The following is a 57,671-nucleotide window of genomic DNA, read 5'->3' as shown; positions in this document are numbered from 1 at the left end:
CCGCGTTGTCCACGGCGGCGAAGTTCAGTCCAGCCGGCGCGGCGGCACCCGTCACGTACTTGTAGACCTGAGTGGGCATCGACCAACTCATCGGGGCGACATACACGTCGTAGTCGCCGGTCTTGAACATCACCTGCGAGAGCGTGGCGAAGGTGTCGGACTTGAGCGTCACACCGACGCCGAGTCTGGTCCACGCCTGCGCGATCAGTTCCGCCGCCGGCTTCGCGCCCGCCGAGGCCTCGGGGGCGTAGCGCACGGTCAGTTGGAGCTGCTTGCCGTTCTTGCTGCGCTTGCCGTCCGAACCGAGTGTCCATCCGGCCTTGTCGAGCGCCGCCTTCGCGGCCTTCATGTCGTACGACGGAAGGAGGTTCTGCACGTCGTTGACCGCGGGGCACGTCATCGGTGTGCCGATCGCCAGTCCGGTCGCGGCACGGCCCTGGCCCGACGTGCTGACCGCGACAAGCTCGTTGAGGTCGAGCGACTCGACCAGCGCGGAGCGCACCGCGAGATCGGCCGTCGGACGGCCGGCTCTCTGGTTGGGCCACAGCCAGACGGCGGGCTCGGGCATCTTCGCCGTCTCGAACCCGCGGGCGCTCGCGCGCTTACGGTCCGAACCGTCGATCTGCGCCGCGTTGAGCTCTCCGGAGAGGAGCATGTTCGTCGCCGTCGTCTCGTTGTCGACGACACGCAGCACGACGGTCTTCGGAGTGCCGGCCGCACTGGTGCTCGCCCCGTCGGGGCCCCAGGTGTAGCCCTTGCGCACGGTGAAGGTGTAGCTCTGCCCGGCCACCACCTTGGTGAGCACGAACGGACCGGTTCCGTCGGACGCGGCGGCGAGCGACTTCGGGTCCTTCAGCCCTTCCTTGCACACGATCGGCATCTCGGCCAGCATGTTGAGCAGGAACGCGAACGGTGACTTCAGTTTGATCGACACCGTGCCGCTCTTGTCGTCCCCGGTCGCGACGAACGGAATCGTGGGAACGCCGGAACCGTAGAGCGCGGAGCCGTTCTTGGGGTTGGCCACGTACGTGAGGTCCGCGGCGACCTGGCTCGCCGTGAGCGCCGTGCCGTCCGAGCAGGTGATCCCGTCACCGAGCACGAACGTCGCGGAGGTCAGGTCCGACTTCCACGTCTTGGCCAGGCCGGAAACGAACTTGCCCTTGGGGGTCACGTTGATGAGAGAGTCGTACGCGAGCTTGCTCCAGGGCGTGACGAGCGGGTTGGAGTAAGGGTCGTACGTCCCGAGATCCGCCTGGATCGACATCGCGAAGGTGCCGCCTTCGGCGAACTCCTTGCTCGACTTTGACGCGCTGTCGCCTCCGGATGTGCCGCATGCTGCCAGCACGAGCGCGGACAAGGCAACAAGAACGCCGACTATGCCTTTTCGGTGCACTGTTGTTGTTCCTTAATTGAGGGTGTTTCCGGAACTCGGTAGAAAGGCGGAAAGGGCGAGCACCGAGCCGACCGGCGTCGGCAGGTCGTGGGGGGACGCTCTCAAGTGGTGGCTGTGAGGGGGGTCTCGGTCATGGCGGCGAAGTGACACGCGGCGTGGTGGGCGCGGCCGAGTGGCAGAGGGACGCTGGTGCGGCAGGCGTTCCGGTCGGGGTGCACGGCGGGCCCGACCGGGCAGCGCGGGTGGTACCGGCAACCGGTGGGCGGATGGTGCGGATCGGTGGCTTCACCGTCACCGACGGCGTGGAGAATCCCGCCCGGCTGGACGAGCGGTCCGCCGGAATCGGGGGACGCTTCCAGAAGTTCGCGTGTGTAGGGGTGCTGCGGGTCCGACAGCACGTCTTCCGCCGGACCTTGCTCGACGAGCCTTCCGAGGTAGATCACGGCGACCTGGTCGCAGAGGTACCTGACGACCGAGAGATTGTGCGAGATGAACAGCATCGAGAACCCGAACTGCCGCTGCAGGTCCTTCACCTGGTTCAGGATCGATCCCTGGATGGAGACATCGAGCGCCGACGTGATCTCGTCCGCGATGAGGACCTCCGGCCGTGCCGCGAGCGCACGCGCGAGCGCGATGCGCTGACGCTGGCCACCGGACAGCTTCTCCGGATACTCGTCCGCCCACTGCGGCTCGAGGTCGAGGAGTTCCAGAAGGCGTTCCACCTCCCGGCGCCGGTCCGTGGCGCGGCGGATACGGCGACGCGAGATCGATTCCGCGATGCTGTCGCCGATCGTCATGCGCGGGTCGAGGGAGGACATCGGGTCCTGGAACACCATCTGCACCGCACCGCGACGGAGCTGACGGGCGAGCGGTTGGCCGTCGAGCAGTATGCGTCCGCCCGACACCGGGTTGAGTCCCACGGCGGCACGTCCGAGGGTCGACTTCCCGGATCCTGATTCGCCGATCAGTCCGACGATGCTGCGCGCCGGGACGACCAGGTCGACACCGTCGACCGCGGTCAGTGCCCTGGCTCCGTGGCCGACCCGAATGCTCGTCTTCTCGAAGCGCAACTCGCTCATGCCTGTCCCCGTCCCGCTTGCTGGACCTGTCCTTGAACTGCGGTCACCGCGCCCTCCTGCGGGTTCCAGCAGGCGACGGTCCCGCCGCTCCCCACCTCCTGAAGCGGCGGCTCGGCGGTATGGCACTGTGCCGTCGCGAACGTGCATCGCGGTGCGAAGGCACATCCCGCCGGTCGGTCGGCCGGGTCGACCGGCCGGCCCGGAACGGTGGCGAGCGGCTGGGAGCGGTCGGCGGTCATGTCGGGAACGGCGCTCAGGAGCGCTCGCGTGTAGGGATGGCGAGCCGACGTGCGCAGATCGGCGGAGGGAAGCTCCTCGACGACACGACCGGCGTACATGACGAGCACGCGCGAGCAGAACTGTCCGATGACCGAGATGTCGTGGCTGATCAGCAACACCGCGACCTGGTTCTCGACCCGGATCTGCTCCAGGAGGTTGAGGACCTGGCGCTGGATGGTCACGTCCAGCGCCGTGGTCGGCTCATCGGCGATGATCAGTGACGGATTCCCCATCATCGCCATGCCGACCATCGCCCGCTGCCGCATACCGCCCGAGAACTCGTGCGGATACTGCTTCGCCCGGCGTTCGGCACCCGGGATGCGGACCGCGCGGAGCCGGTCGACGGCGCGCGCCCCAGCTTGGCGGCGACTCATGTCCTGGTGCAGGCGTGCCACTTCGGCGAGCTGGGGGCCGATGCGCATCGTGGGGTTGAACGATGTGGTCGGGTTCTGGAAGACCAGGCCGAGCGATGTGGCGAGGAAGCGTCGCGTCGCCCGGCTCCTCGGATCGGCGGCCATGAGGTCCTTGCCGAGGAGCCGGAGCGTGGCCGCCTCGACGTGCAGCGGCGATTCGAGCAGCTGCGCGACGGCGAGAGCCGTCAGGCTCTTTCCCGAGCCGGACTCACCGACGACGCCGAGCGCTTCGCCGCGCTTCATCGAGAAGCTGATCTCGCGCACCGGGCTGACGGTCCCGTTGGGGGTGTCGAGCGAGACGCGCAGGCGGTCGACCTCAAGGACGGGAACCTCGCCCGCGGGGGCGATCGCGTCACCGGCCGATCCATCCGTCGCGTGCTGACGCGGGTGCCCGCCCGAACCGGAGACCGTCCTGGAAGCTCCACGGGGACGGAACGTCCGGACCTTGTGGCGCGAACCGAGCACTTTCGCGAGCGCCTCGCCGAAAAGATTGAATCCGAGCCCGGCCACCACGATCGCGATGCCGGGTCCGAGCGCTCCGGCGGGGTTGACGTAGATGCCGCTGAGCCCCTCGTTGAGGAGGAGCCCCCAGTCGTACTCGGGTGCCTGTACGCCCAGGCCGAGGAACGAGAGCCCGGCGAACGCCAGGAGTGCCGCCGCCGCCGCGAGCGCGACGTTGACGATCAGCGGCTCGGCGATGTTCGGAAGGATGTGCCGGCGCAGCACTCCGAACCGGCTGACGCGAGCGATCCGCGCGGCGGCGACGAAGTCGCGTTTCTGGACGCCCGCGATGAGGGTCTGCGTCAGACGGGCGAACCACGGTGCCATCGAGATGCCGATCGCGCAGACCGACCCCTGAACGCCCACGCCGAAGATGACGGCGAAGAACAGGGTCATCAGGAGCATCGGAAACGCGACGGCGATGTTCACGAACGCCGCGGCGAGACGCCCGAGCCTCGGTCCGAGCAGCCAGGGCGCCGCCCCCAGCAGGAGTCCGAGGCTGATGCCGATCGCCGTGGCGGAGAGCGAGAGGAGCACGGACAGGCGTGCGGCGACGAGCACCCGAAGCAGCAGATCGCGGCCGAGATTGTCCGTGCCGAGCCAATGCTCCCCGGACGGCCCTTGATCCAGGGCCGTCGCGTCCACCTTTGCCGCGGTCCCTGACCAGAGCATCGGTGCGACGATCGCGGCGAGGAGGACGACACCGAGGAACACGGTCGCCGTCGCGCCCATGGGAGTGCGGATCGTCTTCGCCAGTCCGGCGAGCAGCCGTCGGGCGGGGGACGGGGTTGACGGGTCGGGAGCCGACGAGGAGGTCCGTGCGGTCATGTCAGCTCTCCTGGATGGCCGAGCGAGGGTCGAGGACGGCGAGGACCACGTCGACCACGAGATTGATCACGAGTACCACCACGCCGTAGACGAGGACGATGCCCTGAACGAGGGGGTAGTCCTTGGTCAGGATCGACGACACCATGGAGGAGCCGAGTCCGGGCCATGCCATGACGCTCTCGACGAGTACCGTGCCCGCTATCAGGCCGCCGAGGAGCAGGCCGCTGAGCGTGAGTGTGGCGGTCACGGCGTTCGGCAGCGCGTGCCGCAGATACAGTCGCCACGCCCTCAGCCGCTTCGATCGTGCGGTGCGGATGTAGTCCGCCTCCATCACGGTGAGCACTTCGACCCGGACCACCCGCGCCAGCACCACGGTCGGCGCGACGGCCAGGCTGATCACGGGAAGCACCAGCGACAGCGGACCGCTTCGCCCCGCGACCGGGAAGATCCCGAGCAGGCCCACTCCCTGGCCGAAGAGACAGACGAGGCCGACCGCCAGGATGAACTCCGGAATCGCCGCGAACACGATGCTCGACGAGGTGAAGGCGAGCTCTGTCCGCTGCCGACGGCCGCCGCGCGTGAGGGCCGCCATGAGGACCCCGAGCGGGATCGAGACGAGCATCGCGATGACGAAGGCGAGGCCGGCGAGTTCGATCGTGGCCGGGAGCCGCTGTCCGATGATCTGTGAGACCGACAGCCCCGGGCGGGTGATCGACTCACCGAAGTCTCCCGCGAGCAGGTTCTTCAGGTAGTGGACGTACTGCGACCAGATCGGGTCGTTCAGGCCGAGGGCCGCACGCCGCGCCTCCACGAGTTCCTGAGGCGCGGAACTTCCGAGCGACGCTCGCACCGGATCTCCCGGTACCAAATGAATCATGAAGAACGAGGCGGTCACCAGAACCCCGAGCGAGACGAGGAGGCGCCCCGTTCGCCGGACGGTGAAGTTCAGCCACGTGACATCCAGGGGGCGGCGGATGCGCCGTGCCCCAGTCTTCGAAGGCCGGTCGATGGCGTGATCGACGGGCCCGGCGGCAGAAGGCCGAACTGTCTGCTGTTTCACCCGGTCCTCCTGGAAATGCCTTGCCTCGGCCAAGCCGATCGACATTCGTCAGCCGCAAGTGCTTCCGGCCCTCCCTTCTCGTAGTGACGTTACGATAGTGGAGTTTTGCGGAACACTACCCAAGCGTCGAGACGAGCGCAACGCATGAGCGTGAGGGTTTTTCGATCGGAACATCGGGTCACCGCTTCGAAACACATCGCGCCGAAACATCGCGCCGAGACGCATCCCGCCGAGACACATCCCGCTTCGCTCTCCGGGGATGACGGGGCGGGTGACGTAATCGTCGGGACGGCGGAAAGCCCGTCGCCACGCTCCTCGGCCTGGCCTTCGACGTCGCGGCCGACGTGGGATCCTCCCTCGCTCGCAGCACCGACCCCGGACCGGCGAAGATCCCGCGCCGGCTGCGCAAGCGCGTGTGCGCGGTGCCAGGGCCGACTCGCTGTTCCTCTACGCGCCCTTGCGGGACGCGGGCTCCAGGTACTTCCACGGGCTCTCTCCCGCCCCGAGCGCGCACCGCACCTCGATGACGGCCGGCCGGCGCTTCGCGACAGCCTGCGCTGTCGTGCGGGTGAGCTTCGCCGCGGCGACCTGCAGTCCGTCGCCCTCGTCGATCCGGTAGGCATCGGCGCCGAACGACTCGGCCAGCGCGACGAAGTCGGGGTTGTGCAGGTCGACGCCCACCGCGCGGTCGGCGCCGTAGCGTCCCTCCAGGTCGAGCTTGACATTGCCGTAGGCCTGGTTGTTGAAGACGACCGCGACGACAGGAAGGTCGTACTGGACCGCCGTGGCGAGCTCCTGGACGCCGAACATGAAGCCGCCGTCGCCGGAGACCGACACGACCGCCCGGTCCGGGTGCGCGGCCTGGACCCCCAGAGCCGTCGGGAAGCCGAAACCCAGGGTGCTCTGATGACCGCACGTGATGAACTGCCGCGGGGCCGTCACACCGAATCCGAACGAGGAGACGAATCCGACCTGCGACACCTCCTCCACGAGGAACCCGTCCTCCGGCAGCGCGGCGCGGATGGCTCGCACGAACTCGATCGTCGGTCCGAGATCCTCGATCTCCTTCGCCTTGCCCTCCTTCACCGCCAAGAACTCCGCCGAGCGGTCCGGCGCCGGCCCGCGCCGCGCGGCCACGGCTTCCGCCAGTGCCTTCGTCGTCTCGGCCGCGTCGCCGACGAGCGCCACGTCGGGCGTGAGCCGGACGGCCTGCTCCGGGTCGATGTCGATGTTGACGACCTTGAGGCCGGGCGCACGATCCGGCCACCGGGCCCAGGTCAGCTCGAGTCGCGAACCGATTCCGATCAGAACGTCGGTGTCCGCCCACCGCTCGAATCCCGAGGCGCTCGTGAACGACAAGGGGCTGTCGTCGCTGACCACGCCACGCCCACCGCGGAACGCGACGGTCGCCGCCTGCAGGTACTCGGCGAGCGCGGCGACCTCCGCGCGGGCCTCGCGCGCGCCGCCGCCCACCATGATCATGGGGTTCCGGGCCGTGGCGAGGATGTCGGCGGCCGCGGCGATGCGCTCCTTGTCCACCGGCGGTGTGGGAAGGGGACGGGGCCCGGTCACTCGGTACGGCCCCCGTTGCGCGAGCGTGTCACGCGGGATCGAGACCGCGACCGGGCGCGGCCGTCCGCTCGTCGCACGCGCGATCGCCTCGGCGACGACCCCACTCGCCTCCGAGACGTGCTCGATGTTCGAGGCCCACTTCGTGAGCGTCCTGAGTGTCGCCAGCTGGTCGGGCATCTCATGCACATGGCCGAGACCCCGTCCGCGCGCGCCTGCGGCGACATCGCCCACGATGCAGAGAACCGGCTGGCTTTCGCCGTATGCCGTCAGCAGCGCGGCTCCCGCGTTGAGCAGACCCGGCCCGGGAACGACGGAGACCACGCCGAGTTCTCCTGTCGCCTGCGCGTACCCGAACGCCATATAGGCCACCGCCTGCTCGTGGCGGCCTCCGATGATCCGTATCCGGTCCTGCCGGGCGGCCAGAGCGTTCACCAACTCGTACGTCTGCGCTCCGGGAATGGCGAAGACCGTGTCGACCCCGTGGTCGATCAGAGTGTCGACGACTGCTTCCGCGGTGGTTCCGAGCGACGGCATCCTCTGCTCCTCAAGCTGAATGGTGTGGTGGGGATCGCGTGTGTCCGCGCCCGCGCGTCAACTGCCTGCTGACAGGGACTGTTCGAGAAGTCTGCAAACGGCCCAGTCCTGGGCGGCGATGCCCACGGACTTGAAGACGGTCCGCCCCCGAGACACCGCACCGGGTTGAATCCGCGCAAGCGGTGTCAGCGCGTCCACGGTGAGACGACCGGTGTCCAGGGCATGGATGATCTCGCCTGCCTCGGTCGTCGCCGCTTCGACCGACTCGACGGCCACGACCTCCGCGTCGCTCAGCAGTTCAGCCGGAAGTTCCCGCATCGCCGGGGTGTATGAGCCGATCGCGTTGACGTGCACACGAGCGGGGAGGTCGGACAGCGAGAACAGCGGTTCGGTCGCGGAAGTCGCACAGCAGACGATCTCCGCTTCCGACACCGCGGCGGCGATCCCGTCCGTCGTGCGCACCCGCAGGTGCGGGAACTCCCCGGTGATCAGATGGCCGAGACGGTCGGCGCGTTCCTTGCGGCGACCGACGATGACGAGTTCCCGGATGTCACGCACCGCCGCGACGGCGCGGACCTGGTCCGCCGCCTGGGCCCCGGTTCCGATGAGGACGACTCGGGACGCCGACGGCGGTGCCAGGAGGTCGGTCGCCCGCCCGACGATCGCGCCGGTGCGCAAGGCGGTGATCCTCGGTGCGTCGGCGAGGAACTCCATGCGCGGGCTGGTCCACGTCACCGCGCCGGAGATGGCCGGGACCCGCTGGAAGTCCACCGTCACCACCTTCACGCTGCCTGAGCGCGTCGCCGGGTGGTAGGCCGGCATCACGAGCACCCTTCCGCCGAAGCTCAGACGGCCGGGCATGTCGAACTCGCCCTGCTCCACGGCGTCCAGTGCCTCGCCGATGACGGGGATGAGTTCGGCCATCGAAACCCGTGCGGAGACCTCGGCCGCGTCGAGATGGCGCATGCCGGTCATGGGCGCCTCGATCCATTCCGGTTGGACAACGAGTTCGTCCCTCAGTACGGCGCGTTCTCGGAACGCGGCTGACCTGCTGCTCCTTCGTAAAGCCGGTTCCGCCCGACCTGACGCTGCCGCAGGTCCGCGGGGTCCTGCACGCTGAAGGTGCGCAGGTTCCTCCAGTGCCGGTCCATCCCGAAGGCGTTCGACGAGGACGAACCGCCGCACATCCGCTGCATCTCGCCCGCGATCTCGCCACCGGCGTCCAGTGCGGCGAGCTTGCTCGCGGCCACATAGGCGGCGACGTTCTCGACGTCGTCACGCTCGCCCGCCTCCAGGGCCTGGACCATGGGAACGCCCGCCATGACCATGGCCTGCGCGGCCTGCAACCGGTACGTGTACCGGCCGATCTGCCACTGGATCACGGCGTCGTCCTTCGCTCCGGGGAAGGAAGCGCGATTGCGCTGGAACCGAACCAGGTCGTCGAGAGCACCGAGTCCGATACCGAGGGCGATCGCGGCCATCATGAGCTGAGTTCGCGGGCCGAGCGGGGCGACCACGGTCTCCGCCGGCCGCCAGTGGAAGCCGTCCGGAACGAAGACGTTGTCGTAGACGACGGTGTGGCTCCCGGTCGCGCGCTGGCCCATGTTGTCCCAGTCGCCCTTGACGGTGATGCCTTCGGAACGCAGGTCGACGAGCACTTCGTACGGGCGGACCTCGTAGTTCTCGAAACCCTCCTCGACCACGTGGACGTTCGCGTAGTCCGCGCCGTCGACACCGGTGCCGAACGCCTTGGTGCCGTTGATGACGACACCCCCTTCGACCCGTTTCGCCGGCATCTCGAAAGCGCCGATCTTCGCGATCTTCCCGCCCTGAGCCCGTTCGGTCCCCGTCGTGCAGAAGCGCATGATGCGCCCCTCCGTCCGGACCCGCTCCCAGATCGCCTCCCGCCCCTCGACCGGGAGGGGCGAGTGCTCACCGAGGAACCAGCAGCTCGGCCGAGTGGAGAACATCCAGATCTGAGCCGTCGAACTCTCCCCTGCGGCGAGGTTCGAGATCACCTCGACGTATGTGCCGAGATCATCGATGATGCCGTCGGCGCCGCGTCCGCCGCGTGACCGCGGAACGGAGAGACGTCCAAGCGGCGAGGCCTCGATGAGGCGCATGTTCTCTTCGGGGTACTTTCCCTCCCGGTCGACCTTCGCGGCGGTTGCGGCGAACGTTCTGCGCAACTCCAGTGAGACCTCTGCAAGCTCCTGGTCAACGACGTTCATTGAGGCTTTCCCACTCCCTGTGCGATCTCGTCACTGCCCGATGGACCAGTCGGCCCGCTCGGATGGCACGAAGAGCGAACGCCGGTAGGACACCAGCGGTTCGCCCGGTGCCGCGTCTCCCCAGGCGGCGTCGACCACCTCGCCGACGTACAGGCGGTGTGTCGCGACGCGGATGGAGTGCAGGGTCCTGCAGCGGAAGGAAGCCACCGCGCTCGACAGCACGGCGCCCTCCTCGACGTCCTGCCATGTCGCGGTCTCGAAGCGCCTGGTGTGATCCGATTCGGATCCGGCGAACGCCTTGGCGATTTCGATCTGATCCGCGGAGAGGATATTGAGTACGAACGCCCCGGACTCGGAGACGGCCTGCCGTGTGCGCGAGGTCGAAACCAGGGAGATCAGCAGCGTGGGCGGGTCGAGCGTGACCGAGGCAAAGGAGTTCACCGTCGCCCCGTAGGCCTTTCCGGAGGCTCCTCGCGAGGTGAGGACCATCACGCCGGTGGGCAGGTTCCCGAGGATGGCTCGGGCGGTCGTCGCCAACTCCACCTCGGGCTCCGAGGAAATCTCGGATTCCAGCAGTGATGCATCGGTCATAACTGTCCCTCCCTGTCCTACTCATTGCTTTACTGGGTCCAGGTATTTCTGATCCTGTATCAGATTCCTTGACGTGCTGTTTCAGTCCAGGACAACTTTGGTCTCGACGTAGGCCCGAAGTCCTTCTTCGCCGCCCTCTCGGCCGATCCCTGACTGCTTGTAGCCGCCGAAGGCGATACCGAAGTCGGCCCTGTACCCGTTGATGCCGACCGTTCCGGCGCGGATTCCGCGAGCGATCTGGCGGGCCCGATCGGGATCCGAGGAGAAAACCGAGGAGTTGAGACCGTAAATCGAATCGTTGGCCACTCGGACGGCTTCCTCCGCGCTCGCCACAGGGATGACGCAGAGCACCGGGCCGAAGATCTCCTCCTGGGCGATGCGGGAGGAGTTGTCGACATCGCGGAACAGGACCGGGTTCACGAAATGCCCCCTGCCCGGATCCGCGGGCCGCCCGCCCCCGAACGCCGGTGACGCTCCGTCCGTGATCGCGCGGTGCACGTGGCCCTCGACGCGGTCGCGGTGCGCCGCGGTGACGAGCGGCCCCATGTCGGTGCTCGGATCCAGGGCGCTTCCCACCGTGACCCGGCCCAGCTCGGCCGAAAGGGCCTCGACCAGTTCGGTCTGCCGGTGAGCGGGCACGATGATGCGGGTGAGCGCGGCACACACCTGGCCGGTCAGGTCACAGCCGGCCGGGACCAACTCGCGTACGGTCCGGTCGAGGTCCGCGTCGTCGAGCACGATGGCCGCGGACTTCCCGCCGAGTTCGAGGGTGAAGCGGCCGATCCGCCCGCCGAGCAGCTCCGCGATCCTTCGCCCCGCGGCGGTCGACCCCGTGAACGAGATCTTGTCCACCCGGGGATCGGTCACGAGCAGTTCGGAGACCTGCCGATCGGCCGTGATGACATTGAGGACCCCCGCCGGCAGACCGACCTCGTGCGCACACTCGGCAAGGACGTACGCCGCACCCGGCGCCTCGGGCGAGGCCTTCAGTACGACGGTGCAGCCGGCGATCAGCGCGGGTGCGATCTTGAGCAGCGCGAGTTTGAGCGGAGAGTTCCACGGGACGATGGCGCCGACCACGCCGACCGGTTCGCGCAGCACCCAGGCGCGGCCTTCACCGCCGCTCTGGGGGCGCTCCTCTTCCCACGCGAAGGTCTCGGCCAGCCGCGCATGCGCACGGAGCATCTCGGCACCGGCCTGAGCGAGACCGGCCGCCAGGTTCCGCGTCGCTCCCACCTCCCGCGCCCAGAGACTCGCCAGCTCGGGTCCCCGCCGCCCGAGCGCCGACGCGAGACGTTCCACCCACTCGGCCCGGGCCCCGGCGGTGAGGCGGGGCCACGGGCCACTGTCGAAGGCCGCGCGGGCGGTCGTGATCGCGTGGTCGAGGTCCGGCCGGTCTGCCAGCGCCACGGCGAAGAAGGGCTCCCCGGTGTTCGCGTCGTCGACCACGAAGGTCTCGTCGCCTCGCGGGCTCTGCCAGCGCCCATCGATGTAGAGCAGGTCCGGATACAGAACCGGTGTTTCCGCAGCGCCCACGCGTTCTCTCCCCACCCAGCTCGCCCGTCCGACAAGTAGGACCGTTCCGATACCGGCGCCATTGTAGCGATGTTACGGTAATCTCGCTATCCCAAGTCGTCGAGGCTCGCGAGCGTCGATCGTCATTCCTGGAAGGGAGTGCCCACATGAACACGGATCGCCGTCAGGCATGGATGATCGGGCCGAAGGAGCCCGTCACCGGTGAGAGCGCCGTCGCCTCCAGCCAGAGCCCCCTCGTCACCGACGTCGTCCTGGAGACCATGCGCAAGGGCGGCAACGCGATCGACGCAGGGATCGCCGGCTGCCTGGTCCAGGCCGGGACGCAGCAGCACCTCACCAACCACGCCGGCACGGTCACCCTGCTGTACTACGAGGCGGCGACCGGTGAGACGCACGAGCTGAACTCATGGGGCACCGTCGTCCAGGGACTCGCCCCGTTCCGTCGCCTGCCCGGTCGAGTCGCCGAGCCCATCGCCTCGCCGGTCGCGGCGATTCCCGGGTACATCCCCGGTCTGGGGGCGATGCACGAGCGTTTCGGAACGATGGCGTGGTCCGAACTCTGTCAGCCCGCGATCCACTGGGCCGAGGAGGGGCACTACGTGACGCCCTTCGAGTCGTTCTGGCTGCAGTCCGACTACGTGGACATGTACCTGTACACGGAGTCCGGCCGTGAGCACTTCGCGCCCGGCGGTCTGACCCCCGCGCTCGGCGAGCGGTTCCGGAAGCCCGCGCTGGCGACGACCATGCGCCGTCTCGCCGAAGAGGGACCCGAACACTTCACGACGGGAGGCTGGGCCGAGGACTTCGTGAAGCGCGGCAACGACCTCGGCTGGAACGTGAAGCTGGAGCACATGAAGCAGATCGCCCCCCGCTGGGGCAAGGGGCTGCGCTACACGTTCCGCGACAACGAGATCGTCCAGCTCTCCTCCCCGGAGGTCGCGGGCGTCTTCTCGGCGATGACCCTCGGCATTCTCGACAAGCTCGATGTCGAGCCGCTGGGACACTTCACCGAGTCGCCGGAGGCGCTCGCCTACCTCGCGCTCACCCTTCGCTGGGTGGAACAGCAGATGAGCTTCCTGAAAGATCCCCTGATCTTCGAAGACGCCGCCGAGACCCTCATGTCGGCGGACTTCCATCAGCACGGCGCCGATCTGATCCGTCGTAGCCGGCCCAAGATCGACCTCACCGAGCACATGCTCATCAGCCACGGGCGCGCGGCCGTCGCCGCGGCCGGCGCCTCCTCCTGGCGGGAGGTGTCGCTCGGCACCGCGGCGATCAGCATCGTCGACGGACAGGGCAACTGGGCGCAGATCACGCACACCTCACAGGGCGGCGGCATCCCCGGCGAGGTGGTCAACGGGGTCTCGATGCGCGGTTACAACACGACGCAGCGGATCAACTCGATGCTGGAGACCTGGTTCACCGGCGGTGCGCGCGGCCGTGCGATCGTCGGCAACACCTTCGTGATGCGCGACGGCGAGCCGATCTGGCAGTTGGGGATGCCTTCCCGCCCGCAGATGTTCATGCCGCAGATCCTCGCCAACCGCCTCATCTGGGGCATGGACCACTACACGGCCGAGGACACGCCGCGCCTCTACCAGGGCGTGACGGACGACTACCGCGTGCTGGCGGAGGCGCGCTTCCCGGGCTCGGTCGTCGCCGGTCTCGTCAAGAAGGGCATGCTCCTCGACCCGCTGAAGCCGTACACGGTGAACGTGGGCAGCACACAGATGGCTTGGCGCGGCGACGACGGAAGGCTGCACGCCGTCACCACTCCGCGGGACGAGGGAGCCGCCGGCGGGTTCTGACCGGGCCGGCCGGGTGCGACGACCTTCGTCGCACCCGGCATCTCGGGCCCTGCGGACGCTTCCGCGGCTCATCGGCCGTCGTGAATGGGCGGTCGGCAGCCGCCTCAAGCGGCTGATCCTGGTTGCCGACGGTCGGTTGCCGGTCGTGGCCGGGCGGCCTTCCAAGGCGAACCGGAGCGCGTTGAGGAGGCTTTCCCGAACAGCTTCGGGACCGGTGGCGGCTCTGTGCGTCGACCCTTCGCCCGCTGGGCGGAGGCGCAGGCTGTCGAACCCCCTTCTCGCACAGGCCGATCCGGGATCGCACGAGTGCGTTGTCCAGGGCTACGCCGCGGTCTTCGCCGAGGATGTCGTCCAGCACCACCAGGAGTTCTTGAACGACCGCCGAGCCCCAGGGCAACCCGAAGATGCTCCCCAGGCTCGTGGAGATCGGGAAGCACCTGATCCTTGCCCTCGGCACCCCAACCTGTCCGGTCCCCGAACAGATGACGACCAGGGGCGGATGCGGCAGTGACATCCCGAAAGACGGAGGCTACGGCGTGAGTGAATAGGGGGCGTGCTCTTCGACTTCACGCACGACCACGACGGTGAACGGCTCAGCGGTGTGTACGGCGGTGATCCGTCCGGGGTCACCGCCGTGGTGCTGCATGGCGCAGGCACCAGCAGCACGGAGCGACTGCTCCCTCTGGTGCGGGAGTTCGTGGCCCACGGCTGTCGAGGGGTCGCCTTCGACTTCTCCGGGCATGGCGAAAGCACCGGCAAGCTGAGCGAGTTAAGCCTGCGGCGACGGCTGGAGCAGGCCGTCGCGGTGATCGATGCGTACGCGGGGGCGGACGGGCCGCTGGTCCTGGTGGGGTTCAGCATGAGCGGGCAAACGGTGGCCGATCTCGTCCGGCATTACGGGGATCGAGTGGCGGCCCTCGGGCTGTGCGCGCCCGCCGTGTACAACGCCGAGGCGTGGGACGTGCCCTTCGGGGACGGGAACGGCCGGTTCAGCGGGATCATCCGGCAGCCGGACGGCTGGCGGCAGGCGCCCGCGCTTGAGGTGCTGCGGGCCTACGAGGGCCGGGCGGTGCTCGCCGTGCCGGGCACGGACGCGGTGATCCCGCCCACGGTGACCGAGGCCGTACAGGACGCGCTGACCGCGCGTGCCCAGTACACACGGTTCGATCTTCCGGACGCGCGGCACCAGCTGGGAATGTGGTTCCGCGATCACGGCGACGACCGGCGGGAGTTCGTGGAGGCGGTGCTGACCGGCCTTGACGACCGCGGCTGGACGGCCACGCGTGCGTGGGTGGCCAAGCAGCTCGGCACCGCCCGGTCGGTCACCTCCGTGCGCCTGCTGTCCGGTGGTTGGAGCTCCCAGATGCGCCGGCTCACGCTCGACGACGGCACCGCCCTGGTGCAACGGACCTTCGTGAAGCCGTTCTTCCGCCACCACGGGCCCGGACTCCTCGCCCGTGAGGCCTCCGTCCTGGCGCTGCTCGCCGGGTAGGAGGGCATCCCGGCTCCCGGGTTCGTCGCTGTCGACGCCACGGCCCGGCACTGTGACCACCCGACCCTGTTGATGTCCGCGCTGCCGGGCCGCGTCCGCGTGGACGAGGACGACCTCGACCGGCGCGTGGACCTGCTCGCGGCCCAACTCGTCCGTGTCCACGGCGTCGTGCCGGACGAAAGACCGCGCACGTACCAGGCGTGGACGTCCCCGGAGCGCGTCCGGACCCCGGACGGTTCTCTGTGGAAGCGGGCCGTGGACGTGATTCGCCGCGACCCGCCGCCGTACGAAGGCTGCTTCCTGCACCGCGACTTCCACCCCGGGAACGTGCTCTTCACCGGAGCCGGGCAGGAGCTGCGGATCACCGGCGTCGTGGACTGGGTCGAGACCTCGTGGGGACCTGCCGACCTGGACGTGGCGCACTGCTCGACCGCGCTCGCGCTGCTGCACGGGCCGGCCTACGGGCTGGAGTTCCGCGAGCGGTACGAGGCACACGGCGGCCGGGACCTCGCCGACGGCCCCGACCACCTGTACTGGCGGCTGCTCGATGCCCTGCACTACTGCCCCGACGCGGCGAAGCTGGCCGGACCGTGGCGCGACCTGGGGCGAGACGATCTGACGTCCGATGTGCTGGCGGTACGACTGGAGGCGTACGTGGACGGATTGCTGCAGCGGTACGGCTGACCGGCCCTGGATCACTCGTCCGACACCGACCCGAGGAGACGCGCGCATTGGCCGCCGTGGTGCTCGTTCCTGGCCTGTATCACCGTCCCGCACACTTCGCCCTGGTGGCAGAACGCTTGCGGAGCACAGGAACCGAGGTCGTCGTTCCCGAGCTCCACCGGGGTTCATTGCCCGCCGACACAGCCGCGGTCCAGGCGGTCGTCGACTCGCTTCCGGAGCCACCGATTGTGCTCGGTCACTCCTACGGCGGATCAGTGGTCCCAGCAGCTCCAGGACGCGATCATCCCTGAGCCCGACGGCTCGACCAGCCTGCGCCGCGACCGGGCTGCCGACACCCTCTACGGCGGCTGTCCCGAACCTCTCGCCGCCTGGGCGGTCGGCCTCCTGCGTGCCCAAGCCCCCGGCTGCGGACGAGGCATCCCAGAGCACCACAGCTGGAAGCACGCTCCCTTCACCTACGTCGTCTGCGCTGCACCGGCGTCCGCGAGTGGCAGACCGGCCACTCCCCGTTCGCGGGACAGCCCGGCCTCGTCGCGGAGCTTCTGCGGGAACTGCTCGCCGCCGACAGCCTGCGCCGGCCCGGGCCCGATGCGGGGAGCACAACCGCTCGTTGATGCCGCAGGCAACAGGCAGCCGCGTGATCAGGCGGTGGCCTTGGCAGCGATCCTGGTGAGCGGCCTGTCGCGCACGGCAGGCCACTCGTCCGCAAGGCAATCCTGACCATGCCCGGATCATCGAAGGCATGCCCGAACAGCAGCGGCTTGGACGCGGCGTCGCAGGGGCCGCCCGGGCACGAAACCGCACCGTGGCTCCGGGACCACCGTCCCACAGCCGGGACGGTGGTCGATGCTGCCTTCGATCGACCTTGTTCGTCTGGCTTGACCTGGTGCGGAGAGGCATCCGCCGATGAAGGGGGTCGGAAACGGATATGCCCCGATCACCCGCCTTCCGCAACACCCTTTCCGCAACACCCTTCAGGTCCGCCGGAGGAGGTCGGCGGCCCGTTCCGCGATGGCGATCACGGTGGCGTGGGTGTTCGCCGACGGGATGGAGGGCATCACCGACGCGTCGGCGACACGGAGCCCCTCGATTCCGCGCACCCGCAGTTCCGGGTCGACGACGGCCATGTCGTCGGTGCCGATGCGGCAGGTGCCCGTGTAGTGGAAGTAGGTCATGAGGCTCTTGCCGACCCAGGCGCGCAGTGCGGCTCCCTGAACGCGCGGGGCCGGGAGTATCTCCTCGTCGCGCCAGGGATCCAGGGCCGCGGCCCGGCCGATGTCCCGGACCATCTCCATGCCCGCGACCCATGTGTCGACGTCCCGCGGGTCGGAGAGGTACCGCGGGTCGAGGAGCGGCCGGGTGCCGGGGAGCGCGTCGGCCAGGCGCAGGGTGCCGCGGCTGTGCGGTGCCATGAGCGCGGTGATGATCGTGTATCCGCTGGTGGGGCCCTGGAACGCCGGGCTGAAGAACGGCACGGACACCGAGATCATCTGGAGGTCGGGCACCTCGCCGCCGAGCCCGCTGCGCACCAGGCCGCCTATCTCGCTGTGGTTGGCGGTGCTCATCGGCACCGGCCTGGTGGAGGTGTAGGTGACGCCCGTCATGGGGTGGTCGTGCAGGTTGGCGCCGACGCCCGGGAGGTCGACGAGGACGTTCACGCCCACGTCGCGAAGGTGCTGAGCGGGGCCGATCCCCGACAGCAGCAGGGTCTGGGCGGTACCGATGGTTCCCGCGGTGATGATCACTTCACGGGTGCCGTGGGCCACGGTGGCCCCACCGCTTCCGTCGGCCGCCGAGTACTCCACCCCCGTGCACCTCTCCCCGCTCAGGAGAACGCGGTGCACCAGGGTGTCGGTGAGCACGTGCAGATTCGGCCGGTCCAGTGCGGGGCGCAGATATGCTTCGGCCGCGCCGAACCGTCGTCCGTCGACGATGTTCAGGTCGAGCCAGCCGAACCCCTCCTCCAGCCCGCCGCCGATGTCCGTCGCGCGCCGGTGTCCCGTCTGGACCGCGGCTTCCAGGATCGCGGCGGCGAGCGGGTTCGGGTCGGCCACCGGGGCCACGACCATGGGGCCGCTCGTCCCGCGGTTCGCGGAGTCCCGGCCCTGAACGGTCTCACTGCGTTTGAAGAACGGCAGGAGATCGTCGAAACCCCACCCTTTCGCTCCGGCCGCGGGCCACGCGTCATAACCCGACCGGTGCCCGCGGAGGAAGCCCATGGCGTTGATGTTGGACGATCCCCCCAGGCCGCGCCCGTGGCTCCAGCTCACCGGTCCGCCGACGCACGCCTGGTCGACCGTGGCGTCGGCCCAGTCCGCCGTGGTGCCGAGGAGCCCCGGCCAGGCGGGCGGGACCGCCACGGCGTCGAGGGGGTGTGCGCTGCCGGCCTCCAGCAGAAGCACCCGTACCCCGGGGTCCTCCGACAGCCGGGCGGCGACGACGCAGCCCGCGCTTCCGCCTCCCACCACGATGTAGTCGTAACTGTCCGTCTTCAGCGGCATGCGCTTTTCCTTTCCGGGGCGCCGGCAGCGAGTTGTTCAGGGTTGCGGCTCGGATATGTCCAGGACCGGCCGGGCCTTCGCCGTCCGGTCGGGGCAGGGCGGGCGAGGGCGACCGTCACTCCGCGAAGGAGGCGGATGCCGGCGCGTGCTCGTGGCCGGGTGATGCCGCTCGGGGCGGGAGGCCGTGGCGGCGGCGGAAGAACGCCGAGAAGGCGCTGTCGAGTTCGCGAATGCGCCGGGAACGGTCGCGGCGCTCGTTCTTCGACTGGGCTTCGAGCACTTCCTGATAGGCCGTCACGGGGTCCGGCTTGAGGGCCTTCTGCGTTCTGATGGCGAGACCGCACAGCCTGAGCAGAATCCGGCGTACCCAGGGCGGCGGCGGGGTGACGCTGTGCGCCCGCCAGCAGTTGGGGTGCCAGGTCGATATCGCGATCGCCCGGCCCAGGGCGTGCAGCGGGCGGGGAAAGAAGCGGAAGGCGAACTGGTCCATGATCGTCTTGGTGACCATCTCGCCTTCCTGGCTCGCGGGCCACGGCCGGCTCTCGAACTCCTCGACGAAGGCGACCAGAGTGTCCCAGTCCTCGGGGTATCCGAGGACAGGACCGCCGTGCTCGTCGACGAACAGCTCGGCCATGTGCTTCCAGAACAGGTGCGCGGCGGTCTTCTGCTTCTCGGTGTAGCCGGGCAGGCCGACCTTGAGGTTGAAGCGGTGCAGTGATGCCGCGCTGAACGCCAGGGTGAAGACGTAGTCCTCCTGGGCGGCGAAGGTGCCGGGATACCGGCGGGCGTGGAAGGCGTGCAGCTTGTTGATGTTGGCCACGGACTGCTGCGTCTTCGGGTGGCCGGGGCCGTAGAACCACCACACCAGGTTGTTGCGGACGGTGTCCTCGACCCGCTGGGTGGCTCGTTCGACGACCTTGCCGTCGCCCTGGTGCCAGAGCGGCCGGGCGCCGTGCGAGGGGAGGTAGAAGTGCGGGAACAGGTGCGCGTACACCAGGTTGAGGGCGAAGTCGTCGAGCCCGTACGAGCTGGTGAGGCGCCAGATCGTCTCGTAGTCCCGTTCCGGGTCCAGGCGTTCGATCTCCTGGGCGATCCAGCGGCGTGGTCGCTTCATCGCGGCCGTCCTCTCAGAACTCTCGGAGCTGTCGGAGCAGTCCGAGCCGTAGGCGCTGTCAGAACTGGTAGATGGACTTGACGTTCTGGTAGCCCGCCAGGCCCTCCGGGCCGAACTCCTTGCCGATGCCGCTGCACTTGACCCCGCCGAAGGGTGCGGACGGGTCGGGAAGGTATCCGTTGATGCCGACGGTCCCGGTCTGCACGGCGGCGGCGACGGAGAGCGCGCGGTCCGGGTCGCTGGACCAGACGGTGCCGCCGAGGCCGTAGTCGGAGTCGTTGGCGATACGGACCGCCTCGGCGTCGTCGTCGTACCCGATGACGGTCAGGACGGGCCCGAAGATCTCCTCCCGGGCGACCGTGGCGTCGTTGCCGAGGCCCGCGAACAGGGTGGGGCGCACGAACCAGCCCCGGTCGAGGCCTTCGGGCCGGCCCTGTCCGCCGACGACGACCGTCGCGCCTTCGCTGATGCCGGCGTCGATGTAGCCGGACACGCGCGACTGCTGGTTCCGGCTCGCGAGCGGGCCGATGAGGGTGGACTCGTCGAGCGCGTCGCCGACGGCCGCTCCGGACATGAGGTGGGCGAAGGTCTCGACGACCTCGTCGTAGCGTCGCTTCGGGGCGAGGACCCGGGTGCCGAGGAAGCACACCTGGCCGTTGTTGGCGAGGGTGGCGCCGAACAGGGACTGACCCACGTGGGCGAGGTCGAGGTCGGCGTCGTCGAGGATGATGGCCGCCGACTTGCCGCCCAGTTCGAGGGTGACCGGCCGCAGCAGCGAGGCGCAGGCCTGGGCCACCGAACGGCCGCCGACGGTCGATCCGGTGAAGGCGACCTTGTCGACGCCGGGGTGCGCCACCAGGTAGGCGCCGAGTCCGCGGCCGCCGGGCACGACGCTGAACACGCCCTCCGGAACACCGGCGGCCTCGGCCGCGTCGGCGAGCAGGAACGCGTCGAGCACGGTCTCGGGCGACGGCTTGACCACGATCGAGCACCCGGCGGCGAGGGCCGGAGCCAGCTTGGTGGCCGTCAGCGACTGCGGGACGTTCCACGGGACGATGGCGGCGACGACGCCGACGGGGGAGCGGCGCACGGTGGCGGTGCGGACGAAGACGCCGCCCCGCACCTCCTGTGTCGGCTGCTTGCGAATGAGCTCGGCGTAGTAGCGGAACAGGACCGGCGGAAACGTCTCCAGCTGGCGGGCGATCGAGATCGGCATGCCGTTCTGCGCGCTGACCGCGGTGAAGATGGCCTCGGCCCGGGTCTCGTACTCGACGGCCAGACGGTCGAGGATCTCGGCCCGGCGTTCCGGCTCCCAGGTGGCCCAGCCGCCGGGCTCGTCGAAGGCGCGCCGGGCCGCGGCGACGGCGGCGTCCACGTCCGCCTCCCCGGCCTCGGGCACCGATCCGATCACCTGCTCGGTGCTGGCGGACCGTACGGTGATCCGGTTGTCGCTGCTGGGCGCCGTCCACACGCCGCCGATGAACAGTTCGCTGCGGTCGTCGGTCATTGGGGTCTCCGGGATTCTGGTGGGACACGGACGGGCGTCACCGTCCGCGGGGGTACGGGGCCGCGCTGCGCGCCCTTGGTGGGGCATGGGTCGGCTCCTCGCGCGCTGACCGAGGCTTCGAGGCGGCCGACGCGGTCGATCTCGACCGTGATGCGGTCGCCGTCGGCGATGGTGCCGACACCGGCCGGGGTACCGGTGGTGATGATGTCGCCCGTGCGCAGGGTCATGACCGAGGACGCGTAGGCGATCAGCCGGGGAACGCTCCAGATGAGGTCCTTGATGTCCGCGTCCTGGCGCAGCTCCTCGCCGACCCAGGTGCGCAGGGTCAGTGACTCCAGGGGGCCGACCTCGTCGGGGGTGACCAGATAGGGGCCGACCGGGGTGAAGGTGTCGAAGGACTTGCGGGTGGAGCGGTCCTCGCCGCCGCGCATGGTGATGTCGAGCAGGCAGGTGTATCCGGCGACGTGGTCCAGGGCGTCGGCGACGGCGATGTCGCGTCCGGGGCGGCCGATGACCAGCGCGAGCTCACCCTCCTGGTCGAAGCGCCGGTCGGTGTACGGCAGCCGGATCGTGCCCTGGTGGGCGAGGACCGACGACGGGGCCTTGAGGAAGATGCCGAGGGCGTCGATGTGGTACGCCTCGTTCATCTCGGCCTGGTGGTCGCGGTAGTTGACCGGCGCGGCGATGATCTTCGACGGCTCGGGGACGACCGGCCGGAGGGCGACCTCCCCGAGGTGGAAGACGTCCGCGCCACGCGGTGTGTCCTCCCCTGCGGCGTCGGCGAGCAGGGTCTGCAGCGGGCGGCCGAGGTCGACGACGTGATCGCCGTCGAGCCGGCCGGCCGTCTCCGTGCCGTCGGGCCTGACGAAGCTGAGCAGTTTCATGCGGCGTCCTCGGTGGGGGTGGCGTAGAGCCAGTCGAGTTCGGAGTAGTCGTCGGGCCTGCGCAGCCGGAACACGCGATTGCGCAGGGCGAGCAGTGTCGGGTCCTGGGTGTGCCACAGGTCGCCCCACGGCCGGGCCACGGTCTGGCAACGGGAGGCTCGGGCGATACGCCGTTCCTCGTACTGCTTCAGCGCCCGGTCCTGGCCGTGCGGATGGTCCGAGACGGCGTCGCCCAGCGCGACCGCGTCCTCCAGGGCCTGGCACGCACCCTGCCCGAGGTACTGGAGCATGGCGTGGGCGGCGTCGCCGAGCAGCGCCGTGTGCGCCGTCGTCCAGGTCGGCAGCGGTTCCCGGTCGTACACCGGCCAGTCGCGGTGGGGATCGAGCAGCGCGACGTACTCGCGGACCCGCGGGTGGGCGACGGAGAAGGCGGCGCGCAGCTCCTCCACCTCGCCCCGTGGCTCCCGGGCGCCCGCGGGACGCTCGTAGACGGCGACCTGGTTGTACAGCTCGCCACGGCGCACCGGGTACTGCATGAGGTGGATGCCCGGGCCGATCCACAGCGTCACGTCGTCGGCCGCCAGCTCCGGGCCGAGCTGAGAACGGACGCTCGCGCCCCGGTAGGCGACATGCCCGCTGAACCGGGGTGGACCGGCGTCGATGAGGTGGCGCGCCCGGGACCGGATGCCGTCCGCTCCGACGAGCAGCCGCGCGGTCAGCACCTCGCCGTCGGCGAAGGTGACTTCCGCGTGCCCCTCCCGCTCCCGCACGTCGACGGCGGTGCGGCCGGTCCGCAGCTCGATGCCGGCTTCGGACCGGCAGGCGTCGATCAGGACGGAGAGCACGTCGTGGCGGTGCGCGACGACATACGGGTAGCCGTACCGGGCGCGGAACGGGGGCCCCAGGTCTAGCACGGTCAGCTCTTCGCCCGTGACGGCGTCGCGGACCACGGCGCGGTCGGGGAGGACGGCGGAGTCGAGAACCGGTCCGAGTACGCCGAGCCGGTCGAAGGCCCGCATCGCGTTCGGGCCGAGCTGGAGTCCGGCACCGATCTCGGCGAACCGCGAGGCCTGTTCCGCCACCAGGATCCGGCGGCCGGCGCGGGCCAGCGCCAGCGCCGCCGCGAGTCCGCCGATGCCGCCGCCGACGACGAGCGCGTCATGGCTGCTCATGCGTCCACCTGCTCGGACCGGTGCAGGTGCAGTGCCTCAAGGACCGGGCTGTCGCTGGTGGTGAACAGGTCCAGCCGGGTCCGGGCGTGCAGCTGGTGGGTGCACCACGACGGCACGACGAACACGTCGCCGGGGGACAGGTCGAACGCGTCACCGCCGAGCACGACCGTGCCGGATCCGTCGAGCACCGCCGAGACGCGGGTGCCGGTCTGGCGTTCGCGGTGCGTCGTCGTGCCCGCGAGCACCCGTCGCATCTCGCAGCGCATCGTCGGCATCACGTCGCGGTCCCGGCCGGGATCCCGGAACCGGATCGTGGCGTCCGCCGTGTTCTCGACGTCCAGCAGCGCGTCCAGCGCGGCGTCGGTGTCCTGCCAGCGGTAGACCAGCAGGGGGGAATGCGGGGGCAGATCCGACACCCCGGCGGGGGCGAGGCCGGCTCCGCCACCCCAGCGGCGCTCGGCGACGGAACGTGGCAGGCGGCCCGGGTCCGGTGCGGGACCGTCGGCCGCTTCGAAGAAGACCGCGTCGAGTGCCGCGACCACCGGGAGATCGAGCACGTCCAGCCACATCATCGGCACGTCGCCGGGGTTGTGGTGCTCGTGGAAGGTCCACGACGGCGTCAGTACGAGATCTCCGCGGGCCATCGTGATCGGGTCACCGTCCACGAGGGTGTACACGCCCTCCCCGTCGAGGACGAAGCGCAGCGCGGCCGGCGTGTGCCGGTGCGCGGGCGCCGACTCGTGCGGCTGCAGGTACTGCACCGCCGCCCACAGAGTCGACGAGATGTACGGCGCGCCGCCCAGGCCCGGGTTGGACATCGCCAGGACCCGCCGGTCTCCGCCGCGGTCGATCGGGACCAGATCACCGGCCCGTCGACCCAGCTTGGCCAGATCATCCGCACACCAACGATAGGGAATGGCTCGTACCTCGGGTGCGGGGGTGAGAAGCCCGTGCAGTTTCCACAGCGGCTGCAAGTGCTTGTCGGACAGGTCTTCATAGAACGTGTCGAGTGCTGCCTCGTCTGACCTGAACCGGGAAGTCGCCATCGCATACCTCGCAAGTGTTCCGTACACGTAGCATTAGCATGCTGGCGACGGTCGAAGCGTGTCAACGGCTTCGGACGGAGCTTTTGCGATGTGGGGTGAACCGCTACGGGCGCCGCCCGGCGAACGCCACCTGCTGGAGGTGGCTGATGAACTCCGGCCGCACCTCGGGCCCGAGTGGGGCCAGCAGGTCGGACTGCACGGCTTCCACGGGCCCGGCGAGCGCGCCGAGCGCCGCCCTCGCCGGAACGGTGAGCCGAACCAGCGCCCGTCGCCGGTCGTTCGCCGCGGTCTCCTTGATGAGCCACCCCTGGTTGCCGAGCCGGGTGACGATGTCGGCCGTGCTCGACGAGTCCAGTGAGGCCGCGTCGCCGATGCGGGACTGGTCGGCGGTGCCGAGCTGGGCGACCGCGGCGAGCACGGCGTACTGCGGTCCGGTCACGTCCGGCACGGTGGCGGTCCACAAGGTGGTGTGCACCTGCTGGGCGCGGCGGATCAGATAGCCGGGCGCGGCGCGCATGAGCAGTACGCCGGCCTCGTGCTGCTGCTCCGCGACGTCGGCCTCCTCGATGCGGGCGACCCGGCCCAGCCGCTCGACGAACTCCTGGCGGTCGGACGGCCGCAGCGGGGCCAGGATGGCGTCCTGGACCGAGCGTGCGGCCTCGGTCACCTCGGCCAGCCGCTCCAGTGATCCGCCGGTGAGGGTCAGCAGGCGGCGGCGGCCGTCGTCCGGATGGCGGACGCGTCGCACCCATCCCTTGGTGACGAGGCGGCGTACCACGTCGGCGACGGTCGACTTGTCCAGCGAGGCGAGCTGGCCCGCGCGCCGCTGGTCGACGTCGTCCCAGCCCGCGATCGCCACCAGCGTCGCGTACTGGGGTCCGGTGAGGCCGTCGACCCGTGCGCCCCACAGCTCGGTGTGCACCTGCTGGGCCCGGCGCAGCAGATGTCCCGGGGCGGTCGCCGGCGGCACCACGGAGTCCGGTGCGGGCGGCCGCAGGGCGTCACCTCTCCGGTCGCGGACCTCGATCGCCCCCGCCGTCACCGATTCGACCACGTCCTCAGCCCCGTCCCAGAGAAATCGCGTGTACGGAGTATATCGGTTCCGGCTGCCGGATCATTGACTCGTGCGCCACAGGCGCGTACGTTGACCCGCAATTACTCCGTATACGTACTAATGGCTGCTGAGGGCGCTGGAAGGCGCCGAGCGCCACTGCGGACGGGAACGGGAGAGACCGATGAGCCTCCTCGACGGAACCGAGACCCAAACCTATGACCCGGTGCGGCAGGACCTCGACGCGACGAGCGACGTGGCCGCGAGCCACTGGCCGATGAACGCCTGGTACGCCGCCGCCTATGACGTGGAGGTCGGCCGGCGTCTGACGCCCGTACGGGTCGCGGGCGTGCCGATCGTGCTGTACCGCCGGGTCGACGGCCGGGCCGTCGCACTTGCCGACGCCTGCTGGCACCGGCTCGTGCCGCTGGCGCTGGGCAGCCTCGAAGGGGACGACGTGCGCTGCGGCTACCACGGCATCCGCTACAGCCCGGAGGGCCGGTGCACCCACATGCCGGCCCAGCAGACGATCAACCCGAGCGCCGCGGTCCGGTCCTACCCCGTCGCCGAACGCCACCGCTTCGTCTGGGTCTGGCCGGGCGACCCCGCGCTCGCCGACCCCGCGACCATCCCCGACATGCACTGGAACGACGACGCGGCATGGGTCGCCGACGGCAAGGTGATCGAGGTCCGGGCCGGCTACCAACTCGTCCTGGACAACCTGCTGGACCTCACCCACGAGGAGTTCATCCACACCTCCAGCATCGGCAACGGCGCGTTGTCCGAGTCGGACTTCACCACGACCCACGACAGCGCCTCCGGCCGGGTCACGGTCACCCGGTGGATGCTCGGGATCGAGGCGCCGCCGCTCTGGAAGTACCTGCTCTCGGTGAAGTTCCCCGACTACCGGGGCCCGGTCGACCGCTGGCAGATCATCCGGTTCACCGCGCCGGCCACCATCTGCATCGACGTCGGCGTCGCCAAAGCGGGCACCGGCGCACCCGAGGGCGACCGCAGCCAGGGCGTCAACGGCTACGTTCTCAACACCATGTGCCCCACCGGTCCCAAGAGCTGTCGGTACCTGTGGGCGATCGCCCGCGACTTCGCCACCGACAGCCAACGGATCACCACCGAACTGCGGGAGGGCGTCGCCGGTGTCTTCGCCGAGGACGAGGCGATGCTCAACGCCCAGCAGGCGGCCATCGACGCCACCCCCGGCTACGACTTCTACAACCTCAACATCGACGCGGGCGGTCAGTGGGCCCGTCGGCTGATCACCGCGATGGTCGAGCGGGAGCGGATGTGAGCCTCAACGTCACCCGCGACTGGCAGGTCTGCACGGTGACCCGCAACGAGCGGATCGCCACCGCTGTCCGGGCCGTGTCCGTGCGCTTCCCGCAAGCGCCACCCGATCCGGTGGAGGGCGGCCACCTCGACGTCCAGGTCATGGTGAACGACCGCCCCGAGGTCCGGTCCTACTCGGTCGTGCGCCGCGACCCGGACGACCCCCGCGTCCTCGTCCTCGGGATCCAGGCGGCGGCCGACTCCCGCGGCGGCTCGCTCGCCATGCACCGCCTCGCTCCGGGCAGCCGGATCCGGGCGACCCAGCCGCTGGTGACGTTCCCCTACCTCCCCTCGGAGCGGCCGACCCGCCTCCTCGCCGGCGGCATCGGCGTCACCGCCCTCGCCGCGATGGCCGACACCGCGGCCAGGCGCCCGCCGGCCGGCGGCTACCGCGTCACCTACCTCGCCAGGTCCCGCGCCCGCATGGCGTTCCTGGCGGACCTCACCGCACGGCATGGCGACCTCCTCGATGTGCACATCACCGACGAGGACACCGCACTCGACGTCCCGGAGTACGTGCGCGGGTGCCCGCCGGACACCGTCCTCTACATGTGCGGACCCCTCTCGCTCATCGACGCCGTCCGCACGGCGTGGTCCGCCGGGGGACGCGACCCCCAGGACTGCCGCTTCGAGACGTTCGGCACCACCGGACGCTTCCCCGCCGGCGAGTTCATCGCCCATGTTCCGTCCCTCGGACTCACCGTGACGGTGGACGCGGGACGCTCCCTCCTCGAAGCGTTCGAGGGGGCAGGCGCCGAGGTGCTCGCGGACTGCCGCAAGGGCGAGTGCGGGATCTGCCGCATCCCCGTCCTCGCGGTGGAGAACGGCGTCATCGACCATCGCGACGTCTTCCTCTCCACCTGGCAGCAGGAGACCGACGCCTGGATCTGCCCGTGCGTGTCCAGAGTCCACGCCGACCCCGGCGGCCCCGGTGTCGTACACGTCGATCTGCCCTGAGCAGGCGGTACGGACGTCCGCCGCGCCGCCGGTCCCAGTGCCGTCGGCACCCGGCGGTACCTGCCGCGGGCCCCGGTCGGACGCGGCCGGTCGACCCCCGGGCGCCTACTCGCCCGCGTCGGCCTCCGGCCCCGCACCCGACGACTGGCGCACCAGCAGTTCGAATCCGGCCGTCCGGGTGCGGCCCGGCAGCGCGCGGGAGTCCGCCGCGTCCGTCCGCGCGCGCAGCAGCTCGACCGCCGTGCGGGCGATCGAGCGGCGCCGGGGGTCGACGGTGGTCAGCGGCGGGGTGGTGAAGCGGGCCGCCTCGATGTCGTCGAAGCCGGCCAGCGCCACGTCGTCGGGCACGGCGACACCGCTGCGCTGCAGCACCGACAGCGCGCCGATCGCGACCACGTCGTTGTAGCAGAAGAGGGCGTCGAAGCGGGCACGGGTGCGCAGCAGCCGGGTGGCGGCGCCGACGCCGGAGGACCAGAGGTCGGCGTTGTCCACGTGGGCGACCAGTGAGTCGTCGTAGTCGACGCCGGCTTCCGCGAGCGCCCTGCGATAGCCGTGCAGACGCCGGCCGCCGGCTCGTGGGCCCGCCGGTTCGAAGATGGCGGCGACCCGGCGGCGGCCCTGGGCCAGGAGGTGCGTGACGGCGGCGTGCGAGCCCTGCTCGTCGGCGATCTCGACGTAGTCCAGGTTCAGTCCGTCCGCCTCGGCGGGGCGCTCGCTGACGACCACCATGGGCTGGGCGACGGGCAGTGCCAGGTACTGCTCGGCGGAGAGGGCGTGCGGTACGTAGATGATGCCGTCCACGAGTTCACCGGGCGACGTGGTCAGCAGGGCCTGTTCCCGCCGCGCGTCGCCGCGGGTGGTCTCGACCACCACCTTCAGCCCCCGGGTCTCCGGCGCCCTGATGATCTGCTCGGCCAGTTCCGCGTTGAACGGCTGGTAGACGTTGGGGATGAGGAGCGCGATCGTGCCCGTGCGGCGGGAGCGCAGGCCCCGGGCGAAGGGGTTGATCCGGTAGCCGAGTTCCTCGACGGCCGTGCGTACCCGCCGCCCGGTCTCCTCGCTGAAGGAGCCCGTCCCGTTGATGACGTTGGAGACCGTCTTCATCGACACCCCGGCCTTCTCGGCCACGGTGCGCATGGTCACGCTCCGCCCCATGCGGCCATCCCTCCCAGGGTCGATTCGCGGGCAGTCAGTTCGAAATCGGCGACGATCAGCCTGTTTTCGGCGGCCGCCGCGTCGTTCATGCGATTGTTCAGCAGAGCCAGCGCCTCGCGGGCGATCTGCGCGATCCCGGGCTCGACGGAGGTGAGCGTCGGATAGGAGTAGCGGGCGTCGTCGATGTTGTCGAAGCCCGCGACGGCCACGTCGGCGGGAACCCGCAGCCCCGCCTCCTGCAGGGTGCGCAGGGCGCCCAGTGCCAGGACGTCCGAGAAGGCCACCACGGCGTCGAACGAGGCGCCCGTGTCGATGAGTCGTCGCATCCCGGCGGCTCCGGCATGCCGGTTCCAGTCCGCGGTGCTCACCTCCTGCACGAGTTCGGGCGGGCAGTCGAGGCCTGCTTCGCGCAGCCCGTCCTGGTAGCCCGCCAGACGCAGGTGCGCGGCCGTGTGCTCGGGCCGTCCGGAGTGATCGGCGCCGAGGGCCGCGATCCTGGTGTACCCCAGGGAGGCCATGTGCGCGACCAGGGCCCGGGCGCCCTCGCGGTTGGCCATGGCGACCCGGTCGACCGGCGCGTCGTAGGCACGTTCCGACATGAGGACCGTGGGCACGAACCGGGCGACGGACCTGGCCTGCTCGTCCGACAGACCCACCGGGTACATCAGCAGACCGCCCAGGTGCGGGCCGTGCTCACGCGCCGTCGCCAGCTCGGCCTCCGGATCACCGCCGGTGAGTTCGATGAGGACGGTCAGCCCATGGCGTTCAGCCTCCCGCATGACCGCTTCGGCGAGCGCGGAGAAGTACGGCTGGGAAAGCTGCGGCAGGGCCAGCCCGATCAGGTCGATCCGGCCGGTGCGCAGCTTCCTGGCGACGGAGTTGGGACGGAAGTCCAGCTCCGCTATGGCGGCGGTGACCTTCTGCCGGGTCGCCTCGCTGACGGCGGCCTCGCCATTGACGACCCGGGAGACCGTCTTGAGGGAGACCCCGGCCCGGCGGGCCACCTCGTGCATCGTCGACATGGCTGAACTCTAGGCTTCCACGTCCACCGGGGTCAGATCCCGCAGCGCGGCGCTCTCCCGGCCGGTAAGCGGGAGCACCGACCCATGGCGCAGCCCGGGAGGCAGCCGCACGTCCGGATCGTCGGCGGGGACCCAGACCGGACCGTCCAGCCGCTCGGCCCGGAAAGGCACATAGCCGCGCCCGCCGAACTCGTCCAGCAGAAGCAGCCAGCCGCGTCCGTCCGGCGCGGGCAGCACGATGGGACCCTCGGCGTGCGCCAGCCCGGCAGCCCCGTCGACGCCGCGTCCGACGCCCTCCGCCACCGGCTCGAAGGGCGCGCCGGCCAGATCCCGGGAGCGCTCGACGAAGACGAACTTGGCCCCGGGAGCCTCCGCGGTACCGGGGAGGCGCTCGTCCTTGGTGAAGCGGTAGAACCAGCCCTCGTGCTCCACGACGGTGGAGTCGATGACGGGCCACCCCTTGTCCAGCCACACCCGGGGCGGGCCGAAGACGCGGAAGTCCGTCGTGGTCGCGCAGTACATGCGCTGGTACGAGGGGGTGCGGTGACCGGGGTCGTCGTCCGGGTAGACGGTGGACGCCCAGAACACCAGGTACTCCCCGCGGCGCGGGTCGTGGACGGCCTCGGGCGCCCAGACGCAGCCCGCCTGCTCCGGCATGACCTCCACCCGGCGGGGGCCCTCCCAGTGCCGCAGGTCGGGGGAGTCCCACACCAGCAGGCTGCGGCTGCCGTGTGCGATCGCCTGCTCCCACCCGTCGCCGCCGTGGATACGCAGGTCGGTGGCGAGCAGGTGGAATCCGCTGCCGTCGGCCGCGCGCACCAGGAACGGGTCGCGGGCGCCGCCGCCGGCCGGGGCCAGGGGGCGGACGCCGGTGAACTCATGCCACCGGTCCAGCCGCGGGCCGTCGCAGAGCGCGAAGCGGATCTGTTCGCCGTCGGGCCGGTGCTCTCCGGCGAAGTACGCGAACAGGTACCCGGCCGGTGGCTGTGCCGGGGCATCGCGGGGCGGTGGGGCGGCCTCTGATGCCGGGGCGCCGCCGGGGATGAGTCGGGACACGGGGCCTCCTCGGTGGTGGTGAGCGCTGAGCGGCGTGAGCGTCGCATGGCTAGTTCAACGATGTCAATCGATGGGACAGGCGTTCCGGTTCTGGATTCATTCCGTCGCCGGGGCCTGCGTGAGTCCTCTGAGGGAAACATCGCTGAACAAGCAGGGGATACCGCGCCGAGAAGAACAGGCGTGGGTGGGTGGCTTGGATGTCGATACGGAAAAAGCGTTGTTACGGGGACTTGACGACGATGTACCTGCCGGACATCCTGATGCCGCTTCCCCGAAGCGACATGTGGCCCGCCGGTTCCGGCTCCACTTCCCCGCAACGGTCACGGCCCGGCGGAACGGCCGCCATGGCCACCGTCTGCCGAATTCCCGCGGCGGCACCGGCGAACAACGCCGGCCGCGGCGGGAGGCGTCCCCGCCGTGACCGCGAAGGACCTTCGTTCGGCCGCCCCGTCTCACGCCCCTCCCTACGTCCCACGTTCACAGGAGCTGACCCCATGCCACACTCCGCCCTCAGCAGACGTTCGGTCCTCACCAGCGCCGGGTTCATCGCCGGTGCCGCTGCACTCAGTGCCTGCGGGAACAGCGGCACGACGGCCTCCAAGACTCCGGTCAAGGCCAAGACCGGCACGCTGACGATCATGAGCGTCCAGGGTGAGATCACCCCCGCCGAGGTCGCCGCGTTCGAGAAGGCCCACCCGGGCGTCAAGATCAAGCAGATCAACACCGACCCGACCCGCCTCAACGCCATGCTGGCCGCCGGCAACCCGCCGGACGTGGTCCGCGACGCCGGAACCGACGTCACCCCCTACATCGCGAGCCGGGGCATCGCCCTGAACCTGGACGAGTACTTCGCCCAGAGCACCGTGCTCAAGGAGTCGGACATCCTGCCCATCAACAACGTCTGGAAGTGGAACGGCACGGCCCAGGGCAAGGGCTCCCGGTACGGCATCGCCAAGGACTGGTCGCAGGATTCGATGTGGTGGTACAACTCGGACATGTGGTCCGCCGCCGGACTCAAGGCGCCGGACCCGTCCCAGCCCATCACCTACGACGAGCTGGCCGACGCCGCCAAGAAGCTCACCAAGACCTCGGGCGGCAAGACCAGCGTCTACGGGCTCTTCACGACCACCGCGAGCATGAACCGCATCGGCGCCATGGCGGCGACCGCCGGCGGCCGGATCCTCTCCGAGGACCTGGGCACCGCGGACTTCACCTCACCGGAGGCGATCGCCGCCCTGACCTGGCTGGTCGACGTGGCCAAGGCCAAGACCGGGTACTCTCTGATCAACCCCAGCCCCGACTGGGACGGCCCCGAGTACGTCGCCGGCAAGCAGGCCACCTCCGGCCAAGGCTACTGGTTCGGCGGCTTCCTCGGCTCCACCGCCAAGGCGTACCAGTCCAAGACCGTCTTCGCCGCCGCCCCCATGCTGGGCAAGAAGAGGGTCAGCCCGTCCTTCGGCGCCGTCGGCTACTGGATCCCGGCCAAGGCCTCCAACCCCGGCGCGGCCTTCCAGTTCATCGAGTGGTACTGCGGCGGCGCGGGCGCCCACGACCGCATCGCGGCGGGCAACGGCCTGCCCTCGCTGAAGTCGATGCTGTCCCTCCTGCCGCAGACCACGGCGTTCGACAAGGCCGCCTTCAAGGTCCAGTCCGACGAACTCGCCTACGTGGACGTCCTGGGCAACGCCACCCCGTACGCGCAGACCACGGCGCTGGACACCACCATCGCCAAGGCGTTCACCGCCGCGGTGGGCTCGGGCACCTCGGTGGCCAAGCTCGCCGACCAGCTCACCAAGGACGTCAACGCCGTTCTCGCCAACGGCAAGAAGCTCGCCGGAAAGTAGGTTCCCTGGCATGCGACCGCATCGCCCCCGCGGCGCCGAGCCGGCCGGACGGCGCCGGCTCGGCCGGAGCCGAAGTGAAGCCCTGGCGTTCTACGGTTTCGTCTCCCCCTGGGTCATCGGCACGGCCCTGCTGACCCTCTTCCCGGTGGGCTACGCCGTCTACCTGAGCTTCACCGCCTGGGACGGCATCTCGCCGGTCAAGCCCTGGGTCGGCCTGGACAACTACCACGAGGTCCTCACCTCGGGCGACACCATGGCCTCGCTGACGAAGACGCTGCTCCTGGTGGCGATCATCGTCCCCACGACGATCATCGGCAGTCTGCTCCTCGCCGTCCTGCTCAACGAGAAGGTGCGGGGGCGCACGGTCTTCCGGACCCTGATCTACATCCCGGCGATCGTGCCACCGGTCGCGGCCTCGCTGATCTGGAAAGTGGCCTTCGACCAGAACTCGGGCGCGGTCAACCGCTTCCTGCGGATGTTCGGCGTCACCGCGGTGAGCTGGCTCACCGGCAGCCGGGCCTTCGTCGTCCTGATCGTCGTCCTGCTGTGGAGCATCGGCGCCGGCATCATCATCTTCCTCGCCGCCCTCCAGACCGTCCCCGCCGAGCAGTTGGAGGCCGTGAAGCTGGACGGCGGCGGCCCGCTCACCGCCTTCCGGCACGTGACGCTGCCCGTCATCTCGCCCGTCCTGCTCTTCCAGACGGTCCTGGTGACGATCACCACGCTCCAGACGTTCGTCCCGGTGCTCCTGCTCTCCCCGCTGAGCGACCACGGCATGCAGGACGTGTACACCAACATCCCCAACGCGAACCGCGTCTACATGGTCGACGTCTACCAGCAGTTCTTCGCCTACTCCCGGTACGGCTACGGCTCGGCGATGCTGACGGTCTTCTTCCTGGTGATCGTGGCCCTGACGGCCGTGATCTTCAAGGTCGCCGGGCGCACCGTGTTCTACGCCGTCGATCCCAACGCGCCCGCGAAGGAGGGCTGATCCGCCATGGCCCTCAAGGAGAGTCCTATGCGCACGCCGGAGACCGCCACCCCGGCACCGGCCGCCGAGACAGCACCGGCCCCGCGCCCGAGCAGGCGCAGCCCCAGGCGGGTCGTGGTGTTCCTGACCCTGCTCCTGGTGTCCGTCCTGCTCGCCCTGCCGTTCGTGACGCTGCTGATCAGCTCGCTGCGGCCGGCCAGCCAGATGAGCAGCGACACCTGGCTGCCCTCGGTGCTGCGATGGCAGAACTACGCGGACGCCGTCAAGATCATCCCGTTCTGGAAGTTCGCCCGTAACTCCCTGGTCCTGTCCGTCGTGAACGCCGCTCTGACCACGCTGAGTTCGGCGATCGTCGGGTACGGCTTCGCCCGGCTGCGGGCGCCGGGCAAGAGCCTGCTGTTCGGGCTGCTGATCGCCACGATGATGGTCCCGCAGATCGTCACCCTCATCCCCACCTATCTGCTGTTCGCCCAGATGGGCCTGGTCGGCACCTACTGGCCGTGGGTGCTGTGGGGTTCGGCCGGAGCGCCGTACGCGATCTTCCTGTACCGGCAGTTCTTCTCCAGCTTCCCCAAGGAGCTGGAGGAGGCCGCGGTCATCGACGGCGCCGGCCGGATCCGGATCTTCGTGCAGATCTTCCTGCCGCTGTCCCGCCCGCTGCTGGTGACCGCGTTCGTGCTGGCCTTCAACGTGGTCTGGGGCGACTTCATCGCCCCCAACCTGCTCCTCGACCAGTCGAACACCACCCTCGCGGTCGGAGTCAGCACCGGCTATGTCATGGGCCAGGGCTTCCCGCTGCCCAACCTCATCGCGGGCGGCGCGGTCCTCTACCTCATCCCCGTCATCCTGCTGTTCCTCGCCGCGCAGCGCTCCTATGTCCGCGGCTTCGCCAACTCCGGCCTGAAGTAAGGGAGAACCGCACGTGTCAGGCGCAGCGAGCGCACCCCTGTTCCGCGACCCGGTCCACGACGGCGCCGCCGACCCGGTGGCCGTCTGGAACCGCCGGGCCCGCGAGTGGTGGCTCGTCTACACAGGCCGCCGGGTCACCGCCCCGGGCCCCGGCGTCGCCTGGGTGCACGGCACCGACCTGGGCGTCGCCGCCTCCGCGGACGGCGGGCGCACCTGGACCTACCGCGGCACGCTCGACGTCCCGGACCCGGAGTGGGGCCGCAACACCTTCTGGGCGCCGGAGATCATCTGGCACGACGGGCGCTACCACATGTACGTCAGCTGGATCCGAGGCGTGCCCGACGACTGGTCCGGACGCGCCGAGATCCGCCACTACACCAGCCCCGACCTGCTCGGCTGGACGCATCACGGCCCCCTGGACCTCGGCTCGGCCCGGGTGATCGACGCCTGCGTCTACCCGTTGCCCGGCGGAGGCTTCCGGCTCTGGTACAAGGACGAGACCCACGGCTCGGTCACCTACGCCGCCGACAGCCCCGATCTCTTCCACTGGCGTCCGACCGGCCCGGCCGTCACGCACCGGCCGCACGAGGGCCCCAACGTCTTCGAGCTCGGCGGCCACCACTGGATGATCGTCGACGAGTGGCACGGGCAGGGTGTCCTGCGCTCCGACGACCTGGAGCACTGGGAACACCAGGGCCTGGTCCTCGACGTCCCCGGCAGCCGGCCCGACGACAGCGGGTACGGGTACCACGCCGACGTGGTCGTCCAGGGCGACACGGCCTACGCCTTCTACTTCACCCACCCCGACCGCACGCCCGGCAGCGCCGAAGCGGAATACCGGCACCGCCGGTCCTCGCTCCAGGTGGCCGCCCTGCGGGTGATCGACGGAAGGCTCCACTGCGACCGGAACGAACCGGTTGAACTGGCCCTCGCCCCGGGCTCCGATCCCGACGGGCCCTGACCGATCGGCCAAGCCCCGCCCCCGCAGCCCTCCCGCTCCCCTCACAGAGGATCCTCCATGCCGCCCACCGCCCGGTTTGTCCTGGATCCGGCGTTTGCCGTCGGAGACGTCGACCCCCGGCTGTTCGGCTCCTTCGTCGAACACCTCGGCCGCTGCGTCTACACCGGCCTCTACGAGCCCGGGCACCCGGCCGCCGACGCCGACGGCCTGCGCACCGACGTCCTGGACCTGATCCGCGAACTCGGCGTGACCGCCATCCGCTACCCCGGCGGCAACTTCGTCTCCGGCTACGACTGGGAGGACGGCGTCGGCCCCAAGGAGACCCGGCCGCGCCGGCTCGACCCGGCCTGGCGCTCCACCGAGACCAACCAGTTCGGCCTGTCCGAGTTCATGGCGTTCGTGCGCAAGGTCGACGGCGCCGAGCCGATGCTCGCCGCCAACCTGGGCACCCGCGGCGTCAGGGAAGCCCTGGCACTGCTGGAGTACGCCAACCACCCCGGCGGCACCACCCGTTCCGACCAGCGGATCGCCCACGGCGACAAGGAGCCGTACGGCGTGCGGCTGTGGTGCCTGGGCAACGAGATGGACGGCCCGTGGCAGATCGGCCACAAGGAAGCCGACGAGTACGGCAAGCTGGCCGCCGCCACCGCCTGGGCGATGCGGCTGGTCGACCCGGACGTGCGGCTGGTCGCCTGCGGCAGCTCCGCCCAGTTCATGCCGACGTTCGGCGCCTGGGAGTCGGCGGTGCTGGAGCACACCTACGACCTCGTGGACTACATCTCGATGCACGCCTACTACGAGGAGAAGGAAGGCGACCGCGACTCCTTCCTCGCCTCGGCGGTGGACACCGAGTCCTTCATCGAGAACACCGTCGCGACCTGCGACAGCGTCGGCGCCCGGCTGAAGTCGAAGAAGCGGATCGACATCGCCTTCGACGAGTGGAACGTCTGGTACTCCTCACGGCCGGAGGCCGAGCCGCGCAACTGGCAGCAGGCACCCCGCCTGCTGGAGGACGTGTACACGGTCACCGACGCCGTCGTGTTCGGCTCTCTGCTCATCGCCCTGCTCCGGCACGCCGACCGGGTGCGGCTCGCGTGCCTGGCCCAACTGGTCAACGTCATCGCCCCGATCATGACCGAGCCGGGCGGCCCGGCCTGGCGGCAGACCACCTTCTTCCCCTTCGCCCAGGCGTCGCGCCACGGCCGGGGCCGGGTGCTCCAGGTGAACGTGGACAGCCCCACCTACCCGACGGAGAAGTTCGGCGACGTCCCTCTCGTACAGGCCACCGCGGTCGCCGACGACACCACCGGCGCTGTCACCGTCTTCGCCGTCAACCGCAGTCAGACCGACGCGCTGCCCCTGGAGGTCGCCCTGCGCGGACTCGACGGCCTGACCCGCGTCGTCGAGCACTCCGTACTCACCGACCCCGACCCGGACGCCCGCAACACCCTCGACCAGCCCGAACGCGTCGCCCCCGCCGCCGCCACGGGCACCGTCCTGGACGGTGCCGTGCTGCGCGCCACCCTCCCCGCTCTGTCCTGGAACATGATCCGCCTCGTCTGAGGCCCCCTGATCGGCCGGTGCGTGCGGTGTTCGCCTGCTGGCGGCTCGGTTCGGCGTGCCGCACGCACCGGTCTGCTTCACCTCCACATCCGCTTTCGTTCAAAGAGGAACGCCATGCGAAGATGGCCATACCGTGTGTTGGCGGCGGTGGCGAGTGCGGCCGCCGGGCTGGGGCTCGCGATCGTGCCCAGCACCACCGCGAGTGCGGCGACGTGCACCACGTACTACGTCTCGTCGTCGTCCGGTAGTGACAGCAATGACGGGTGCAGTTCGAGCAGCCCGTGGCAGACGCTCACCAACGTCAACTCCACCACTTTCACCGCTGGTGACCAGATCCTGTTCCAGGCGGGCGGCTCGTGGTCCGGTGAACTGGCGCCGCAGGGTTCGGGTTCCAGCAGCGGTCAGATCACGATCTCCAGCTACGGCTCGGGCGCCGACCCGATCCTGAACGGTGCCGGCGCGGCCGCCACCGTCTATCTGCACAATCAGGAGTACTGGACCATCCAGGGCCTGGAGATCACCAATCCGGCCTCGACCACCGCGCTGCGCAGCGGTATCCAGCTCCAGAACGACACCACCGGCATCCTGTCCGGCATCCACATCGTCGACAACGACATCCACGACGTGTCGGGCTACTGGAACGACGCCGGCAGCGTGCAGCCGAGCACCTCGTCGGGTATCGCGTTCAACGTCACCGACGACAACACCACCAGCGGCTGGGACGACGTCCAGATCACGGACAACACACTGACGTCCACCGACGCCGGCGGCATCTACATCGGCTCGCTCGTCGGCCTGAACCACGACATCAACGCCACGAACGTGGTGATCGACGGCAACACGATCACCGACGCCGGCGGCAACGACATCGTGTGCGTGTTCTGCGCCTCGCCGGTCGTCCAGAACAACGTCGCCATGGACAACGGCTACCGGTATTCCGGCGCCGGCCTGTGGAGCGGCTGGTCCACCAACGGTGTGTGGCAGTACAACGAGGTCGCCCGTCAGTACCGCAAGTCCGTCGACGGCCAGGCGTTCGACATCGACAACAACACGAGCGGCACGGTCATCCAGTACAACTGGAGCCACGACAACCCCTTCGGCTTCACCGAATGGTGCTGCAGCAGCGGCTTCGGCGCGTCGAGTTCGGTGATCCGCTACAACATCAGCCAGAACGACGGATCGTCGGACTCCGTCTTCCCGACGATGAACGGTGTCGACAGCGGCACCACCGCCCAGGTGTACAACAACACCATCTACATGGGTCAGGGCAACAACGGCCGGGTGACCAACGGTACCCCGAACAGCACGGTCACCTTCTCGAACAACCTCATCTACAAGCTGGGCACCGGCGGCTACTCCACATCGAAGACCACCTGGACCAACAACCTGTTCTACGGCAACCACCCGTCCTCGGAGCCGACCGACGCCAACAAGATCACCTCTGATCCGCTGCTGGTGCTCCCGGGCGGCGGCAGTGCGGGACGCTCCACCGCGGCGGTCTACAAGCTGCGGTCCGGCTCCCCGGCCCTGGGCGCGGGTGCGGTGATCTCCTCCAACGGCGGCCTGGACTACTTCGGCAACACGGTCTCCTCGACGGCCGCGCCCAACATCGGCGCCTACAACGGGGCCGCGGTCTCCGCGGCCACCCCGAGCGCGGGGGCGTACTGGCCCTTCGAGGAGGGCACCGGCACCACCAGCGCCGACCGGGCCGTCCACGCCAACACCGCCACCCTGCAGTCCGGGGCCTCCTGGACCACCGGCAAGGTCGGCTCGTACGCGGTCAACCTGACCGGCTCCAGCACCTCCTGGGTCGACGTGCCCTCCACCGCGATCGACACCAGCGGCAGCTACACCGTCTCCGCCTGGGTCAAGCCGACCACGGTCACGGGCACCCAGACCTACGCGAGCATCGACGGCACCAACATCAGCCCCTTCTACCTGCAGTCGGTGAACGGCAACCTCACCTTCGTGGTCCGCAGCGCCGATTCGACCAGCGCCACGTACAAGAGAGTCATCGGCGCCACGGCGGTGGCCGGCACCTGGTACCAGATCACCGGCGTCTACGACAACAGCGCCCACACCATCGCGCTGTACGTCAACGGCACCCTCCAGGGCACGACCGCCTTCTCCTCCCCGTGGAAGGCGACCGGTGACACCACGATCGGCCGCGCGAAGTGGAACGGCGGCAACGTCGACTTCGCCAACGCCGCCATCGACGACGTCCGGATGATCCCCCGCGCCGTCACCGCCCGCGAGGCCTACGCCCTGGGCACCGGAGCGGCCGGCTACTTCCAGCTCGACGAGGGCACCGGGACGACCTTCTCCAACCTCCTGGGCAACACCACGGACGGCTATATCGAGGGCGACACCACCTGGGCCGGCTCCGGCAAGGTCGGCAGCAACTCCCTCAGCTTCGACGGCACCAGCGGCACCATGGCCGTCGTCCCGTCCTCGGCCATCGACACCGGGCAGAGCTACTCGGTCGGCGCCTGGGTCAAGCTCAACTCCGTCGCCACCACCTCCAACCAGACCTTCGTCAGTCTGACCGGCGGCAAGATCAGCCCGTTCTTCCTGCAACTGTCGGGCGGCAAGTTCGTCTTCACCACCCGTGCCTCGGACTCCAACTCCGCGGCCGCCACCACGGTGAAGGCGACCTCCTCGGCGACGACGGGCACCTGGTACCACGTCCTCGCCATATACGACAGCAGCGCCAGCACCATCTCGCTGTACGTCAACGGCACACTCCAGGCCAGCGCCACCTTCAGCAGCGCCTGGACGAGCAACGGCTCCACCGATATCGGTGCCGCCACCTACAACCGCGGACCGGTCGACTTCACCAACGGTCAGATCGACGACGTCAACTTCTACCAGCGCGTCCTGACCTCCACGGAGATCGCCGCACTCGCCGCCGGCTGACCCACGGGCCAGACCGACGGCGGACGGTGCCCGGCCCGGCAAAAAGGGGGCCGGGCCGGGCACCACTCCACTCGCAGCACTCGCGTAGAACTCGCGGAAAGGGAGTCCGAGCATGACCACAACCGTGCGCCAACGCCGCCGCCCGGCCGTGGCTCCGCCGACCCGCAAGGCCACGCGCCGGACGGTCCCCGGATGGGTGATCGCCGCCGCGGGTGTCCTCGGCGCGCTGGTGATCGCCGCGGTCGCGCTGCTCGGCGGACGGGACTCCGCGAGCCCGGCCGCCCCGGCGCCACTGTCTCCTCCGCCGACCAGCGTGGTCGCCGAGATCGACGGCCGGAGCATCCCCGTACGGGAGTTCGCCCTCTACCTGGCACAGGAGCGCGCCGCCACCTTCACCCACTTCCGGAAGGAGTACGGGGCTGTCGACGGCCCCCGCTTCTGGACCACCCGGCACAGCGGCACGACCCCCGCCGACTACCTCAAGCAGCGCGCCCTCTCCGACGCGAAGAAGACGACCGTCGTACTGAACCTCGCCCACGAGTACGGCCTGTTGGCCGACCCCAGCTACAGCGGCTTCCTGCGCGACTGGACCGCGGAGAACCAACGCCGGAGCGCGGCCGTCGCCACAGGCCAGGTCATCTACGGGCCCAAGCAGTACACCGAGGCCAACTACCTCACCTACGTCCTGCACAACCTCGCCTTCGACCTCAAGCAGAAACTCGCGAAGAAGGGAGTGCTCAAGGTCACGGAGAGCGCCCTGCGCCGCTACTACGACACCCACAAGAACGACCTCAGGCAGGCCGAGGAGACGGGCGCCCCCCTGACCACCCCGTCCTACGCCCAAGCCCGCGCCCAGGTACGCCAGATGTACCTGGACGACCGTTACGAGGACCTGGTGGCCGACGCGGCCCGCTCCGCCCAGGTGCATGCCTTTTCCGCAGTGCTCGCCGCGGTTCCCGTCGCCTGAGGCACCGCCTGGCCGTGCGCCGGTCTGCTCCACCTCCACATCCGCTTACGTTCGAAGAGGAACGCCATGCGAAGATGGCCATACCGTGTGTTGGCGGTGGTGGCGAGTGCGGCCGCCGGGCTGGTGCTCGCGATCGTGCCCAGCACCACCGCGAGTGCGGCGACGTGCACCACGTACTACGTCTCGTCGTCGTCCGGTAGCGACAGCAATGACGGGTGCAGTTCGAGCAGTCCGTGGCAGACGCTCACCAACGTCAACTCCACCACCTTCACCGCCGGTGACCAGATCCTGTTCCAGGCGGGCGGCTCGTGGTCCGGTGAACTGGCGCCGCAGGGTTCGGGTTCCAGCAGCGGTCAGATCACGATCTCCAGCTACGGCTCGGGCGCCGACCCGATCCTGAACGGCGCCGGCGCGACCGCCACCATCGCCCTGACCGACCAGCAGTACTGGACCATCCAGGGACTGGAGATCACCAACACCTCGTCCACCACCGCGCTGCGCAGCGGTATCCAGCTGCAGAACGACACCACCGGCATCCTGTCCGGCATCCACATCGTCGACAACGACGTCCACGACGTCTCCGGCTACTGGAACGCCAAGGCCAGCGTGCAGCCGAGCACCTCGTCGGGTATCGCCTTCAACGTCACCGACGACAACACCACCAGCGGCTGGGACGACGTCCAGATCACGGACAACACCCTCACCCACACCGACCCCGGCGGCATCTACATCGGTTCGCTCACCGGCCTCGACCACGACATCAACGCCACCAACGTGGTGATCGACGGCAACACCATCACCGACGCCGGCGGCAACGACATCGTGTGCGTGTTCTGCGATGCTCCGGTCGTCCAGAACAACGTCGCCATGGACAACGGCCGCCGCTACTCCGGCGCCGGCCTCTGGACCGCATGGTCGACCGACGGACTGTGGCAGTACAACGAGGTCGCCCGCCAGTACCGCAAGTACTCCGACGGTGCGGCGTTCGACATCGACAACACGACCAGCGGCACCGTCGTCCAGTACAACTGGACGCACGACAACCCCTACGGCTTCACCCAGTGGTGCTGCAGCAGTGGCTTCGGCGCGTCGAGTTCGGTGATCCGCTACAACATCAGCCAGAACGACGCGGCATCCGACGCCGTCTTCTCCGGAATGGGCGGCGTCGACAGCGGCACCACCGCCCAGGTGTACAACAACACGGTCTACATGGGGCCGGGCAACAACGGCAGCGTGACCACCGGCACCCCCAACAGCGCCGTCACCTTCTCGAACAACCTCATCTACAAGCTGGGTACCGGCGGCTACACCACCGGCAACACCACCTGGACGAACAACCTGTTCTACGGCAACCATCCGTCCTCGGAGCCGACGGACGCCAACAAGATCACCTCTGATCCGCTGCTGGTGCTCCCGGGCGGCGGCAGTGCGGGACGCTCCACCGCGGCGGTCTACAAGCTGCGGTCCGGTTCCCCCGCCCTGGGCGCGGGTGCGGTGATCTCCTCCAACGGCGGCCTGGACTACTTCGGCAACACGGTCTCCTCCACCGCGGCGCCCAACATCGGCGCCTACAACGGGGCCGCGGTCTCCGCGGCCACCGCGACCGCCGGAGCCTACTGGCCCTTCGAGGAGGGCACCGGCACCACCAGCGCCGACCGGGCCGTCCACGCCAACACCGCCACCCTGCAGTCCGGGGCGTCCTGGACCACCGGCAAGGTCGGCTCGTACGCGGTCAACCTGACCGGCTCCAGCACCTCCTGGGTCGACGTGCCCTCCACCGCGATCGACACCAGCGGCAGCTACACGGTCTCCGCCTGGGTCAAGCCGACGACCCTGACGGGCAACCAGACGTACGCGAGCATCGACGGCACCAACATCAGCCCCTTCTACCTCCAGCTGTCGGGCGGCAAGTTCACGTTCGTGGTCCGCAGTTCCGACTCGGGCAGCGCCACCTACAAGCTGGTCACCGGCACCACCGCCGTGGCCGGCACCTGGTACCAGCTGACCGGCGTCTACGACAACAGCGCCCACACCATCGCGCTGTACGTCAACGGCACCCTCCAGGGCACGACCGCCTTCTCCTCCCCGTGGAAGGCGACCGGTGACACCACGATCGGCCGCGCGAAGTTCAACGGTGGCAACGTCGACTTCGCCAACGCCGCCATCGACGACGTCCGGATGATCCCCCGCGCCGTAACCGCCCGCGAGGCCTACGCCCTGGGCACCGGAGCGGCCGGCTACTTCCAGCTCGACGAGGGCACCGGGACGACCTTCTCCAACCTCCTGGGCAACACCTCTGACGGCTACATCGAGGGCGACACCACCTGGGCCGGCTCCGGCAAGGTCGGCTCCAACTCCCTCAGCATGGACGGCACCAGCGGCACCATGGGCATCGTTCCGTCCTCGGTGATCGACACCGGCCAGAGCTACTCGGTCGGCGCCTGGGTCAAGCTCAACTCGCTCACCGGCAACCAGACCTTCGCCAGCCTCTTCGGCACCAAGGTCAGCCCGTTCTATCTGCAGCTCTCGGGCGGCAAGTTCACCTTCGTCACCCGCGGCAACAACTCCAACACCGCGACCACCTACACCGTGCAGGCGACCTCCTCGGCGACGACCGGCACCTGGTACCACGTCCTGGCGATGTACGACAGCAGCGCCCAGACCATCTCGCTGTACGTCAACGGCACCCTCCAGGCCAGCACGGCCTTCAGCAGCGCCTGGACGACCAAGGGCGGAACCCAGATAGGCGCCGCCACCTACAACCAGGGGCCGGTCGACTTCACCAACGGTCAGATCGACGACGTCAACTTCTACCAGCGCGTCCTGACCTCCACGGAGATCGCCGCACTCGCCGCCGGCTGATCCACGGGCCAATCCGGTAACGGCCATCCGTAGATCCCACCCGTCACACCCTCTGGAGGCTCTGATGAACGACAGCCACCGACCCGATGCCCCCCAGCCCTCGCGCCGACTGTTCCTCGGCATGGCGGCCACGGTGCCGCTGGCTCTCTCCGGCGCCCTGACCCTCGGCGCCGGTACCGCTCGCGCGGCGACGGGCGCGCCGTACGTGATGGGCTACTTCACCGAGTCGCCCAACGGCCTGGGGGCCAACTACGGCCTGCACGTCGCCGTCAGCACCGACGGCCTGGAGTGGATGCCCCTGAACCAGAACAATCCGGTCGTCACCCCCACCGAGGGCACGGGCGGGCTGCGCGACCCCTACTTCCTCCGGAAGCAGGACGGCACCTTCGTGGTCATGGCGACCGACCTCATGGCCACCGACTTCACCCAGACCAATCAGTACATCCACATCTGGGACTCCGTCGACCTGCGCTCCTTCGACAACTACCGACGGCTGAAGCTGCACGACAACGACTCGTACAGCTGGGCGCCCGAAGCCTTCTGGGACGCCGGCCGGAGCGAGTACGCGATCATCTTCTCGTCCGTCGACAGCAGCGGACACAGCGTGATCATGGTGAGCTACACCACCGACTTCGTGACGGCGACGACCGCGGTGACGTTCTTCGACCCCGGTTACGCCGTGATCGACGGCGACCTGGCCCTCGACGTCGACGGCGTCAACTACCTGTACTTCAAGAACAGTTCCACGGCGAAGCTCGTCGGCGCGAAGTCGACCAGCCTCGATCCCGGCAGCTTCACGGTGTTCAGCACCGCCGTGAACCACGGCGCGACCGAGGCGCCCATCCTCGCCAAGTCACAGACCGACGACACCTGGTACCTGTGGGGCGACTCCTACACGGTCAACGGCGTCTTCTACGCGTGGGAGACCAGCGATCTCTCCCTCGGCACCTGGACCGCCCTCGACCAGAAGATCTACACCCAGCCGCTCAACTCCAAGCACGCCACCATCCAGCCGATCAGCCAGACCGAGTACGACAACCTCGTCACCGCGTGGTCCACGCCCACCTGGAACCGGCTGAAGTCCTACAACTACCCCGGCCGGTACTGGCGGCACTCCAGCTTCGTCGGCAGGATCGACCCCTACCCGTTCGACCCGTACACCGACTCCCAGTGGACGATCGTCCCGGGCCTCGCCGACTCCTCGGGCGTGTCCTTCCAGTCGGTGAGCTATCCCACCCGCTACCTGCGGCACTCCAACTTCCAGCTGAAACTGGACGTCAACGACAGCACCACGCAGTTCGCCCAGGACGCCACGTTCTACAAGACGGCCGGGCTCGCCGACTCCACCTGGACGTCGTTCCGCTCCTACAACTACCCCACCCGCTACATCCGGCACTCGGCGTTCGTCCTGCGCATCGACCCGATCTCCACCACGACCGACCAGTCCGACGCCACCTTCTCCGTCTGGTACTGAGACACACCGGTCACCTCGGCAGGGAGCGGGGCCGCCCGGACCGACCGGGCGGCCCCGTCGCACACCGCAGGGGTGTGAGCGACGGCGCGCCGTCGCTCACACGGTGCCGTCGAAGAAGCGCTTCGGGTTCCGCACCAGGATCGTGTCGATGTCGTCGTCGCTCAGACCGCGTGCCAGCAGGGCGGGGATGACGTCCTCGCTGATGTGGCGGTAGTGCCAGCGGGGTGCGGCCCGGACCTTGTCCGGCTCGCTGAACCAGTCGATGTAGCAGGCGGCGTCGTGCGCGATGGTGATCCGGTCGACGTACCCGCGGCGTACCAGCTCGACGACGGTACGGATCCGGTCCTCGAAGGGCAGCAGGACGTCCAGCCCGAACCGGTCCATGCCGAGGAAGGACCCCGCCTCGGCCAGCTTGCTCAGGTAGTCCACGTCGGTGGTGTCGCCCGAGTGCCCGATGATCACCCGCGACAGGTCCACCCCCTCCTCGGCGAGGACACGCTGTGTCACCAGGCCCGACTCGCTGTGCGCGTCGGTGTGCACGGTGATCGGCGCTCCGGTCGCGACCGAACTCTGCCCCACCGCGCGCATCACACGCTCGACCCCGGGGGTCAGGCCGGGCTGGTCGATGGCGCACTTGAGGAAGGCGGCCCGGACGCCGGTGTCGGCGATGCCCTCGGTGAGGTCCTTGACGAACAGGTCGACCATCGGCTCGGGCCGGTCGAACAGCAGCCCCGGGCCGTTGTAGTGGAACTGGAACGGCACGTCGTTGTAGGTGTAGATCCCGGTAGCGGCCACGATCTTGAGGTCCACCTGCTCCGCGACCCGCTGGATGCGGGGGATGTAGCGGCCCAGGCCGAGGACGGTCGGGTCCAGGATGGTGTCGATGCCCAGCGACTTCAGCTCGCGCAGCTTGGCGACGGCGTCGGCGACCCGCTCCTCCTCGTCCCAGCGGTCGTAGTTGTGCCGGTGCTCCTCCCCGAGGACGAACACGTGCTCGTGGACGAGGACACGGCCCAGGTCACCGGAGTCGACGGGACCGGTGACGGTCTGCACCTGGGGCATGGCGGGCTCCAATCCGAAGTTGACGTCGAATTCAAGCCAAGGTTCGCGTCGCCCCTCACCCTCGTCAAGCACCGGTGGCCACAAAGTTGAATTCGGGTTCGGATTCGGATTAAAGTCGCGGCGGTTGTCGTGACGACGCGGCGCCCTGCGAGCGCCATGGCGTACCAGAGGAGTCCCGCATGCCCCCGATCGCCCCGCTGCATCCCACCACCGCCGCCGAGCTGCGGGCCCTGGTCGGTGTCGAACTCGGGCCCACCGACTGGCACACCGTGGACCAGGCGGCCATCGACGCCTTCGCCGCTCTCACCGGGGATCACCAGTGGATCCACGTGGATCCCGGGCGGGCGGCGGCGAGCCCGTTCGGCTCCACGATCGCGCACGGGCTGTACAGCCTGTCCCGGACGCCTCGGTTCATGGAGGAACTGATGGCGTTCGACGGGTTCGCGCACAGCCTGAACTACGGCTACGACCGGGTGCGGTTCGTGCGCCCGCTGCCGGTGGACTCGCGCATCAGGATGCGGGCCCTCGTGCTCTCCGCCGATGAAGCGGCGCCGGGCCGCGTCCAGCTGCTGACCCGGTTGACCGTGGAGGCGGAGGGCGCCGAGAAGCCCGTCTGCGTCGCGGAGTCGATCGGACGTTTCACCGAGTACGGGGTCTGACCGCGCGGGCCCGGTCCCCGCGCACCTCAGGAATCGGCCGGCGGGCGCAGGGTGAGCGCGTTGTACCAGAGCCGGTTGAGGTTCGTCACGAGCTGCTCGAACGGGATGTCGTGGCCGTACACGTACACCAGGTAGGCCATGCGGCTCATCATCGCGGAGAGGGCCAGTGAGCCGATCTCCGGATCCACCTCGGTGTCCGCCATCCCCTGTTCCTGCAGTTTGCGGATCAGACGGGCGTTGCGCTCGGCGAAGGCCATGCTGCGTCCGAGCCGCATCGCACGGAACCGCTCGTCGATCTGGGACACCTGCTCCAGTACGGCCATGAAGCGAGCGTTGTGCCGGTACGTCTGGAGGTACTCGCGGTTGGCCAGGTCGATCAGGACCCGGGGGTCGTCGACGTCCGCGCGCTCGCGCACGTGCGGATGCACCATCTCCTCCTGGACCTGCTCGACAACGGCGGCGAAGATCTCCTCCTTGCTGTCGAAGTAGGTGTAGAAGGAGCCGGACGCGGTGCCGGCGGTCTTGGCGATGTCGCTGATCCTGGCGTCCAGGAAGCCGTCGCGTTCGAACACCTCGCGCGCCGCGACCACGAGCGCGTTGCGGGTGCGGATCCCGCGGGGGGTGCGCGGGGCAGGGCGTTCGGGCGTGCTGTCGGTCGCTTCTCCGGCCTGCACTAGGGGGTCCTCTCCTCGACGGCGAAGGCTCACGTTATTGAATCCGGCGCCGAAATCAAATGTGGGTTGCTCTCCCTCTAGAGTTGAACTTGACGTCAAGTTTAGTATCGTCCGGTCAGCGAACAGCTCACCGAGGAAGGGGCCCCCGATGCCCGAGGCCGTCATCGTCGCCACCGCCCGCTCGCCCATCGGTCGCGCCCGCAAGGGCTCCCTCGCCGGGATGCGTCCCGACGACCTGACCGTGCAGATGGTGCGGGCCGCGCTGGCCGAGGTGCCGCAGCTGGACCCCCGTGAGATCGACGACCTGATGCTCGGCTGCGGTCAGCCGTCGGCGGAGTCCGGTCACAACATGGCCCGGGCGGTCGCCGTGCTCGCCGGTCTCGACACCCTGCCGGGCGTGACCGTGAACCGCTACTGCTCGTCGAGCCTGCAGACCACCCGGATGGCACTGCACGCGATCAAGGCCGGCGAGGCGGACGTCCTGATATCCGCCGGTGTGGAGACGGTGAGCAGGTACGACCGCGGGTTCGCCGACGTGCCGGGCACCGAGAACCCCGTGTTCGCCGAGGCGCGCAAGCGCACGGAGAAGGCGGCCGAGGGCGGTCAGGGCTGGTGGGACCCGCGCGAGCTGGGCGGGCTCCCGGACCTCTACCTCACCATGGGGCAGACCGCCGAGAACGTCGCACGCTTCAAAGGGGTGACCCGCGCCGAGCAGGACGCCTTCGCGGTGCGCAGCCAGAACCTCGCCGAGAAGGCCCTCGCCAACGGCTTCTGGGAGCGCGACATCACGCCGGTCGTCCTGCCGGACGGCACGGTGGTCCGCCAGGACGACGGCCCCCGGGCCGGTGTCACCCTGGACGCGGTGGCCCAGCTCAAGCCGGTGTTCCGCCCCGACGGCACGGTGACCGCGGGCAACTGCTGCCCGCTCAACGACGGCGCCGCGGCTCTGGTGGCCATGTCCGACGTCAGGGCGCGGGAACTCGGCATCACCCCGCTGGCGCGGATCGTCTCCACCGGTGTCAGCGGCCTGTCGCCCGAGATCATGGGCCTCGGTCCGGTGGAGGCCTCGCGGCGGGCTCTCGCCCGCGCGGGGATGACCGTCGACGACGTGGACCTGGCCGAGATCAACGAGGCCTTCGCCGCCCAAGTCATCCCGTCCGCCCGGGATCTGGGCATCGCCGAGGACAGGCTCAACGTCAACGGCGGCGCCATCGCGGTGGGCCACCCCTTCGGCATGACCGGCGCCCGGATCACCAGCACGCTGATCAACTCGCTCCGCTTCCACGACAAGCAGATCGGGCTGGAGACCATGTGCGTCGGCGGGGGACAGGGGATGGCCATGGTCCTGGAGCGGCTCTCTTGAGCGGCCCTTTATTGAACCCGACGTCAAGTTCATTTAGTGTCTGGTCAACCCGCCACCCCTCAACGAGGAGGGATCATGCCGAATGCCGCCGACGCCGTCTGGCGTCACGCCGGGGCCCGCCCGGACGCCGTGGCCCTGCGGGCCCACGGACACACCTGGACCTTCGCCGCGCTGCGTGAACACGCCACGGCCCAGGCCGGCGCCCTGCACGCCGAGGGCGTGCGGCCGGGGGACCGCGTCCTCCTGGTCGCCCCGACCGTGCCCGAGTTCGTCGTCGTCTCCACCGCCGTCCACGCCGTCGGCGCTGTCCTGATCACCCTGAACACCATGGCGACCCCGGCCGAGGTCGGATACGTGCTCGACGACTCGGGCGCCCGGCTGGTCATCGCCTGGCACGCGTGCGCCGACGCGGCCGGGAAAGCGGCCGCCGAGCGCGGGCTGCCGCTCCTTCCGCTGCGACCCGGCGCGCCGGTGAGCGAGGGCGAACCGATCGCGGCGCCCGTCGAGCGGCGCGCCGACGACACGGCCCTGCTGCTCTACACCTCGGGAACCACCGGCCGCCCCAAGGGAGTCGAACTCACCGTCGCCAACCTGGCGTTCACCGCCGAAGCCTTTCGCCGGCAGCTGAGCCTCACCCCCGACGACCGGTTCGCCACCGGCCTTCCGCTCTTCCACATCTTCGGCCAGGCGGTCTGCCTGAACGGCACCCTCACCGCGGGCTGCTCCCTCTCCCTGCTCTCGCCGTTCGAGCCGAACGCCATGCTGCGCATGGTCCGCGACGACCGCGTGACCGTGATGGCCGGCGTACCGACGATGTGGAACGCGATGCTGCACGCCGACGGGGACTTCGACGCCGAGGATTTCGCCGCCCTGCGGCTCGCGGGCTCCGGCGGCGCCTCGCTGCCCGCCGAGGTGATCCGCGAGTTCCAGGAGCGGTTCGGCTGCACGATCCTGGAGGGCTACGGCCTCACCGAGTCCACCGGCGCCGGCTCCTTCAACTCACCGGACCGCGGCCCCCGGACGGGCTCGGTCGGACCGGCGCTGCCCGGCACCGCCGTGGAGATCCGCGACCCGGCCGGCGAAGTCCTGCCGCCGGGGCAGGTGGGGGAGGTGTACCTGGCCGGCCCGCACCTCATGAAGGGCTACTGGAACCGGCCCGAGGCCACCGCCGCCGACCTGCCCGGCGGCTGGCTGAAGACCGGCGACCTGGGACGGCTCGACGAGGACGGCTTCCTCTACATCGTCGACCGGCTCAAGGACCTCGTCATCCGCGGGGGCTACAACGTCTACCCCCGCGAGGTCGAGGAGGTCCTCTACGGCCACCCCGACATCGTCGAGGCCGCCGTGATCGGTGTGCCGGACCCGCACTACGGCGAGGAGGTCGCCGCCGTGGTGACCCTGCGGCCCGGCGCCACCCTCACCACCGAGGAACTGCGCGCCTGGACCAAGGAGCGGCTCTCCGCGTACAAGGTCCCCCACCTGGTGCGGTTCGTCGACGCCCTGCCCAAGGGGAGCACCGGAAAGATCCTCAAGCGCGCCCTCGACTGGGACGCGATCCCGGGCTGACCCCCACACCCGCATCCGTGTGCACCCGCGGATCCCGAACCTACGAAGGAGCCTCCCTCGTGTGGGAACTCACTGACAGGGCCAAGCGCTACCAGGAAGACCTGCTGGCGTTCATGGACGAGCACGTCTACCCCGCCGAACCGGTCTACTGGGCCGAGATGGCGGCCTCCGGCGATCCGCACCACTACCCGTCGGTCGTCGAGGAGCTGAAGACCGAGGCGAAGAAGCGCGGCCTGTGGAACCTCTTCCACCCCCACCCGGAGTGGGGACCGGGCCTGACCAACCTGGAGTACGCGCCGCTCGCCGAGATCATGGGCCGCAGCCTGCACATCGCTCCCGAAGCCACCAACTGCAACGCACCCGACACGGGCAACATGGAGGTGCTGACGCTCTTCGGGACCGAGGAGCACAAGGAGAAGTGGCTCAAGCCGCTGCTGGCCGGCGAGATCGCCTCCTCGTTCGCGATGACCGAGCCGGCGGTGGGTAGTTCGGACGCCTCCAACATCGAACTGCGGATGGAACGTGACGGGGACGAGTACGTCCTCAACGGCCGCAAGTGGTGGACGTCCAACGCCCTGCACAAGAACTGCCGGGTGCTCATCGTCATGGGCAAGACCGACCCGGACGCGCCCAGGCACCGCCGGCAGTCCATGATGGTCGTCCCCCTCGACACCCCCGGCATCACCGTGCTGCGCAGCCTCCCCCTCTTCGGCTACCAGGACCGCGAGGGCCACGGCGAGCTGCTCTTCGAGAACGTCCGAGTGCCGGCGACCGCGCTGCTCGCCGGCGAGGGCGACGGATTCATGATCGGCCAGGCCCGGCTGGGACCCGGCCGGATCCACCACTGCATGCGCTCCATCGGCGCCGCCGAACGCGCCCTCGACCTGATGATCGACCGCGCCCAGGCACGGGTGACCTTCGGCGAGCCGCTGGCGAACCGGGCCAACATCCAGGACTGGATCGCCGAGGCACGGGTCGAGATCGAGATGGCCCGTCTGCTGACCCTGAAGACCGCCTACCTGATGGACACCGTCGGCAACCGCGCGGCCCGCGTCGAGATCGCCGCGATCAAGGTGGCGGTACCGCAGATGGCGCTGAAGGTGATCGACCGCGCCATCCAGGTGCACGGGGCGGGCGGCCTCAGCAACGACTTCCCGCTCGCCGACATGTACGCCCAGCAGCGCACCCTGCGCTTCGCCGACGGCCCGGACGAGGTCCACAAGCGGACCCTCGCGCACATGGAGCTGCGCCGTCGCGACCCCCAGTGGGGCCGGACCGCCTGAGACGTCGAACCACGCAGAAAGGGCGCCCCATGAGCGCAGAAGCAGTACACCGCACCGCCGTCGTCACCGGAGGCGCCCGCGGCATCGGCGCCGCCACGGCTCGGCGGCTGGCCCGCGACGGCATGGCCGTCGCCGTCCTCGACCTGGACGAAGCCGCCTGCGAGCCCGTGGTCGACGAGATCGAGTCGGCCGGCGGCCGTGCCCTGGCGGTCGGGGCGGACGTCGGCGACGAGGAGGCGGTGCGCGGCGCCGTCGCCCGGATCGCCGCCGAACTCGGCCCGCCCACCGTCCTGGTGAACAACGCCGGCATCCTCCGCGACAACCTGCTCTTCAAGATGACGGCCGCGGACTGGGACGCGGTACTGGGCGTGCACCTGCGCGGCGCCTTCCTGATGAGCCGCGAGACCCAGCAGCACATGGTCGAGGCCGGATGGGGCCGGATCGTCAACCTGTCGAGCACCTCGGCACTGGGCAACCGCGGCCAGGCCAACTACTCGGCGGCCAAAGCCGGTCTGCAGGGCTTCACCAAGACCCTGGCCATCGAACTCGGCCGCTACGGGGTGACCGTCAACGCCGTCGCACCCGGCTTCGTCGAGACGGAGATGACCGCGGCGACGGCCGCCCGCATGGGCATGTCCTTCGACCAGCTGAGGGAGGCGGTGGTCGCCACCATCCCGGTCGGGCGCAGCGGCAAGCCGGAAGACATCGCCGCGACGGTGTCCTTCCTCGTCTCCGAGGACGCCGGATACGTCTCCGGCCAGGTGGTCTACGTCGCCGGCGGACCGACGGACTGAAGATGAACGGCCGATCAGGAAAGGCGAGTTGATGGCTGATCAGGAGCTGGACGAGCTCACCGCACACGTGTCGGACTTCCTGGCCGCGCACGATCCGCGCGCACTCGGCCGCCGGGAGTTCCTGCGGGCGCGCTTCGACGCCGGGCTGGCCTGGGTGCACTTCCCGGTCGGGCTCGGCGGGCTGGGCCTGGCAAGGGAGTCGCAGACCCATGTCGACGCGCTGCTCGCCGAGGCGGGCGCTCCCGACAACGAACCCGAGCGCAACACCATCGGGCTCGGCATGGCCGCCCCGACGATCCTGCAGTTCGGCACCGACGAGCAGAAGCATCGCTTCCTGCGCCCGCTGTTCACCGGTGAGGAGGTCTGGTGCCAGCTCTTCAGCGAGCCCGGCGCCGGCTCCGACCTGGCCGGGCTCACCACCCGTGCGGTGCGCGAGGGCGACACCTGGGTGGTCAACGGCCAGAAGGTGTGGACCTCCGGGGCCCAGACCTCGCAGTGGGCGATCCTCGTCGCCCGCACCAACCCCGAGGTGACCAAGCACGCGGGTCTGACGTACTTCCTGTGCGACATGAGCGCCCCCGGGATCGACGTACGGCCGCTGCGTCAGATCACCGGCGAAGCCGAGTTCAACGAGGTGTTCCTCACCGACGTCCGGATCCCCGACGCCCACCGGCTCGGCGCCGAGGGGCAGGGCTGGCAGGTCGCGAACGCCACCCTCATGAACGAGCGGGTCACCATCGCGGCTCTCCCACGCCCGCGCGAGGGCGGCATGATCGGTGTCGTCGCCGACACCTGGCGCCGCCGCCCGGAACTCCGCACCCCTGAACTCCACAGCAGGCTGCTGAAGTTGTGGGTGGAGGCCGAGGCGGCCCGGATCGCCGCGACCCGGCTGCGCCAGAAACTGGCGGCAGGGCAGCCCGGCCACGAAGGCTCGGCGATGAAACTCGGCTTCGCCGGCCTCGCCCAGCGGCTGTCCGGCCTGGAACTCGAACTGCTCGGCGCCGACGGCCTGCGCTACGCGGACTGGACGATGCGCGTCCCCGACCGCTCCGACTTCACCGGCCACGATGCCGGATACCGGTACCTGCGGGCGAAGGGCTTCTCGATCGAGGGCGGCACCTCCGAGGTGCTGCGCAACATCGTCGCGGAGCGGGTACTGGGTCTGCCGGCGGAACCGCGTGTCGACAAGGACATCCCGTGGAAGGACCTGCCCCGATGAACGACGATCTCGACCTGCTCTACACCGACGTCGAGGAGTCCCTGCGGGACGCCGTGCGCACCCTGATGGCACGGCGCTGGGGACCGGAGCGCGGCATCGCCCGCTACGACGGCGACACCTCGGACCCCGGTCTCTGGTCCGCCCTGTCCGGTGAACTCGGGCTGGCCGGGCTGTTGGTGCCCGAGGAGTTCGGCGGGGCGGGTGCCTCCGCCCGTGAAGCGGCCGTCGTCCTGGAGGAGTTGGGCCGCGCGATGGCGCCCGTCCCCTATCTGACCAGCGCCGTGGTGGCCGCGCGGGTGCTGGTGAAGGTGGCCGACAAGGAACTCGCGGGCGAGGTCGCCGGCGGCCAGGTGGCGGCGCTGGCCGTTCCGTTGAGCGCCGCGCCGGACGGATCGGCAGCTCTCGCTCCGGTGACGGTCGGCGGGGACGGCTGCCTGAGCGGCGAGGTCCGTGGGGTCGCCGGGGCCTTGGACGCCGAGGTGCTGATCGTCCCGGTCACCGCCGCGACCGGAACACAGCTGTGGGCGGTGGAGCGGGCCGCGGTGCGCATCACACCGGTGGTGTCCCTGGACATGACCCGGCAACTGGCCGACGTCGACCTCGCCGGTGCGACCGGCCGGCTGCTCGCCGATGGCGACATGGCCGTACGCGCAGTGGACGAGGCTCTCGAACTGGGTGCCGCGCTGCTGGCCTCCGAGCAGGTCGGGCTGGCTCAGTGGTGTCTGGACACCACCCTCGACTATGTCAAGACGCGTCGGCAGTTCGGCCGGGTGGTCGGAGGCTTCCAGGCGCTCAAGCACCGGCTCGCCGACCTCTACGTCCAGGTCGAGACGGCCCATGCGGTGGCCCGGTACGCCGCCGTGACCGCCGCGGCCGACGACCCGGACCGGGCCGTCGCCGCGTCCGTCGCCCAGGCGTACTGCGCGGACGTCGCGGTGCTCGCGGCCGAGGAGTGCGTCCAGATGCACGGCGGCATCGCGATGACCTGGGAACACCCGGCACACCTCTACCTCAAGCGGGCCAAGGCCGACCAGCTCGTTTTCGGTACCCCCGGGAATCATCTGGTGAGGCTGTCCCCACTGATCGACCTCCCCGCCCGAGGAACGGCGGGTCAGCAGACAGCGGACTGACACCGGGACTGATTGATCCGCGCCGGCCGGGGAAGGGTTCAGCCGCCCGTCGACTCGCGGATCACCAACGTGAATTCTCCGACGGACTCCTCGTGACCGAAGGCCGGCTCGGTCTGCTCGACGCGCCTGATCAGCAGGTCGACCGCACGCTCGGCCATGCTGCGGTGGTCGGGATCGACCGTGGAGAGCGACGGGATGAGGAACTCGCTCTCCGAGATGTTGTCAAAGCCGATCACCTTCACCTGTTCCGGCACCGGGATGCCGGAGTCGGCCAGGCCCCGCAGCACACCCATGGCCAGGGAATCGGTGATGCAGAAGACACCGTCGAAGTCGAGCCCGCTCTGTGCCCTCTCGCCGGCGCGCTGCGCGCCTTCACGCGTGCCGAGCCGGTCCACCTGCTGGATCAGGGCATCATTCCTGGCGAGGCGCTCGGAGAGCGCCGCCCCGGCGGCCGTGATCTTACTCCGGGACGGACGGCAGCCGGGCTCCCGACCAGGGGTACGCCCGTCCCTGGTCCAGGACCGGGTTGCGGTCACCTTCGTGCCCGGTGCGGCTTTCGTCGAGAGCCCAGGTGCAGTGTTGGGCGCCGACGAGCGAGGTCCACGACGTTCCCCAGGGTGAGCCGAGTTCCGCAGCGGCCGGCCGGGAGCTGATCATGAGAACGCCTGGTGGATCTCATCGTCCTCCGCCCCACCTGTTCCGGGACATGACGACGGCGGTGTACGGCAGAATGACGCCCACCGATGTGCCACAGCGCAGCCGTGACCGCAAGTGCCTTGATTCACGCGGTCCTTGGGCGTGCGAGGAGAGGAAGACGTGAGCGAGAACCAGAGCGCCACCGCCGCAGCGCAGCGACTCGACACCGGGACGGCGCACAACGCTCGCGTGTGGAACTACTGGCAGGGCGGCAAGGACAACTACGAGGTCGACCAGCAGGTAGGCAATCACGTTGCCGGAATGATCCCCGTCATCCGCGACATCGCGCGCGCCGACCGGGAGTTCCTCGGCCGCGCCGTGCGCTGTCTGGCAGAGGAGCACGGCGTCCGTCAGTTCCTCGACATCGGCACGGGCCTGCCGGCCTTGGACAACACCCACGAGATCGCCCAACGGATCGCCCCCGAGTCGCGGATCGTGTACGTCGACAACGACCCCATCGTGCTCGCGCACGCACGCGCCCTGCTGACCAGTACGCCGGAAGGCGCCACCGACTACATCGACGCCGATGTGCACGACCCGGACACCATTCTGCGCATCGCCGGACGCACGCTCGACTTCACCGAGCCCACCGCACTCATGCTGCTCGGCATCCTCAACTTCGTCCTCGACGGTGACGAGGCGCGGGCCATCGCACGTCGGCTCGTGGAGGCGCTGGCCCCCGGCAGCTTCCTCGTACTGACCCATCCCACCACGGAGCCCGAACTCGGCGGCGACCTGCAGCTCGAGGCGATGGCGTTCTGGAACGCCAACGCCAAACCGCCGGTCACCGCCCGCAGCAGCGAGGAGGTCGCCCAGTACTTCGACGGGTTCACCCTCCTGGAGCCCGGGCTCGTGTCCTGCTCGCTGTGGCGGCCGGAGCCCGGCGCAGAGCCCACGGTCGTACCCCAGCTGGGAGCCGTGGCGCTGAAACGGTGATCTCTCGCTTCACCTCGCTGCCTACCGCCCGGTGGGACATCTTGGCGCTGGTCGACGCCGACGCCGTTGACGTGCGAAGGCACCCGGACACGTGTGGCGACGGCGTACGACCTGCAACCTTGCTGTCGGACGTCGGTAGCGGGGGCGGGATGTGAACCACGCGACCTCTGGGTTATGAGCCCAGCGAGCTACCGAGCTGCTCCACCCCGCGTCGGTGTCTTCGCCGTACGGCATCCGCCGGCGCTTGCCGGGCAGTGGGCGGGATTCTTCCTACCCGTCGGTCCGCGGTTCAAGGATCACGACCGGAATCTCACGGTCGGTCCACTCCTGGTACAGCGCGAAGTCGGCGTAGACCTCCAGCAGCAGCGGCCAGAGGCGCGAGCGTTCCTGAGGATCCGCGGTGCGTGCGTGAACCGGTGTCCGCGCGGCACGGATCTGTATGTACGTGTCGGGGTTGGAGCGGAGGTTGAGGTACCACTGCGGGTGCCTGGGAAGCCCTCCCTGGGAACCCACGACAATCGTGTGGGGGCCATCGGCCATGTAGAGCAGGGGTGTTGTGTAGAGCCTGCCGGACTTTCGGCCGATGTGATCGAGGAGCAGGGTGGGGACGGGTTTGCGGAAGCCCGCGGCGATGCGCCACTTCCCGCCGATGCGGCCACGGGAACGGCGGTAGACCCACACCTGGATCCTGGCCATGTACTTGAAGATCTTCGGCAGTAGCGGGGAGTCCAGCTGCTGGGGCCGCGGGCGTTGATCTGGCACGGGTCGCCTCCGATCGGGCAACTGACCGGTCTGCTGGGGACGGGCGAGCGCTCCGTGTCGCCCACGACGGACGGACCGGGAGCGCATGCGTTCCTACCGTCATCAGCTGTCGAAGGCAATGGACACGACACATCTGCCTAGTCGGCCGTGCTGAGTCGGCAGTGCCTAGGTCGTGTTTTGAAAGATCACTGCTGTCCGCAATGATCTGCGCGTGGGACGGGGAGATCTGT

The 57,671-nt window shown here is 69.6% G+C and carries 44 protein-coding genes, 1 tRNA gene and 2 pseudogenes (1 of these 47 running past the window's edge); 22 read left to right on the top strand and 25 right to left on the bottom strand.

Annotated features, from left to right (window positions below):
• The 9 genes from IEZ11_RS26925 to IEZ11_RS26885 all read right to left on the bottom strand — a co-directional run.
• Nucleotides 1-1,264, bottom strand: the 5' portion of a protein-coding gene (locus IEZ11_RS26925) for an ABC transporter substrate-binding protein (RefSeq protein WP_189265468.1). It extends 206 nt beyond the left edge of the window; 1,264 of the gene's 1,470 nt are visible here — the first part of the coding sequence; its start codon is at nucleotides 1,262-1,264; the stop codon falls past the left edge of the window.
• A gap of 230 nt (nucleotides 1,265-1,494) precedes the next feature.
• Complete coding sequence (locus IEZ11_RS26920; protein WP_189265467.1) at nucleotides 1,495-2,472, bottom strand: ABC transporter ATP-binding protein; 978 nt, start codon at nucleotides 2,470-2,472, stop codon at nucleotides 1,495-1,497.
• The gene (locus tag IEZ11_RS26915; protein WP_189265466.1) at nucleotides 2,469-4,493 is read right to left on the bottom strand and encodes a dipeptide/oligopeptide/nickel ABC transporter permease/ATP-binding protein; all 2,025 of its coding nucleotides are present in this window, start codon (nucleotides 4,491-4,493) and stop codon (nucleotides 2,469-2,471) included. The genes IEZ11_RS26920 and IEZ11_RS26915 overlap by 4 nt, the downstream gene beginning before the upstream one ends.
• A 1-nt stretch (nucleotide 4,494) precedes the next feature.
• On the bottom strand, nucleotides 4,495-5,553 hold the full coding sequence (locus IEZ11_RS26910) for an ABC transporter permease (RefSeq protein WP_373294980.1): 1,059 nt from the start codon (nucleotides 5,551-5,553) through the stop codon (nucleotides 4,495-4,497).
• Nucleotides 5,554-6,000: 447 nt separating this feature from the next.
• Complete coding sequence (locus IEZ11_RS26905; RefSeq protein ID WP_189265464.1) at nucleotides 6,001-7,659, bottom strand: thiamine pyrophosphate-dependent enzyme; 1,659 nt, start codon at nucleotides 7,657-7,659, stop codon at nucleotides 6,001-6,003.
• 57 nt (nucleotides 7,660-7,716) lie between these two features.
• Nucleotides 7,717-8,634 carry an ornithine cyclodeaminase family protein gene (locus tag IEZ11_RS26900; protein WP_189265463.1) on the bottom strand — a complete coding sequence of 306 codons (918 nt, stop codon included), beginning with the start codon at nucleotides 8,632-8,634 and terminating at the stop codon, nucleotides 7,717-7,719.
• Nucleotides 8,635-8,675: 41 nt separating this feature from the next.
• Nucleotides 8,676-9,890: an acyl-CoA dehydrogenase family protein gene (locus tag IEZ11_RS26895; protein ID WP_189265462.1), complete on the bottom strand. Its 1,215-nt coding sequence runs from the start codon at nucleotides 9,888-9,890 to the stop codon at nucleotides 8,676-8,678.
• Between the two features lie 30 nt (nucleotides 9,891-9,920).
• Nucleotides 9,921-10,427 carry a flavin reductase family protein gene (locus tag IEZ11_RS26890; protein WP_189265461.1) on the bottom strand — a complete coding sequence of 169 codons (507 nt, stop codon included), beginning with the start codon at nucleotides 10,425-10,427 and terminating at the stop codon, nucleotides 9,921-9,923.
• Nucleotides 10,428-10,562: 135 nt separating this feature from the next.
• On the bottom strand, nucleotides 10,563-12,017 hold the full coding sequence (locus IEZ11_RS26885) for an aldehyde dehydrogenase (RefSeq protein WP_189265460.1): 1,455 nt from the start codon (nucleotides 12,015-12,017) through the stop codon (nucleotides 10,563-10,565).
• A gap of 146 nt (nucleotides 12,018-12,163) precedes the next feature.
• Between IEZ11_RS26885 and IEZ11_RS26880 the strand changes: the two genes are divergently transcribed.
• The 3 genes and pseudogenes from IEZ11_RS26880 to IEZ11_RS51115 all read left to right on the top strand — a co-directional run bounded on the left by IEZ11_RS26880 (nucleotide 12,164) and on the right by IEZ11_RS51115 (nucleotide 16,615).
• Complete coding sequence (locus IEZ11_RS26880; RefSeq protein WP_229713387.1) at nucleotides 12,164-13,825, top strand: gamma-glutamyltransferase; 1,662 nt, start codon at nucleotides 12,164-12,166, stop codon at nucleotides 13,823-13,825.
• A 553-nt stretch (nucleotides 13,826-14,378) separates the two neighbouring features.
• Nucleotides 14,379-16,001 (top strand): annotated as a pseudogene (locus tag IEZ11_RS26875) (alpha/beta fold hydrolase).
• 47 nt (nucleotides 16,002-16,048) lie between these two features.
• Nucleotides 16,049-16,615 (top strand): annotated as a pseudogene (locus IEZ11_RS51115) (alpha/beta fold hydrolase).
• Nucleotides 16,616-16,975: 360 nt separating this feature from the next.
• Here IEZ11_RS51115 and IEZ11_RS26870 read toward each other — a convergent pair.
• The 7 genes from IEZ11_RS26870 to IEZ11_RS26840 form a co-directional block, all read right to left on the bottom strand.
• Entirely contained in the window at nucleotides 16,976-18,502 is a 1,527-nt protein-coding gene (locus tag IEZ11_RS26870; RefSeq protein ID WP_189265459.1) for a GMC family oxidoreductase, read from the bottom strand.
• Nucleotides 18,503-18,617: 115 nt separating this feature from the next.
• Entirely contained in the window at nucleotides 18,618-19,616 is a 999-nt protein-coding gene (locus IEZ11_RS26865; RefSeq protein ID WP_189265458.1) for a hypothetical protein, read from the bottom strand.
• Nucleotides 19,617-19,674: 58 nt separating this feature from the next.
• A complete protein-coding gene (locus tag IEZ11_RS26860) occupies nucleotides 19,675-21,123 on the bottom strand; it encodes an aldehyde dehydrogenase (RefSeq protein ID WP_189265457.1) in 1,449 nt (482 codons plus the stop codon).
• Nucleotides 21,120-22,007 carry a fumarylacetoacetate hydrolase family protein gene (locus IEZ11_RS26855; RefSeq protein ID WP_189265456.1) on the bottom strand — a complete coding sequence of 296 codons (888 nt, stop codon included), beginning with the start codon at nucleotides 22,005-22,007 and terminating at the stop codon, nucleotides 21,120-21,122. The genes IEZ11_RS26860 and IEZ11_RS26855 overlap by 4 nt, the downstream gene beginning before the upstream one ends.
• Nucleotides 22,004-23,179 carry an FAD-dependent monooxygenase gene (locus IEZ11_RS26850; RefSeq protein ID WP_189265455.1) on the bottom strand — a complete coding sequence of 392 codons (1,176 nt, stop codon included), beginning with the start codon at nucleotides 23,177-23,179 and terminating at the stop codon, nucleotides 22,004-22,006. The genes IEZ11_RS26855 and IEZ11_RS26850 overlap by 4 nt, the downstream gene beginning before the upstream one ends.
• On the bottom strand, nucleotides 23,176-24,225 hold the full coding sequence (locus tag IEZ11_RS26845) for a cupin domain-containing protein (protein ID WP_189265454.1): 1,050 nt from the start codon (nucleotides 24,223-24,225) through the stop codon (nucleotides 23,176-23,178). The genes IEZ11_RS26850 and IEZ11_RS26845 overlap by 4 nt, the downstream gene beginning before the upstream one ends.
• 103 nt (nucleotides 24,226-24,328) lie before the next feature.
• Nucleotides 24,329-25,279: a MarR family winged helix-turn-helix transcriptional regulator gene (locus IEZ11_RS26840; RefSeq protein WP_189265453.1), complete on the bottom strand. Its 951-nt coding sequence runs from the start codon at nucleotides 25,277-25,279 to the stop codon at nucleotides 24,329-24,331.
• A 181-nt stretch (nucleotides 25,280-25,460) separates the two neighbouring features.
• Between IEZ11_RS26840 and IEZ11_RS26835 the strand changes: the two genes are divergently transcribed.
• Both IEZ11_RS26835 and IEZ11_RS26830 read left to right on the top strand, forming a co-directional pair.
• Nucleotides 25,461-26,582 (top strand): aromatic ring-hydroxylating dioxygenase subunit alpha, encoded by a 1,122-nt coding sequence (locus tag IEZ11_RS26835; protein WP_189265452.1) that lies wholly within the window; start codon nucleotides 25,461-25,463, stop codon nucleotides 26,580-26,582.
• On the top strand, nucleotides 26,579-27,577 hold the full coding sequence (locus tag IEZ11_RS26830; RefSeq protein ID WP_189265451.1) for a flavin reductase family protein: 999 nt from the start codon (nucleotides 26,579-26,581) through the stop codon (nucleotides 27,575-27,577). Before IEZ11_RS26835 ends, IEZ11_RS26830 begins: the two co-directional genes overlap by 4 nt.
• A 105-nt stretch (nucleotides 27,578-27,682) precedes the next feature.
• On the opposite strand, the gene IEZ11_RS26825 is transcribed toward IEZ11_RS26830, so the two are convergent.
• The 3 genes from IEZ11_RS26825 to IEZ11_RS26815 are packed head-to-tail and all read right to left on the bottom strand — an operon-like array spanning nucleotide 27,683 to nucleotide 30,810.
• Entirely contained in the window at nucleotides 27,683-28,714 is a 1,032-nt protein-coding gene (locus IEZ11_RS26825; RefSeq protein WP_229713398.1) for a LacI family DNA-binding transcriptional regulator, read from the bottom strand.
• 2 nt (nucleotides 28,715-28,716) lie between these two features.
• Nucleotides 28,717-29,754, bottom strand: a complete 1,038-nt coding sequence (locus tag IEZ11_RS26820) for a LacI family DNA-binding transcriptional regulator (RefSeq protein ID WP_189265449.1) — start codon at nucleotides 29,752-29,754, stop codon at nucleotides 28,717-28,719.
• A gap of 9 nt (nucleotides 29,755-29,763) precedes the next feature.
• Nucleotides 29,764-30,810: a glycoside hydrolase family 43 protein gene (locus tag IEZ11_RS26815; protein WP_229713386.1), complete on the bottom strand. Its 1,047-nt coding sequence runs from the start codon at nucleotides 30,808-30,810 to the stop codon at nucleotides 29,764-29,766.
• A gap of 494 nt (nucleotides 30,811-31,304) precedes the next feature.
• Between IEZ11_RS26815 and IEZ11_RS26810 the strand changes: the two genes are divergently transcribed.
• From IEZ11_RS26810 to IEZ11_RS26770, 9 genes are all read left to right on the top strand, one after another.
• Nucleotides 31,305-32,654: an extracellular solute-binding protein gene (locus IEZ11_RS26810; protein WP_189265448.1), complete on the top strand. Its 1,350-nt coding sequence runs from the start codon at nucleotides 31,305-31,307 to the stop codon at nucleotides 32,652-32,654.
• A gap of 10 nt (nucleotides 32,655-32,664) precedes the next feature.
• On the top strand, nucleotides 32,665-33,645 hold the full coding sequence (locus tag IEZ11_RS26805; protein ID WP_189265447.1) for a carbohydrate ABC transporter permease: 981 nt from the start codon (nucleotides 32,665-32,667) through the stop codon (nucleotides 33,643-33,645).
• A gap of 27 nt (nucleotides 33,646-33,672) precedes the next feature.
• Complete coding sequence (locus IEZ11_RS26800) at nucleotides 33,673-34,554, top strand: carbohydrate ABC transporter permease (RefSeq protein ID WP_189265446.1); 882 nt, start codon at nucleotides 33,673-33,675, stop codon at nucleotides 34,552-34,554.
• 13 nt (nucleotides 34,555-34,567) lie between these two features.
• Complete coding sequence (locus tag IEZ11_RS26795) at nucleotides 34,568-35,515, top strand: glycoside hydrolase family protein (RefSeq protein WP_189265445.1); 948 nt, start codon at nucleotides 34,568-34,570, stop codon at nucleotides 35,513-35,515.
• A 57-nt stretch (nucleotides 35,516-35,572) separates the two neighbouring features.
• Nucleotides 35,573-37,078, top strand: a complete 1,506-nt coding sequence (arfA, locus tag IEZ11_RS26790) for an arabinosylfuranosidase ArfA (RefSeq protein ID WP_189265444.1) — start codon at nucleotides 35,573-35,575, stop codon at nucleotides 37,076-37,078.
• Between the two features lie 114 nt (nucleotides 37,079-37,192).
• Nucleotides 37,193-39,994, top strand: a complete 2,802-nt coding sequence (locus tag IEZ11_RS26785; RefSeq protein ID WP_189265443.1) for a LamG-like jellyroll fold domain-containing protein — start codon at nucleotides 37,193-37,195, stop codon at nucleotides 39,992-39,994.
• 112 nt (nucleotides 39,995-40,106) lie between these two features.
• Entirely contained in the window at nucleotides 40,107-40,961 is an 855-nt protein-coding gene (locus IEZ11_RS26780) for a hypothetical protein (RefSeq protein ID WP_189265442.1), read from the top strand.
• 66 nt (nucleotides 40,962-41,027) lie between these two features.
• On the top strand, nucleotides 41,028-43,823 hold the full coding sequence (locus IEZ11_RS26775) for a LamG-like jellyroll fold domain-containing protein (RefSeq protein WP_189265441.1): 2,796 nt from the start codon (nucleotides 41,028-41,030) through the stop codon (nucleotides 43,821-43,823).
• A gap of 64 nt (nucleotides 43,824-43,887) precedes the next feature.
• On the top strand, nucleotides 43,888-45,297 hold the full coding sequence (locus IEZ11_RS26770) for a glycoside hydrolase family 43 protein (RefSeq protein WP_229713385.1): 1,410 nt from the start codon (nucleotides 43,888-43,890) through the stop codon (nucleotides 45,295-45,297).
• Between the two features lie 96 nt (nucleotides 45,298-45,393).
• Here IEZ11_RS26770 and IEZ11_RS26765 read toward each other — a convergent pair whose 3' ends face one another.
• On the bottom strand, nucleotides 45,394-46,359 hold the full coding sequence (locus IEZ11_RS26765; RefSeq protein WP_189265440.1) for a phosphotriesterase family protein: 966 nt from the start codon (nucleotides 46,357-46,359) through the stop codon (nucleotides 45,394-45,396).
• 179 nt (nucleotides 46,360-46,538) lie between these two features.
• On the opposite strand from IEZ11_RS26765, the gene IEZ11_RS26760 reads away from it, so the two are divergent.
• Nucleotides 46,539-47,018, top strand: a complete 480-nt coding sequence (locus tag IEZ11_RS26760) for a MaoC family dehydratase (protein WP_189265439.1) — start codon at nucleotides 46,539-46,541, stop codon at nucleotides 47,016-47,018.
• Nucleotides 47,019-47,044: 26 nt separating this feature from the next.
• Here the strand turns inward: IEZ11_RS26760 and IEZ11_RS26755 are convergent, their stop codons facing one another.
• Entirely contained in the window at nucleotides 47,045-47,692 is a 648-nt protein-coding gene (locus tag IEZ11_RS26755; RefSeq protein WP_229713384.1) for a TetR/AcrR family transcriptional regulator, read from the bottom strand.
• Between the two features lie 148 nt (nucleotides 47,693-47,840).
• Here IEZ11_RS26755 and IEZ11_RS26750 point away from each other — a divergent pair, with 148 nt between their 5' ends.
• The 6 genes from IEZ11_RS26750 (at nucleotide 47,841) to IEZ11_RS26725 (ending at nucleotide 55,047) form a co-directional block, all read left to right on the top strand.
• Nucleotides 47,841-49,055: an acetyl-CoA C-acetyltransferase gene (locus tag IEZ11_RS26750; protein WP_189265438.1), complete on the top strand. Its 1,215-nt coding sequence runs from the start codon at nucleotides 47,841-47,843 to the stop codon at nucleotides 49,053-49,055.
• A gap of 75 nt (nucleotides 49,056-49,130) precedes the next feature.
• A complete protein-coding gene (locus IEZ11_RS26745) occupies nucleotides 49,131-50,621 on the top strand; it encodes a long-chain-fatty-acid--CoA ligase (protein WP_189265437.1) in 1,491 nt (496 codons plus the stop codon).
• A gap of 59 nt (nucleotides 50,622-50,680) precedes the next feature.
• Nucleotides 50,681-51,904, top strand: a complete 1,224-nt coding sequence (locus IEZ11_RS26740) for an acyl-CoA dehydrogenase family protein (protein ID WP_189265436.1) — start codon at nucleotides 50,681-50,683, stop codon at nucleotides 51,902-51,904.
• 29 nt (nucleotides 51,905-51,933) lie between these two features.
• Entirely contained in the window at nucleotides 51,934-52,698 is a 765-nt protein-coding gene (fabG, locus tag IEZ11_RS26735) for a 3-oxoacyl-ACP reductase FabG (RefSeq protein ID WP_189265435.1), read from the top strand.
• A 31-nt stretch (nucleotides 52,699-52,729) separates the two neighbouring features.
• Complete coding sequence (locus tag IEZ11_RS26730) at nucleotides 52,730-53,917, top strand: acyl-CoA dehydrogenase family protein (protein ID WP_189265434.1); 1,188 nt, start codon at nucleotides 52,730-52,732, stop codon at nucleotides 53,915-53,917.
• The gene (locus IEZ11_RS26725) at nucleotides 53,914-55,047 is read left to right on the top strand and encodes an acyl-CoA dehydrogenase family protein (RefSeq protein WP_189265433.1); all 1,134 of its coding nucleotides are present in this window, start codon (nucleotides 53,914-53,916) and stop codon (nucleotides 55,045-55,047) included. Before IEZ11_RS26730 ends, IEZ11_RS26725 begins: the two co-directional genes overlap by 4 nt.
• Nucleotides 55,048-55,085: 38 nt before the next feature.
• Here IEZ11_RS26725 and IEZ11_RS26720 read toward each other — a convergent pair whose 3' ends face one another.
• Nucleotides 55,086-55,442: a substrate-binding domain-containing protein gene (locus IEZ11_RS26720; RefSeq protein WP_373294979.1), complete on the bottom strand. Its 357-nt coding sequence runs from the start codon at nucleotides 55,440-55,442 to the stop codon at nucleotides 55,086-55,088.
• Nucleotides 55,443-55,506: 64 nt separating this feature from the next.
• Nucleotides 55,507-55,704, bottom strand: coding sequence for a hypothetical protein (locus IEZ11_RS51110; protein ID WP_229713409.1), 198 nt, complete (start codon nucleotides 55,702-55,704; stop codon nucleotides 55,507-55,509).
• A gap of 159 nt (nucleotides 55,705-55,863) precedes the next feature.
• Here IEZ11_RS51110 and IEZ11_RS26715 point away from each other — a divergent pair, with 159 nt between their 5' ends.
• Nucleotides 55,864-56,679 carry an SAM-dependent methyltransferase gene (locus tag IEZ11_RS26715; protein WP_189265432.1) on the top strand — a complete coding sequence of 272 codons (816 nt, stop codon included), beginning with the start codon at nucleotides 55,864-55,866 and terminating at the stop codon, nucleotides 56,677-56,679.
• A gap of 136 nt (nucleotides 56,680-56,815) precedes the next feature.
• On the opposite strand, the gene IEZ11_RS26710 is transcribed toward IEZ11_RS26715, so the two are convergent.
• Nucleotides 56,816-56,890: transfer RNA gene (locus IEZ11_RS26710), tRNA-Met, on the bottom strand.
• Between the two features lie 59 nt (nucleotides 56,891-56,949).
• Nucleotides 56,950-57,441, bottom strand: coding sequence for a nitroreductase family deazaflavin-dependent oxidoreductase (locus IEZ11_RS26705; protein ID WP_229713382.1), 492 nt, complete (start codon nucleotides 57,439-57,441; stop codon nucleotides 56,950-56,952).
• Nucleotides 57,442-57,671 lie beyond the last annotated feature (230 nt).

It is taken from the genome of Streptomyces fuscichromogenes, assembly GCF_014645815.1.
GTDB classification, from domain to species: domain Bacteria; phylum Actinomycetota; class Actinomycetes; order Streptomycetales; family Streptomycetaceae; genus Streptomyces; species Streptomyces fuscichromogenes.
The sequence above is the reverse complement of the archived record's forward strand: the minus strand, read 5'-3'. Positions and strand labels throughout refer to the sequence as shown.

Coding starts and splice junctions, on each gene's coding strand:
- IEZ11_RS26920 (WP_189265467.1), bottom strand. CDS start 2,472: ATGAGCGAGTTGCGCTTCGAGAAGACGAGCATTCGGGTCGGCCACGGA.
- IEZ11_RS26915 (WP_189265466.1), bottom strand. CDS start 4,493: ATGACCGCACGGACCTCCTCGTCGGCTCCCGACCCGTCAACCCCGTCC.
- IEZ11_RS26905 (WP_189265464.1), bottom strand. CDS start 7,659: ATGCCGTCGCTCGGAACCACCGCGGAAGCAGTCGTCGACACTCTGATC.
- IEZ11_RS26900 (WP_189265463.1), bottom strand. CDS start 8,634: ATGACCGGCATGCGCCATCTCGACGCGGCCGAGGTCTCCGCACGGGTT.
- IEZ11_RS26895 (WP_189265462.1), bottom strand. CDS start 9,890: ATGAACGTCGTTGACCAGGAGCTTGCAGAGGTCTCACTGGAGTTGCGC.
- IEZ11_RS26880 (WP_229713387.1), top strand. CDS start 12,164: ATGAACACGGATCGCCGTCAGGCATGGATGATCGGGCCGAAGGAGCCC.
- IEZ11_RS26870 (WP_189265459.1), bottom strand. CDS start 18,502: ATGCCGCTGAAGACGGACAGTTACGACTACATCGTGGTGGGAGGCGGA.
- IEZ11_RS26865 (WP_189265458.1), bottom strand. CDS start 19,616: ATGAAGCGACCACGCCGCTGGATCGCCCAGGAGATCGAACGCCTGGAC.
- IEZ11_RS26860 (WP_189265457.1), bottom strand. CDS start 21,123: ATGACCGACGACCGCAGCGAACTGTTCATCGGCGGCGTGTGGACGGCG.
- IEZ11_RS26855 (WP_189265456.1), bottom strand. CDS start 22,007: ATGAAACTGCTCAGCTTCGTCAGGCCCGACGGCACGGAGACGGCCGGC.
- IEZ11_RS26850 (WP_189265455.1), bottom strand. CDS start 23,179: ATGAGCAGCCATGACGCGCTCGTCGTCGGCGGCGGCATCGGCGGACTC.
- IEZ11_RS26845 (WP_189265454.1), bottom strand. CDS start 24,225: ATGGCGACTTCCCGGTTCAGGTCAGACGAGGCAGCACTCGACACGTTC.
- IEZ11_RS26835 (WP_189265452.1), top strand. CDS start 25,461: ATGAGCCTCCTCGACGGAACCGAGACCCAAACCTATGACCCGGTGCGG.
- IEZ11_RS26825 (WP_229713398.1), bottom strand. CDS start 28,714: ATGCGCACCGTGGCCGAGAAGGCCGGGGTGTCGATGAAGACGGTCTCC.
- IEZ11_RS26820 (WP_189265449.1), bottom strand. CDS start 29,754: ATGTCGACGATGCACGAGGTGGCCCGCCGGGCCGGGGTCTCCCTCAAG.
- IEZ11_RS26810 (WP_189265448.1), top strand. CDS start 31,305: ATGCCACACTCCGCCCTCAGCAGACGTTCGGTCCTCACCAGCGCCGGG.
- IEZ11_RS26805 (WP_189265447.1), top strand. CDS start 32,665: ATGCGACCGCATCGCCCCCGCGGCGCCGAGCCGGCCGGACGGCGCCGG.
- IEZ11_RS26800 (WP_189265446.1), top strand. CDS start 33,673: ATGCGCACGCCGGAGACCGCCACCCCGGCACCGGCCGCCGAGACAGCA.
- arfA (WP_189265444.1), top strand. CDS start 35,573: ATGCCGCCCACCGCCCGGTTTGTCCTGGATCCGGCGTTTGCCGTCGGA.
- IEZ11_RS26785 (WP_189265443.1), top strand. CDS start 37,193: ATGCGAAGATGGCCATACCGTGTGTTGGCGGCGGTGGCGAGTGCGGCC.
- IEZ11_RS26780 (WP_189265442.1), top strand. CDS start 40,107: ATGACCACAACCGTGCGCCAACGCCGCCGCCCGGCCGTGGCTCCGCCG.
- IEZ11_RS26775 (WP_189265441.1), top strand. CDS start 41,028: ATGCGAAGATGGCCATACCGTGTGTTGGCGGTGGTGGCGAGTGCGGCC.
- IEZ11_RS26770 (WP_229713385.1), top strand. CDS start 43,888: ATGAACGACAGCCACCGACCCGATGCCCCCCAGCCCTCGCGCCGACTG.
- IEZ11_RS26765 (WP_189265440.1), bottom strand. CDS start 46,359: ATGCCCCAGGTGCAGACCGTCACCGGTCCCGTCGACTCCGGTGACCTG.
- IEZ11_RS26760 (WP_189265439.1), top strand. CDS start 46,539: ATGCCCCCGATCGCCCCGCTGCATCCCACCACCGCCGCCGAGCTGCGG.
- IEZ11_RS26750 (WP_189265438.1), top strand. CDS start 47,841: ATGCCCGAGGCCGTCATCGTCGCCACCGCCCGCTCGCCCATCGGTCGC.
- IEZ11_RS26745 (WP_189265437.1), top strand. CDS start 49,131: ATGCCGAATGCCGCCGACGCCGTCTGGCGTCACGCCGGGGCCCGCCCG.
- fabG (WP_189265435.1), top strand. CDS start 51,934: ATGAGCGCAGAAGCAGTACACCGCACCGCCGTCGTCACCGGAGGCGCC.
- IEZ11_RS26730 (WP_189265434.1), top strand. CDS start 52,730: ATGGCTGATCAGGAGCTGGACGAGCTCACCGCACACGTGTCGGACTTC.
- IEZ11_RS26725 (WP_189265433.1), top strand. CDS start 53,914: ATGAACGACGATCTCGACCTGCTCTACACCGACGTCGAGGAGTCCCTG.
- IEZ11_RS51110 (WP_229713409.1), bottom strand. CDS start 55,704: ATGATCAGCTCCCGGCCGGCCGCTGCGGAACTCGGCTCACCCTGGGGA.